This window comes from Embleya scabrispora DSM 41855 (genome assembly GCF_000372745.1).
Classification (GTDB): Bacteria; Actinomycetota; Actinomycetes; order Streptomycetales; family Streptomycetaceae; genus Embleya; species Embleya scabrispora.
The window spans coordinates 1-56660 of sequence record NZ_KB889651.1 but is presented as its reverse complement, the minus strand read 5'-3'; the positions used below and the strand labels follow the sequence as shown (position 1 = coordinate 56660).

Genomic DNA, 56660 nt, shown 5'->3' with positions numbered 1-56660 from the left:
CCACGACCCCGGCGCCGAAGCCCGCGTTCGCCACGGCGAAGACCAACAGCCCGAGACCGTGGCCGGCCGCCGACACGAACCCGAGCGCGACGGCGGCGAAGAGCGAGGCCCCCAGCAGGGCGCGGGCACTGCCCACCCGGGCGACCAGGCGCGGAGTCAGCGCCGCGGCGAGCAGGCTGCCCACCCCCTCGGAGGCGATCAGCACGCCCACCAGCGCGGCCGGTGCGTCCAGGGTGCGGACCAGGAACGCCGGGGCGAGCGCCAGCAGCGCGCCGCAGGCGAAGTTGACGGTGGTCGCCGCGGCCACGCACGGGCGGATCACCGGGTGCCGGCGCACGTAGCGCAGCCCCTCGGAGATCAGCGCGGACACCGAGGGCCCGGTGGTGGGCGGCGCCGATCGGGCGGGCCGCGGCAGGCCGCGCAACAGCACCGCGGACACCAGGTAGCTGACCGCGTCCACCAGCAGCCCGTTCGCGGCGCCGCACAGTTGCACCAGCACACCGCCCAGCGACGGCCCGCCGAGCTGGGTGGCCGAGACGGAGCCCGAGGTGAGGCTGTTGCGGGCGGTCAACTCCTCCTTGCTCACGATCGACGGCAGCAGCGTCGCGTTGCCCACGTCGAAGACCACGCTCGCCAGGCCGACCACGAAGGCGACCACGATCAACTGCCACAGGCGCAGCACGTCCAGGGCCCACGCGAGCGGGACGGACGCGACCGCGACGGCCCGCAGCACATCCATCGCGACCTGGGTGCCGCGCAGCGGCAGTCGCTGCACGATCACCCCGGCCGGCAGCCCGATCAGGATCCACGCGGTGTATTGCGCGACGGTGATCAGGCTGACCTGAAGGCTGCTCGCGTGCAGGCCCTGGAGCGCCACCAGCGGCAAGGCGACGGCGGTCACCGCGTCGCCGGCGTGGCTGATGGTCGAGGCGGTCCAGTAGCGCCGGAAGGCGCCGGTCGTGCGAGGGGTCCCGGTGGTTGCGCCGGTCTCGCGCGTCGTTTCGCTCATCTGCGTCCCCGAGATGCGTGGCCCGCCGGGCGGTCCGGCCGGGGCCGTCGGACGAGCGAGTGAGTAACCAATGAGTAACCAATGGAAACTCACTATAGTGGGCGGGTCGAACCAGGCAAGGCGAGGTCACATGCGATACACGGATCTGACGGACGCCGATTGCGCCATCACCCAGGCGCTCGGCATCGTCGGCGACTGGTGGACCCTGCTGCTGATCCGCGATGTCGCGGCGGGCGTGCACCAGTTCGGCGCGCTGCACGAGCAGGTCGGGATCAGCCGCAAGGTGCTGGCCCAACGGCTGAAGGCGCTGGTGGACCACGGGGTGCTGGAGAAGCGGCTCTACCACCCGCACCCGCCGCGTTACGAGTACCACCTCACCGCGTCCGGTCGCGGTCTGCTCCCGGTCCTGGTCGCACTGCAGAACTGGGGCTCGCGGCACGTCCTGGGCGACGGCACGCTCACCGCCACGGGGGAATCCGACTCGGCCGAGGCACGTCAGGCGCACGCCCTGGTCGGTACCCGGCTGCCCGTTCTGACCCTGCGCACCACCGCCGACGCGCGCGTCGACCCGGTCGCGGACACCGCGTGGACGGTGCTGTACTGCTTCCCCGGCGCGTACGCACCCGGCCTCCAGGGATACCCGCCCGGCTGGGACGAGATCCCCGGCGCGCCCGGCTGCACGCTGGAATCGTGCACCTACCGCGACCGGCTGGACCGGTTCACCGACCGCGGCGCCTCCGTATTCGGCGTGAGCACCCAACGCCCGGACCAATTGGCCTCGTTCGCCGCGCACGCGAACATCCCGTTCCCGCTGCTCTCGGACGCCGACCTGGAACTGACCGCAGCGCTGCGGCTGCCCACGTTCCGGGCGGCCGGCGTGGACCGGCTCAAGCGACTGACCCTGCTCCTGGACGACACCCGTACCATCTGCGGCGTGCTCTACCCGCTCCCGGATCCGGCCGGCTCCGTGGAGGACGCGCTCACCCTGATCGACACCCGCTCGACCCGGGCGACGCGCGGCGAGCAACCGGTCGATCGGTAGGACATCCGGACTCGCCCGCAGCTGGCACCCGCGGCCCTGCGCCGCGCTCGTCGCGTGGGGCGGCCTTGCCCAACGCGGGCGACTTCGGCGAAATCGGCGTGTTCGGGGGCGGATGTGGGCAACAATGCGCCCAACGGCGGGCCCGCGACGACGGACTCGGCGACGACGCGGTTCGGGGTGGGCGATGCGCGTCGGTCGGCCCGCCTCGACGGCCACAACTGCGGGGGTCGGTGTGGAGGCAGAGCTGATGACGTTGGCGGCATCGGGCGCGACCACGATGGTCGGACTGATGGTGTCGGAGTCCTGGGCGCAGGCCCGGGCCCGGATCGCCGCCCTGTTCGGCCGTGGCGACCCGGCCCAGGGGAGCGCGGTCGAACGCGAACTGGAGTCCTCCCAACGCGAGTTGTCCGTCGCCCGGGAAGCCGGCGACGACCTGGTGATCGCGGACGTCGAGGCGGAATGGCGCACCCGGCTGCGCCGCCTGCTTCGCGCCGATCCGGTGGCGGCGGCGGAACTGCGCGCGCTGCTCGACGAGTTGGCCCCATTGGTGCCGGATCAGGCAGCGGGTGCGGTGCACAACACGATCAGTGGCGGAACCCAGCACGGCCCGGTCGTCCAGGGACGGGACTTCACCGGCCTGACCTTCGGCTCGCCCGGCACCGCGCCACCGCCACCGGCCGACCCGGCCTCGGGGGGTCCCGAGTCGCGTCGCTGAGCGCGCACCGCGATCCGCCCTGCGGCGGCGGCCCGGCCGACGGCCGGCCCGCGCCGGGCGACCGTCCATACCGCGTCGCCCTACAGGCCCATCCGGGCCACCTGAACGGACAGTTCGGTGGCCGAGGCGACCACCGCCGCCACGTAGTTCGGTACCTGCTCGTCGGGCACCCGGTGGGACAGCGCCGCGATGCTCACCGCCGCCACGACGTCGCCGTCCTCGCGGCGCACCGGGGCGCCGATGCCGAGCACGTCCGGGTCGAGTTCGCCACGCGCCACCGCGTAGCCCCGGGTGCGGATCTCGGCGAGTCGGGCGCGCAACCGCTCGGGGTCGGTCACGGTGGCGTCGGTGAAGCGGGCGAGCGGGCGTGCCAGCAGACGGTCGAGTTCGGCGTGGTCGGCCCAGGCCAACAGGGTCAAGGCGGCGGCGCCGGCGTTGACCGGCAGCACCTGTCCGCGTTCGTAGGACAGTCGCAACGTGTGCACGGCCTCCTCGCGTTCGAGGCAGACCACCGCGTCGCCGGCCCGGCGGGTCAGCAGCACCGGCTGGCCGACCGCGCGGGCCAGCGTGCGCATCACCGGACGGGCCAGCTCGGACAGACCGACTCCCTTGCGGGCCAACCGGGCCAGATCCAACACCCGGGGCCCGAGCCGAAATCCGGAGCCGGCGTCGTTCTCCTCCAGAAACCCGTTGGAGGTCAGGCTCTGTAGATAGCGGTACGCGGTGGAGCGGGCGACGCCCAGGTGTTCGGCGACCTGGGTCGCGGACAGCGCGAGTCGGTCGTCGCCGAACAGCAGGAGGATGTCCAAGGCGCGGTCCGCAGTGGAGTTGCGCCCGCGATATCCCTGGCCACTTCCTGATTCGCGGGGGATGGTTCCTGACATGCGAAAAACCGTAGCAGGGGTTGCGGCGATGCAATGGAGCGCCGGCGGCGCGTCGCCCGGTCCCGGGCCGATGAAGACCGGCCGGAGGGCGACCATCGGCGTGTGGGTGTACCGGGCCCGCGGCGCCGCCGGGCTCACAACGGTCCCGGCAACAACTGCTCCGCCCAGATCGTCTTGCCGTCACCGGTGTAGCGGGTGCCCCAGCGCTGGGTGAACTGGGCGACCAGGAACAACCCGCGCCCGCCCTCGTCCGAGGTGCGCGCGTGGCGCAGCCGGGGGCTGGTGCTGGTGGCGTCGGACACCTCGCAGATCAGCGTGTCGTCGCGGATCAGCCGTAGTCGGATCGGCCCGGACGCGTACCGGATCGCGTTGGTGACCAGCTCGCTGATCACCAGCTCGGTGGTGAACGCGATGTCGTCCAGCCCCCACCCGGCGAGTTGTCGGCCGACCAGCGTACGGGCCTCGGACACGATCGCCGGATCGGCGGGCAGGTCCCAGGACACCACCTTCGAGGAGTCCAGGGTGCGGGTACGGGCGATCAGCAGGGCCACGTCGTCCGGCGGCGGATTGTGCGCCAGCGTCGCCAGTACCGAGCGGCACAGCTCGTCCAGGGGCCGGTCCGGCTCGGCGAGCGAGGTGCGCAGCCGGTCCATCCCGAAGTCGACGTCCCGATCGCGCGTCTCGACCAGGCCGTCGGTGTAGAGCACCAGCAGGCTGCCCTCGGGCAGTTCGAACTCGGCCGACTCGAACGGCAGACCGCCCAGACCCAGCGGCGGCCCGGCGGGCAGGTCGAGGAACTCCACAGCGCCGCCGGGGCGCACCAGGGCCGGCGGCGGGTGCCCGGCGCGGGCGAACGTGCACAGCCGGCTGACCGGGTCGTACACCGCGTACAGGCAACTGGCGCCCAGTGCGGTGGTGTCCACGCCGCCCTCACCGATGCCCTCCTCGTCGACGAACCGGATGACCAGGTCGTCGAGATGGGCGAGCAACTCGTCCGGCGGCATGTCCAGGTCGGCCAGGGTGTGCACGGACGCGCGCAGCCGGCCCATCGTGGCCGCGGCGTGCGTGCCGTGTCCGGCCACGTCGCCGACCACCAGCGCGACCCGGGCGCCGGACAGCGGGATCACGTCGAACCAGTCGCCGCCGACCCCGGCCCGGTCGTCGGCGGGCAGGTAGCGACTGGCCACCTCGACCGCGGTCTGCCGAGGCAGGCCGTGCGGCAGCAGGCTGCGTTGCAGGGCCAGCGCGGCGGCGTGCTCGTGGGTGAAGCGGCGCGCGTTGTCGATGGAGACCGCGGCGCGCGAGACGAACTCCTCGGCCAGGATCAGGTCGTCGCCCTCGAACGGGTCCGGGGTGTCCCGACGGAAGAAGTGCGCCACGCCCAGGATCGTGCCGCGCGCCCGGATCGGGACCACCATCATCGAGTGCAGGCCCACCGTGCGGGTGCGCTCCGAGGACACCTTGTCCTCGGCCAGCCAGGGCAGGATCGCCGGGTCCAGGACCGGTTCCAGGACCGCCTTGCCGTCGACCAGGCAGCGTGCGCCGGGGGAGTTGGGGGCGACCGGGGCGGGCTCGCCGATGCTGGCGATCGACTCGGCCGGGTCGGCGCCCACCGTACTGTCGCGGCCCTCGCGCGCCGAGCGCTGGCCGAGCCGGATCAACTCCGGATTGTCCCGGCGGACCGGGCCGGGTGCGGGCTCGACTCCGCCGAGCACCGGTTCCAGCAGGTCGACCGCGGCGAAGTCGGCCAGGTCGGGAACGGCGACGTCGGCGAGTTCCTGCGCGGTGCGCGCCACGTCCAGGGTGGTGCCGATCCGGGCCCCGATGTCGCTGAGCAGCGCGAGCCGCTGCCGGGCCCGCCAGCGGTCGGTGACGTCGATGACGAGATAGCACACCCCCGCCGGCGCCCCCGTGCTGTCGTCGAGCCGGAAGAACGAGGTGGAATAGGCGTGCACGTGGTCCGGGTCGCTCGCGGTGCGGCCCTGGTATTCGTGGTCGATCAGCGGGACCCCGGTCTCCAGCACCTGGCTCATCATCGCCTCGATGGTCTCGGCCGGCAGGCCGGGCAACACCTCGGTGAGCCGTCGTCCCAGCCGCAGCGCACGCGGAATCCCACCGCTGCGTTCGAGCTGGTCGTTCAGCCACACGCAGCGCAGATCGCGGTCGACCACCGCCATGCCGATGGGTGCCCGGTTGAGCAGGTGGTCGAGCATCGCCCGGTCCGCACCCCAGGGCACGGAGGACGCGTCGGTACCGGTGTCGCCGGCACCGTCGGTGTTGGGTGTACCCATCGCGCCCTCCTCCTCCTCATTCCATGGTCGCGCGTTTGCCGCTCAGCGCAGATCGGCCGATGGCTCCGCGCCCGGCGCCGGTCCGGGGGTCTTCGGCGGAGCGGCACCGGCAACCGGCCGCCGGGTCAGCAGTACGGCCACGTCGTCGGCCCGCTCGGTCAATCGGCCCGCGTCGAGCAACATCCGATCGGCGAGCTCGGCCAGGCTCGCGTCGGGGGCCTGCGACAACGACGCGCGCATCCGGTCGATGCCCCGGTCCAGGTCGGCGCCGACCTCCTCGACGAGGCCGTCGGTGTACAGGGCCAGGACCGAGCCCGCCTCCAGGGCCAAACGGGTCACCGGGTATTCGGCTGCCGGGTCGACCCCGAGCAGGGTGCCGCCGGCCACGTCCAGCACCGCGGTCCGCCCGTCCGGACCGCGCAGCAGTGGTGGCGGGTGGCCCGCGCGAACCGCCGCGGCCGTGCCGGTGGCCGGGTCCAGTTCGATGTAGCAGCAACTGGCGAACAGGCCCGGATCCAGGTCGGCGAGCAGCCGGTTGGTGCACCGCACCACCTCGTCGGGGCGCTGTCCACCGGTGGCGAATGCCCGCACGGCGCTCCGCAGTTGGCCCATGGTGCCGGCGGCGGCCACGCTGTGCCCCTCGACGTCGCCGATCACCAGGCCGACCCCGCGCCCGGTGTCGATCACGTCGTACCAGTCGCCGCCGATCTCCATGCCCTGGGTGCCCGGCAGATAGCGGGCCACCACCTCCAGATCGGGCATTTTCGGCAGTCGGTGCGGGAGCAGCGCGTGCTGTAGGCCGCGGGCGAGGGCGAATTCCGTGTCGTAGAGCCGGGCCCGTTCCAGCGCCTGGGCGATCAGGCCGCTGAGCGCGGTGAGCACCGAGCGCTCCTCGGGGGTGAACACGTGGTTCCGGTCGAAGCCGAGGATGCAGCTGCCCACCGACCGGTCCGAGGCGATCAGCGGCAAAAACGCCCACGCGGACATCTCGTCGAGCGCGATGCCCGGGTACGCCGTGGCCAGCTCCTCGGCCGATTCGAAGAAGATCGGCACGCCGTGGGTGAGCGCCTCGACGCCGGGCAGCGAGGCATCCAGCGGGACGCCCTCGAACCGGTCCAGGAATCCCTCGGGGTAACCGGTCTGCAGGGCAAGGAAGAAGCGTTTGTCCCGGACGACGTAGATCGCCAACTCCCGGCCGCCGAACGCGGGCAGGATCTGGTCGGCGACCACCTCGCACACCTCGCCGACCGACACGGCCTCGGTGAGCGCGCCGGCCATCTGGAGCACGTGGTAGATCGCCCCGAGCCGGGGTGGTTCGGCCTCGGTGCGGACGGGGTCGGTTTCGGCCGGGTGAGCGCCGGCGCCGGGCGGCGGGCCCACCGGGACCACCTTGCCGGTCAGCCCGTACGGGTCGGGGTAGAGCGAGAACGCCAGCCAGCGGTCGCGCGGGGTGCGGGCCAGGAACGAGCCCGGCTGCTGGGAGAGCATCGCCGCCCGGTAGCGGTCCTCGTAGGACGGGTCGGCCAGCCACGGCAGAGCCTCCCAGGGGGTCCGGCCCAGCACGTCCTCCAGCCGCACGCCGAGCAGGTCCGCCAGGTTGCGGCTGGCGTAGGTGATCCGCCCTCCCGGGTCGAGCGAGAAGACGCCGTCGCGCAGCCGCTCCACCGCCTCTGCGGCGGCGGCCCCGGCGCCCAGGTCCAGCACCGCGCCCACCAGGTGCCGCGACCGGTCGCCGGAATCCTCATGGGGAACCCGGCCCCACACCTCCAGCGGCTGGCCGGCCCCGTCGGGCCCGGCCACCTGGAGCCGCCAGGCGAGCACCCGGCCGGTCGCCACCGCCTGCCGCGCGGCGTCGCGGAACTCCTGCCCGCCGCCGGAGAGCACCCGGGCGGCCAGGGTCGTCGCGCGGCGATCGAACCCGGCCGGGTCGACTCCGAACAGCTCGCACAATTCCTCGTCCGCGTCGAAGTCGCCGGTGGCCACGTTCCAGTCGAACAGGCCCACTCGGATCAGCGGGAACGTGTTCGCGGGCAGCAGGGTCACCGTGGGCGGGCCGTCGTAGTCCACGGGCGTGCCGCGAGCGAGCCGTGCGCCGAGCGCGTTGCCCAGGCGCTGGGTCGCCGCGCGCAGGCTGCGCCGCCGCGAGGGGGGCAGGCCGCGTCCGGGGGAAGCGGGCCACATCACACACACCACGCCGAACGTCTCGCTGCCCGAGCGAACCGGTGCCGAGGCGGACGCGTAGGCGTAGGGCATGCCCAGGGCCAACTGCGGGAAGCGCCGCATGGTGTCGCCGTCGTCGGCGAGGAAGACGGTGCGGCCGGTGCGGTATGCCTCCGGTGCGGGCAGCGCGCCGGTCACCGGGACCCGGCTCCACGGCCCGAGCAGGGACAGGGCCAATCCGGCCACCTTGGCCAGGACCAGCGAGCGCCGATCGGGTGAGCGCAGGTAGACCACCCCGGCGTAGGCCCCGGTGCCGCGTACGGCGCTGTCCAGGCACGCGGAACAGTCGGCCAGGATCGCGTCGCGTTCCTGGTCGACGTCGGCCTCGCTTCGTACCGCACGAAGTGGACCGGGCCCGGCACCGGGCCGGGGCGCCACGCCGGTCATGGGCGCCACCCACGTCCGGGTACCGGGCGTCTTCGTACCGTGCGGCGGGGCGGCCGCTCCGCTGCTTGCGCGCACATATGTCTCGGATTACGCCTGCCCGGACCCGATGTCAAACCGGTGGATTCACCAGCGGATCCGGCATATCACCATATCGGGCCGTTCGAGATGTCATCCGGCCCGGTCGCCGTGGGCAGGACGGCTGTTTTTGCCACGTATTGCGACATGCGGGTGAATCCGAGGTGGGGCGGTGTGTGTCGCCATCGTGGCGACGGACGTGGGAGGCACCGTCGCAATATCGCATCTTCAGGTGATGTGATCGCCGTCATTCGTCCTCTCCGTGGAGTGCCCATCGTGATGCCATCCCCGTGCCACAGTCCGTCCAACCGATCCCGGCGGCTGACCGTCGCGGCGATCGCGCTGGGTGCCGCCACGCTCGCCGGTACCGGTATGGCGCACGCGCTGCCGACGACGCCGGGGGACCACGGCGATGTGAAGGTGCACGTGAGCACCGCGTCGCCGACGGACCGGAGCAACGATCCCAAGGTGTGCCTGTTCAACCTGACCGCGCTCGACTTCGACATGCTCCAGTCGCTCACCTATACGATCGCCGCGCAGCCGGCGACCAGTGACGGGGCCGCGCTGGGCGGGACCATCCCCCTCGTGGGCGGGACCGGTCGCACCCCGAACCTGTCGTTGCCCAACGGGCAGTACAAGCTGGTGTGGACCTTCGCGGGTGAGCAGGGGGCCGGCAAGCAGAAGGTCTTCAACGTCGATTGCCCCGCCGGTACGGTCACCGGTGGCACCACCCGTGGTGCCAGGTCCGGGCAGCCGATGGGCAGCGTCAACGCCGGTGGCGGCGGTTCGCACGTCGACGCGGGAGAGGTGACGGCCGGCGTGCTGGTCGTGGGCGTGGCGCTCGGCGGCTTCGGCTTCCACCTCGCTCGGCGTCGTCGTGCCGCGGGCGATGGGACGAGCTGAGCCCGCGCCGGCTCAGCGCACGCGTGGCCGCGGCCCGTTCGCGGCCGGGGCGACCGCGTTGGCGGTGGCCGTCGGGCTGTGGCTGGTCCAGCACGGTTCCGGAGACGGCGCGGTCGAGCGGCCGCCGGCTCCCGTCGGGGCCGAGGCGTCGGCCCACGTCCGGACCCCCAACGACGCATCGCACCGGGTGGACGCCGCGCCGCTGACGGCGTCGGCGCCGACTCGGATCAGGATCCCGGCGATCGGTGTCGACGCGCCGATGAGCGCCCTCGGCACCGGCCCGGACCGGCGGCTGGCCACGCCGCCGGTGGGCAACAAGAACCTGGTCGGTTGGTATCGCGACGGCGTCGCCCCCGGCGCGCGCGGAAACGCGATCACGGTCGGTCACGCGGACACCCGCTCGGGCCCGGCCGTGTTCTTCAAACTGGGCCTGCTGCGGTCGGGTGACCGGATCGAGGTGAAGCGGCGGGACCGCCGCACGGCGGTCTTCACGATCGACGCGGTCCGGTCCTATCCGAAGGACGCCTTTCCCGACGACGTGGTCTACGGGGCGACCAGGGCCGCGGAATTGCGGGTGATCACCTGTGGTGGTCGATACGACAAGCACACCGGATACGCCGCGAATGTCGTGGTCTTCGCGCATCTGACGGGCAGCCGGTAGGGCTGCCGGACCCGTCCGCGATGCCGACCCGCGCCCGTCTTCGCGCGGGGCGGGACCGGCGCGGGAGTGCACACCCGGCGGGCCCGCCCGGGCCCGTCGGTGTCGCGGTCGGGGAAGGCGGCCGGGCACGGTCGGTTCAGGCGCGCGCGCCCCGGAACCAGGCGACGGTGGCGGCGATCGCCTCGGCGTGTGAGGTCGCGGGGAGTGGGCCGAAGGTTTCGGTGAACCGGCCGGCGTCGACCACGAAGGGGCGGTCGCGCTGGTACCAGGTCTCGCCCAGGGCGCGCACGGTCGGGTTCACCAGGCCGAGCACGCGTTGCAGGGTCCGGCCCACCGCGGCGGACCTGCCCGGGGAGCCCAATTCCGCGAAGAGCATGTCCAGGAACTGTCGTCCGGTCACCGGCTCGGCGGTGGGGATGTGCCACGCGTGCCCGTCCGCGCGGGCGTCCTCGCCGAGCACCACGAGCCCCTTGGCGAAGTCGGGCAGGTAGCTGAACGAGTGCGGCTGGTCCAACGGCCCCACCCAGCGGGCGACCTTGCCCTGGACCGCCGCGCCGAAAACGGTCTCCCCGACAGTGCTGTTCACCCCGCGGGGGCCGTAGTAGTCGGACGCCCGGCCGAGCGCCACCCGCAACTCGCCGGCCTCGTGCGCGGCCAGCAGCGAGCGGGCCATCCCGGCTCGCACCCGGCCTTTGGGAAAGCCGGCCGCGTAGGGCATGTCCTCGGTCATCGGCGCGCTCACCGGCCCGTACATGTACAGGTTGTCCGCGAACACCAGCTTGGCGCCGGCCGCCGCCGCGCCCCGGCGGATCGCGTCGGTCATCGGCGGGAACTCGCTCGCCCACCGGGTGTAGGCCGGAGCCGCGCAGTGGTAGACGACGGCGCCGCCGGCACAGGCCGCGGCGGCCCCGTCGGCCGTGGTGACGTCGCCCCGATGGACCTCGACGCCGTCGGGCGCGGTCGGGACGCCGTTGCGGTTGACCGCGCGCACCCGCCGGCCACGCGCGACGAGTTCGTCGACGACGGCGCCGCCGACCGCGCCGCCGGCGCCGAGAACCACGTGCAGATCGGATCCGGTGGACATGAGGACTCCCCGTGGTGGTCCTCCCTGTGACGCGTGTCCCGACCCGGGGAGGGTGATTTTGGATACGGCGTTATGAAACAGCGTTGCGATACTGTTGTCAACATGGGACGGCCACGCACGCGCGATTGGGATGAACTCCGCCGGGAGTTGCTGGAGGCAGCCGGGCGGTTGCTTGCGCAGGAGGGTCCGCAGGCGTTGAGCACTCGACGGGTCGCCCACGAGGTGGGCACCTCGACGACCGCCGTGTACAACCTCTTCCAGGACAAGGCCGGGTTGCTGCGGGCGATGTTCCTGGACGGATTCGCGGCCCTGGAGGAGCGGTTCGCCGACGTGCCGGTCGACGGCGACCCGGAGGCCGACCTGCTCGCGCTGGGCTACGCCTACCGGGCCGCGGCGCGCGCGAACCCGCATCGCTACGACCTGATGTTCGGCCGGCCGATCGCCGACTTCCTCCCGAGCGAGGCGGATCTGGCCCGGATCCAGGGCACCTTCGACACCCTGGTGCGGGCGGTCGCCCGCTGCGTGGCCTGCGGCCGGTTCGCGCCGACCGACCCGTACGACACCGCCACCCACCTGAGCGCCCTGGTGCACGGGCTGGCCAGTCTGGAACTGCGCGGCGCGCTGGGCGAGGAGGAGCGGGCCGAGCACCAGTGGCGGGTCGCGCTGGAGGCGGCGTGCCGGGGCCATCGCGCGGTGACGTGGACCGCCGTGCCGGGGTGACGGCGGCGGGACGGGCCGGGTCGGGGCGACGTCGTGCCGGAAGGGGCCCGGCGCGACTTCTCGAACCGCATCGGCGGCGCCGACGACGTGGGCGCCTACCCGTTGTCGAGATCCGGATATTCCGGGAGTCGCCAGTCGCCGCCTCGGTCCTCCTTCGCGTGGCGCGCGACGAGTTCCGGGAGGCGCAGGAAGCAGGCCACCGCGGCGGCGGAGTGAAAGGCGTCGATGGCCCACCTGCTTCCGGGCATGGCCAGTCGCAAAAGACGCGGCTTGACCGTGGCCTGGATCTCGTCGACGAAGGGCCGCAACGTGGTGTCGTAGTCCGCCAGGGCCCTGGGCAGATCGTGCGGATGCCGGTTGATCTCGCCGGCCAGGACGTAGGCGCCGACCAAGCCGCCGGAGACCCCCATGCCGCTGAAGGGTGAAGCGCAGTGTGCGGCGTCCCCGACCAGGACCACCCGCCCCTTCGACCAGGTGTCCGTGCACACCTGCACGACCTCCTGGGAGTAGAAGTCGTCGGCCGTCCGCATGCCTTCGAGGAAGCGCTCGGTCTGCCATCCCGCGTCGCGGAACCTGTCGGACCAGAACTTCTTCCGGCGCTCGATCGGCTCTCGGTGGACGGCTGAGGCTTCCTCGGACTCCTCCCGCAGTATGAAGTAGACCTGAGTCTCGGCCGGGTTGTGACTCCTGCGCATGATCATCCGGCCGGGGGCGTGGTAGGTGTCCCGGATGTTGGTGTCCGTCGCGATGCGTGGGATGAACCAGTAGGCCATGTGGATGCCCACTCGCCGGTAGGGATCCGCAGTACCGGGCGGCAGGATGGCCCGCCGGAGGCGTGATCCCTGCCCGTCCGCGCCGACCAGGAGATCGAACTCGCCGGAAGTGCCGTTCGAGAAGTGGGCGACCACTCGCTTCTCGTCCTGCTCGAAACGGTCCACGCTCACGCCGAAGACGTGCTCCACGTCCTCCTTCGTCGCGTCGTGGAGCACGCGCACCAGGTCACCGCGCATGATCTCGTACTCGGAGGTCAGGGTCTGCCGGCCTCGGCCGGAGGTGTTGGCCATGATCGTCGCCCTCGCCTTGCCGCGAGCGTTCACCAGGGCGACGCCGGCTTCGTCCACGAGCTTGCTCCCGACGACGTCGAGCAGACCCATGCGCCGTACCGCGTCGATGCCCTGGCCTCGAAGGTCGACTTGGGCGCCCGTGGCCCGCAGTGCCGGGAAACGTTCGACGACGGTCACCCGGTGACCGCCTCGGGCGAGCCAGTAGGCCGCGGCCTCGCCCGCGATCCCGCCGCCGCAGATGAGGACCCTCAAGGACGGAATTCCGGCTGCGCGTGTCATGGCAGCACCCACTTTCTATCGGTGATAGGTGGATTTACAGCGTCACCTATCACCGATAGGTTGTCAACGTGAAGATGAACCGTGAGACCGTCGTCGGCGAGGCGCTGGACCTACTGGACGAGGTCGGTCTGGACGCTGTCAGTACAAGGCGGCTCGCGAAGCGACTGGGCGTCGAGCAGCCGTCGCTCTACTACCACTTCCGGAACAAGAAGGAGCTGCTCGGCGCCATGGCCGAGGCGGCCATGACGCCCCATGCGACGGCACCGCTACCGGAGCCCGCCGACGACTGGCGGGAGTGGTTCCTGGAGAACACGCGCGGCTTCCGCCGCACCCTGCTGATGCGTCGCGACGGTGCGCGCCTCCACGCCGGAAGTAACCCCGGAGCGGCAGACCTGGGCCGAATCGCCCACAAAATGGCCTTTCTGTGTGCGTCCGGCGTGCCCGAGCGGGATGCCCAGATGGCGATGCTGGCTGCCGGTCGCTTCACGGTCGGGTGCGTTCTGGAGGAACAGGCGGACGCCGGCCCCGGTGCCGATGCGGACCATCCCGTCCTCCCGCCGATCGATCACGAGTCGGCGTTCGAGGCGGGGCTGGCCCTCATCCTGGACGGCCTGGCGAACCGCGTCGGAGGAGCCGGCCCCGCCGCCCGCTGAACCACCCGCCGGCGCGGCTCGCGCGGGCGACGACCGGCCGGTCGACGGCCTCGTGTGTCCGCTCTCATCGATCTTGTCAGTCCGAGCCGACACGCCTCATCGGAACGTGGCCCGGCCGCCGAACGGGTGCTCCAACGCGCACCATGCGGCATGAGCGGAGGTCGTCCGGCGCTGTCCCACCGAAGCGTGGTCCCTCTCGACGCGCCATGTGACACCTACGGCTTGGCCGACCAGTTGATCGCCGATCCGGCCGGGGCTGCGGAGTCCGGCACCCCCGCGTAGTCGGGCAGCTCGACGCCGTTGATCGCGTGCCCGACCAGCTCGGTGAACCATTCGCCGGCGAAATCGGGGCCCGGCTCGGCGTCCGGCCCGGGAACGTCGCGGCTGCGGGCGTTCAACCGGCCGATCTCCTGGTTGGCCTCGACGAACGAGCGCATCCGCGCCTCGTAGCGGGCGAACCCCGCGTCGGGGTCCCATCCGGCAGCGGCCAGCTCTCCGGCCAGCAGGTAGGCACCGACCAGGGCCAGCCCGGTGCCCTGTCCGGACATCGGCGACGAGCTGAACGCCGCGTCCCCGAGCAACCCGACCCGTCCACTCGACCAGCGGTCCATCACCACCTGGGCGACCTGGTCGAGGTAGAAGTCCGGGGTGTCGTCCAGGTGCGCGAGGATGTCCGGGGTCAACCAGCCCAGGCCCGCCATCCGCTCCCGCAGCAGGACCTTCTGGGCCGCGACGTCACGGTGGTCGACGTCGAAGTCGGCCGAGGGGAGGTAGAACATGGCCATCGCCCGGGTGGCGTCCTGGATGGGCCGCAGGAGGGCGGAGCGCCCGGACTCCCGATCCTGGTACTCCAGCAGCCATCGGTCCAGCCCGAACTCGTTGGGCACACTGTAGAAGGCCAGCACGTGCCCGAGGTGGCGGAGAAACCGGTCATGCGGCCCGAAGACCATCGCTCGCAGCTCCGAGTGCAGCCCGTCCGCCCCGACCACCAGGTCGAAGCGCCGCCGGTTGCCGCCCGCGAAGACCACGTCGACCCCGTCCGCGTCCTGGGTGAGCTGGGCGATTCGGTCGCCGAAGACGTACTCGACGCCGTCGCGGGTGTCGTCGTAGAGCACCCGGGACAGGTCTCCGCGCAGGATCTCGATGTCCGCGATGAACCCGTCGCCACCGTCGGCGCGGAAGGTCTCCAGCACCTGCCCGTCCGCGTCCACGGTGTGCGCGCCCGCGGTGTCGGTGCACGCCGCGCGCACCGGCGCGGCCAACCCCATGCGCCCGATGACCTCCCTGGCGACCCCGCGCGCGTCCACCGCCTGCCCGCCGGGACGCAGCTCGGGAGCCCGCTCCACCACGGTCACCTCGGCCCCCCGCCGGCGCAGCCAGTGGGCCAGCGCGGGTCCCGCGATGCTCGCCCCCGCCACCAACACCCTGGGACCGCCCACCCGCGTCCCCTGCCCGCCCGTCCGGATCGTGTGTCCCCGGTCGGAGTCGTCGACGCTCATCACTGCCTCCCTGTGCTTCCTCCCGCGCCGGCACGTTCCCGGCACGGGCCCATCGCCGTCGGTGTATCCAGCCGTATCGACCACGGATCCGCGCAAAACTCATCGGTCACGGCAGACATCGATGAGAAACGCCGACTCCGATGAGACTTCGCGTGTGCCAAGGCTCGATAGTTGTCACCGGCGGAGCCGTCCAGGCCGGCGGAAGGGCCGGGCCGAAGCAGCCTGGTTGTCACCTGGGAGGCAGGCTGGTTGTCACAGACGCTCGCGCGCGACGGCCTCGCCGCACACCTACCGGACACGGCTCCGGCACACCCGAAAGCGCGGCCGGCCGACACTGGCCCTCGCCGCCACCGTCGACCGCCTCCTGGAGGCAGAAGAAGAACTCCTCCGCATCGGCCGGATCGTCGCGACAGATTCGTCATGGACGTTCATGCTCTTCCTCAACGCCACCGCCACCGCAGTGCCGGCCTGCACCGGCGTTGCCAGGACCACTCCTCCGACAGATCAAGGCTCCGACGCGAAGTGACAACAAGCCTGCCTACGTGACAACTATCGTGCTTCGGCTCATCGCGGCGGTCACGGCAACGAGCCGTCGGTGTCAATTGCCGCGACCAGATGTCATCTGTCGCGACCAGTCACAGTCGGGGCGGCGCGGAAATCCGGTCGCCGTTGTCGGTGCGCTTGCCTACGCTCGTGCCATACCACGCGACAACACTTCGGGGGAACCCTCATGAGCATGCCGAACTACACCCAGGACCCGCTGGTTCGCCTCGACCGGCACCGGATCGAGTTCACCACCTACCCCGGCGACCACGCCGCACTCGGTTTCGTCGCCACGCGCGCGAGCTGCTCGTGCGGTACCTGGGCCTCGAACCGCCCCTGGGAGCGCGGCGATCACCTGCGCGCCTTCGGTCGGCACATGAGTGACGTCCAGGTCATCGCACACACCGTGCCCCGCGAATACGCGCAACTCGCGGTGGTGCCACTGCGCTGCGCCGACGCCGAGCACGCCGCGGCCGTGGTCCGCGACTGGCCCGAGCCGCAGGACGCGGAGCACGGGTTGTTCCGACGCGAGGAGACCGTGTTCATCGCTTACCGCGACGGCGAGTTCCCGTGCTCCGTCGCGGTCTGGGCACACCTCCGGGGCCACGTGAGCGATGTGTACGCCGGGCGCCTGTTGCGGGACGTGGCCTGACCACCGCCGTCGATCCGGACCGATCCGTGGGGTCGCGCCATGTCTTGACGCCCGCCCGGCAGCCGGGCACCGCCGTCGCCTCCTTCGTACCCGTGTGAAAGCCGGCATCCACGAAGGAGAACCCCTGTGAGCACGTCGATTTCCGTCCACGTCCCCGCCGCGTTCGCCGAGTCCTACGGCCGCCGGGGCGCATCCGCCCGCGCCTGGCTCGACGCGCTGCCGGGACTGGCCGCGGACCTGCTGGACCACTGGACGCTGCGCCCGGACGGCCTCGCCGGGCACGGCATGGCCGCACTCGTGCTGCCGGTGACCCGTGCGGACGGCACACCGGCGGTCCTGAAGCTCCAGCAGCCCACCGAGGACAACGCCGGCGTCGTATCGGGCCTGCGGGCCTGGAACGGCGACGGCGTCGTGCACCTGCTCGACCACGACCCGGACACCGGCGCGATGTTGCTGGAACGGCTCGACGCGACCCGACCCCTGTCCTCGGTGTCCGACGACGACGTCGCCATGCGCACGCTTGCCGAGCTGATGGCGCGCCTGGTCGCGGTCCCGGCACCGCGGGGGCTGCGGCACTTGGCGGGAGTCGCCGCGGCCATGCTCGACGAGGTGCCGCGCGCGCTGCCGGCCCTGCGCGACCCCGCCGAACGGCGCCTGGTGCGCACCTGCGCGAGCGCCGTCGCCGAGTTGATCGACGAGCCCGGCGACCGACTGCTGCACTGGGACCTGCATTACGACAACGTCCTGGCCGCCGACCGCGAGCCGTGGCTGGTCATCGACCCCGAACCACTCGCCGGCGACCCGGGGTTCGAGCTGTGGCCGGCGCTGGACAGTCGGTGGGAGGCCGTGGTGGCCTCGGGTGACGTGACCCGCGCGGTGCTGCGCCGCTTCGACCTGCTGACCGAGGTGCTGGGCCTGGACCGGCAGCGGGCCGTCGGATGGACGCTGGGACGGGTATTGCAGAACGCGTTGTGGGACATCGAGGACGGCAAGAGCACCCTGGAGCCCGAACAGGTCGCCCTCGCCGACGCGTTGCTCGGTCGGTAGGGCGGAACGGCGGGCCCGGGCGCGGTTCGCCGGATCGCCTCGGCGAACCGATCCGGCGGACCACGGGCGGCGGGAGCCGTGCCCGGCGGGCCGTGGACGGTGGGCAACCGCCCCGCGAAATCGGTCAGTTCCGGTCGGCCGCCGGGCGGAACGGGCCGTCCAGGGCCGCCCACTGGAGCAGCATGATGGTCTTCGCGTCGGCGATGGAGCCGTCCCGGATCATCGCGAGCGCCTCGTCGAAGGGCAGTTCCAGGGTGCTGATGTCCTCGCCCTCGGCGGCTATGCCACCGCCTTCGCCGGCGGCGCTCCACGGGCCGTAGGGAGCCGCGAAGAAGTGCAGGCGCTCGGTGACCGAGCCAGGGCTCATGTAGACGTCGAAGACGTGCTCGGGACAGCCGACCCGGTGCCCGGTCTCCTCGGCCGCCTCCCGTCGGATCGCCTCCTCCGGGCTGTCGCCGTCCAGCAGCCCGGCGGCCGTTTCCACGAGCAGTCCGTCGGGGTGGCCGTTGACGTAGGCGGGCAGGCGGAACTGGCGGGTGAGCAGCACCGTTCGGCGATCGGTGTCGTAGAGCAGGATCGTCGCCCCGTCGCCCCGGTCGTAGTTCTCCCGCTGCTCGCGACTCCAATGTCCGTCGGCGTGCCGGTAGTCGAAGGTGGTCTTGCGCAGTACGTACCAGTCGCAGGACAGCACCTCGACGTCGCGGATCCGCACCCCGGGATTGCCGGTCAGGTCGCGGCCGTACCGGTCCAGGCCGGTGCGACCGCGGCGGTCGGGGATGTCGATGCCCTCGGTCATCGGGCGAGCGGGACATGGGAGGTGGGGCGGACGGTGGTCATGACGGTGGCTCCTCGGATCGATGGGCGGGCGGTCCGGCATCGTGTGGGTCGGGCCGGTCAGCCCAGGACGGTGTGCACGCCGGCCTTGTGCAGGGCCGCCAACGTGCGCGGCCCGTTCGGGTGGGTCGCCGGGTCGGCGGCGGCGTGGTCGGTGACGAAGTCGTCCGCCGCACCCAGCTCGGCGACCCGACCGAAGGCGCGGACGCCCAGCTTGGTGGCGTCCGCGACCACGATCGTGCGGGTGGCGCGGGCGAGTCCGACCTGCTTGACGGCCGCGTCGTCCAGATCGAATTCCGACCAGCCGTGCTCGGCGTGCACGCCGCCGATGGACATCACGAAACAGTCGAAGGCCAACGACTCCAGGGTGGCCAGGGCCAGCGGGCCGACCAGGGAGTGCTCGCCGGGACGGGAGCGTCCGCCGACGACGAGCAGTTCGATCCCGGGTCGGTCGGCGAGCCGTACCGCGGCCTGGAGGCTGAGCACCGCGACGGTCAGCGGAGCCCGCGCGGCCAGGTGGTCCGCGACGTGCACCGTGGTGGTGCCCGCGTCCAGCAGCACCCGCGAGCCCGGTTCGACCAGGCCCGCCACGGCCGCGCCCAGTCGGTCCTTCGTCGCGGCCTGCCACGGCTCGCGCGCGGCGAACCCGGCTCCGTCCTCGCGGGCGCGGGCGGCGATCGCGGCGCCGTGCACCCGGCGCACCAGACCCTGGCCCTCCAGCGTGTCCAGGTCCCGGCGCACGGTCATCTCCGAGACGCCGAGACGCCGGGCGAGTTCCGAGACCGGGATGCGCTCGGAGCCCTGCACGAGGCGAAGGGTCAGGTCCAGGCGGGCGGCGACGTCCATGCGCCATTTCTAACATGCTTGTGTGCGATTGAACATCCGCATGTTCGTTCGGGATGGGCTGGTGATGCGTCGGGGGCTCGCGGCGCTCGCGATACGAAACCGCCGACGTGCCGTGTCGAGTGGTCGCGGCCCGGGAAAAGTTTTTGCCCGGCCTGTCGATTCGGCCGCTGTTCGTTCGTCGTCATGGTGTACGGCGACTCGCCGCACGAGGAAACGACAGGACAGAGCAGGAGTCTGACCATGAAGTACATGTTGTTGATCCACAGCGGGGCGGTCGACGCGGACGGCGGAGCCGCCGAATGCACCGTCGAGGACTGGATGGCGTACGACAAGGAGGTCAAGGACGCGGGCATCTTCGTGTCCGGCGAGTCGCTCGCGGACCTGGTCACCGCGACCACCGTCCGGGTCGATCCCACGGGTGATCGGACCGTGACGGACGGGCCGTTCGCCGAGACTCGCGAGGTGCTCGGCGGCTTCTACGTGATCGACGTACCGGACCTCGATGTCGCGCTGGACTGGGCCGCCCGCTGTCCCGGCGCGCGCGGCAGCGGCGCGATCGTGGTGCGGCCGATCGCCGACTTCGCGGGCTGACGGGGATGGACGAGCGAGCCGCCGGTCCCGAGTCGCCCCTCGGAGCGCCCGGGGACGGATCCGCCGACGGGGTCCGCGGCGCGTCGGTGGAGGCGTCCGTCGAGTCGGTGTTCCGGGAGGAACGGGGCCGGTTGCTCGCGTCCCTCGCGCGCCGCTTCGGCGACCTCGACCTGGCCGAGGAGGTCGCGTCCGAGGCGATCGAGGCCGCGCTGGTGCACTGGCCCGTCGACGGCGTGCCGGATCGGCCGGGGGCCTGGTTGCTGACCACCGCGCGGCGTCGGGCGGTCGACCGGTTGCGCCGGGATCGCACGTACGCCGCCCGGTTGGCCGTACTCCAGGTGGAGGCGGATCGGGCCGACCCCGCGCCGCCTGCGGATGTCGGCGACGACCTGCCCGACGAGCGGCTGCGACTGTTCTTCACGTGCGCCCACCCGGCCCTGCCCGCCGAGGACCGCGGCGCGCTGACGCTGCGCTGCCTCGCCGGGTTGACCACGCCCGAGGTGGCCCGGGCGTACCTGGTGCCGACCGCGACGATGGCCCAGCGGATCGTCCGGGCGAAGAAGAAGATCCGCGAGGCGCGGATCCCGTTCCGGGTGCCCGGTGCGGACGAGTTGCCGGAGCGCCTGCCGGGGGTGCTCCAGGTGATCTATTCGATCTTCACCGAGGGCTACGCGGCCAGTTCCGGATCTCGGTTGCAGCGGCTCGACCTCGCCGAGGAGGCGATCCGGCTGGCGCGGATCCTGCGCCGGTTGTTGCCCGCCGAACGCGAACTCGCCGGGCTGCTCGCGCTGATGTTGCTGATCCACGCACGGCGCGCGGCGCGGACCGATGCCGACGGCGGCATCGTGCTGCTCGACGACCAGGACCGAGGTCGGTGGGACCGGGCGATGATCGAGGAGGGCCGGGAACTGGTGGTCGCCGCGCTGACCGGTGGTGCGCCCGGGCGGTACGGGGTACAGGCCGCGATCGCCGCGCTGCACGACGAGGCCGCGGACGTGGCGACCACGGACTGGCCGCAGGTGGTGGCGCTGTACGACGTCCTGCTCGCACTCACCCCGTCGCCGATCGTCGCGCTCAACCGGGCCGCGGCGGTGGCGATGCGGGACGGCCCGGCGGCGGGTCTGGCGTTGCTGGACGAGCTGGCGGACGAGCCGAGGCTGCGCGGCCACCATCCCTTCGCGACCGCCCGGGCGGACCTGCTGGGCCGCTTGGGCCGTCGTGCCGAGGCGGCGGCGGCCTACCGCGAGGCGCTGGACCTGGTCGGTACCGAACCCGAACGCGCACTCCTGCGAGGGAGGTTGCGCGCGATGGAGGCGGCCGGGGCGCCCGAGGTGCCCGGGGCTTTCGGAGTGCCCGGGGCGGACCCGACCGATGACGCATGACGGCCGAGTGGCCGATCCGATCACACCATCTGCGACCCGAGGAGAGAACCGGACATGGACCGCGACCAGACCCTTGCGTGGGTACGAGCGGAACGACTGAGTCTCGCCGATCTCTTCGACGACCTCGACGAGAAAGAGTGGGCAGCCGCCTCGCTGTGCGGGGAATGGACGGTGCGCGAGGTGGCCGCGCACCTGACCACGTCGACGCGCACGACGCTGTGGGGCATGATCAAGGGCGCGATCCGGGCCCGGGGCGACTTCGACCGGATGGTCGCCGACGAGGCGCGGGAACTGGCCGTACGATTCACCCCGGCGGAACTCGTCGCGCAGCTGCGCGAGACGGCGGGCTCGGCCCGTCGTGCGCCGATGGCCGCACGACTGGACCCGCTCGCCGACGCGCTCGTGCACGGACAGGACGTCGCGAGGCCGCTCGGCCGGGTGCGACGGATGCCCGTCGAGCCGGCGCTGGCGGCTCTCGGCCACGTGCTGAACAGCCCGTTCTACGGCGCCCGCAAGCGCTTCCGGGGCACCCGCCTGGTGGCCGACGACGCACAGTGGTCGGCGGGCAAGGGGCCGGACGAGGTCCGAGGCCCCGTCGCCGACCTGCTCCTCCTGGCCACGGGCCGCCCGGCCGGCCTCGGCACCCTGTCCGGATCGGGACTGGAGCGGATCAAGGCGACGCTATAGGGGCGGGTACGCCGGCCACAGCGCGCTGGGGATCGGGTCGGGGCGGGGGACCGGGGGGCTACTCGTCGGCGTCGCCGAGGAACTCCATGCCGTCCAGGACGGTCACCACGACGACGACCATGACACCGCGCAGCACGCCGTACTCGATCAACAGCGCGGGAGCGACCATCGCCTGCCGGGTGTCGTCGTCGGGGCCGATCGGGGCGGACGACTTGGTGTAGGGGTCGCGGGCCAGTACCCGCAGAGCCTTGGTGAGCTGCTCGCGGCGCTCGGGCGGTAGCGAGTCGCGAACGGTGGCCGCCGTCTCGGTGTACTCCACGCGGTACGGGCCGCTCGGATGCGCCTTCACGATGCCCTCCATCCCCTGGCGTTGCGGTCCAGTGGCGTTCCGGTCCTGAGGGGACGGTAGCCGGTGCCCGACGCGGTGACCAGACGGGGGCGGATCGACGGTGCGGACGCGGGGTCGCCGGTCGCCGAATGTCAAGCATCGGCGCGCGGGCATCGGGTGGTTCGGGCGCTGTGGGATGCGGGGCGCGGATCGAGGTCGGCGGTGGCACGGGGATGCGCACGGGCCCCGTACTCGAACGCCTCGGCCGGGCGCGTTCGACGGATCTCGGCGGGGCCGCGGGAGCGGCGGGCGGGGGTCGGCGGGGGCTACCGCTCGACGGGACTGTCGAAGGCGCGCGGGTGGGGGCGGCGTGGGCGGTACTGCTGGGCTCCCTTGCGGTCGCGGACGGCGACGCCCAGGCCGCGCAGCTCGTCCAGCGCCTCCTCGGCCGCGCCGGCCCGCTTGTCGGTCAGGGCGCGCTTGCGGGTGCGCAGCAGGGTGTGCGCGGCCTCGTCGAGATCGGGAGTGCCGTCCACCCACGTGCTGAACTCCGCCTCGCGCGGGTCGGTGGTGCCCCGCCACGGGTAGTCGAACCCGGCGAAGGCGTCGCGCAGGTGGGGGACGGGCAGGTCGGTCGCGGGGACGCGGGCGAGTTCGGTCTCGCTCGGGTCGAGGGCGACCAGGTCCCGGCCGTCGGTGAAGACCGCGTGGATCCGGTCCCGACCCACGTGCAGGCCGGAGCCGTTCCGGTGGATCGTGAGGTGGTCCTCGGCCACGGTCACCACCGGGCTCTCCCGGCGAGCGTCCACGACCATCCAGGCGCCGAGAACCGCGCCGAGCACGGTCGTGGTCGGTACGGCCCAGCGCGTCGGCAGCCGTGCGGCCAACCGGAGCGGTCCGGGCGCGGAGCCGACCAGGTCGATCGACCAGTCCACGAACGGCGCGATCGCGAACCCGGCGCCGACGCCGAGCAGCGTGGTGCCGACGCCGATCAGCCAGAGCCACACCGATGGCATCCGGACCGTGACGGCCCGCTCATTCTCTGTCGTGTTGTTCATCTTCTCCCCCTGTCCGGTCCGGCGCGGGCGCCAGGTATCGCGCGACGGTGCGGCGTAGTGCGGGTGTTGCGTCCCGATCGGGGGCGGCGCCCAGGTACACGGCGTCGACGACGGTCTGGATCCACCCGGCCGCCTCGTACGGTTCCAGTGCCGCGTCGATCGTCCCGTCGGCGATGCCGCGGGCGATCAGGCCGGCCAGGCCGTCCCGGACGACCGCCTCGGTCCGGGTGACCACGTCGACCAGTTCGGGATCGCGGTCGACCTGGCGCAGCAGTTCCACCAGCAGGCCGGCCGCGCTCGGGTCGCGGGCGTCGGCGGCGAGTTCCGTGACGAGTTCGACGATCGCGCGGGCCGGGTGTTCGGCAGCGGCGAAGCGGGCGACGCGTTCGTGGGACAGCGGCAGGTCTCGTTCGAACACGGCGCGGAAGACCGCCCGCTTGTCCGGGAAGTAATAGAACACGCTCGCCGCACTGAGACCGGCCGCGCGAGCGATGTCGGCGACGGTCGTCGGCTCGAACCCCTGCTCCCCGAAGAGCCCGGCGGCGGCGAGGGTGATCGCTTCGCGCCGCTGGGCGGTGCGGCCGGGGTCCACGGTGCGGGGCACTGCGTGTTGCCTTTCGATTCGATGACTGATCGGTCAATCGAAGAATAGCGGCGGGCTTCGCCGGCGTGGGGGCTGGGTCTGCCGTGGTGGAGCGGGTGGCGGGTGGCGTCGAACCGGGCCGGGGCTCAGGGGGTGGGCGGGGCGGGTTCGATCCCGATACCGGTCTCGGTTCCGGCTTCGATTTCGGTCCCCGCTTCGGACTCGGCGAGGTAGTCCTCGTAGACGCCCACCTTGTAACCGATCAGGTCGAGGCACTCGTGGAGCCGGCCGATCCGGGCGGCTATGCGGGACTGGTGTTCGCGGAGGATGGCCAGGCGCTCGCGTTCGGTGCCCTCGCCGGCACGGGCCAGTTCGGTGTAGTGACGAATGGCGGGGATGGGCATGCCGGAGCCGCGCAGGATCATGCACATGTTGAGCCAGGCGATGTGGTGTTCGGCGTACACGCGTCGGCCGGCCGAATTGCGACGGACCGGATTGGCCAGGATGCCCTCGCGCTCGTAGAAGCGCAGAGTGTCGATGCTCAGGCCGGTGCGGGTGGCGACCTGGCCGATGGTCAGGTCTTCGTGGGTGTCGGTCACGGGTCTCAGGATGGGACTTGACCTGGAGTCGAGTCCAGCTCGTAGATTTCCGGTCGGCAACGTCTCCGCGTCCGGGAGCCCGGGCGCGCCCACGGCGGTTGCCCGACCCGTATCCGTACGGCCGATGCCCGACGCGGTGGCACCGCGGATCGCCCGGCCACCGGGCCGCACGATCGTCAGGCCGTGGGAACACGCCCGCGAGCACACGAGGAGCACGACCATGCGCTACCGCACTCTCGGCCGCACCGGCATCCAGGTCAGCGTCCAGGCGCTCGGCACGATGATGTTCGGGGCGGTCGGCAATCCCGACCACGACGACTGCGCCCGGATCGTGCACGCCGCGTTGGACCACGGGATCAACTTCGTCGACACGGCCGACATGTACTCGGCCGGCGAATCCGAGGAGATCGTCGGCAAGGCCCTGGAAGGACGGCGCGACGACGTGGTCCTGGCGACCAAGGTGCACTTCCCGATGGGCGAAGGCATCAACCGGGGCGGCAACTCGCGGCGTTGGATCACCACGGCGGTCGAGGACAGCCTGCGGCGGTTGCGGACCGACTGGATCGACCTGTACCAGATCCATCGCCCGGACGAGACGACCGACGTCGAGGAGACCCTTTCCGCCCTGACCGACCTGGTGCGACAGGGCAAGATCCGCGCGTTCGGCTGCTCGACGTTCCCGGCCGAGGATGTGGTCGAGGCCCATCACGTGGCTGAGCGGCGTGGGCTACAGCGCTTCCGAACCGAGCAGCCGCCCTACTCGATTCTGGCCCGGGGCATCGAGGGCTCCTTGTTGCCGGTGTGCGAGCGCCTCGGCATGGGCGTGCTGACCTGGAGCCCGCTGGCGTCCGGGTTCCTCACCGGCAAGTACCGCAAGGGCGGCCCGATCGACCTGACATCCGGTCGGGCCGGGCTCAATCCCGGACGTTTCGACCCGACGCTGCCCGTGAACGCGGCCAAGCTCGACATCGTCGAGCAACTGGTCGAACTGACCGAGGAGATCGGCTGCACGCTGCCCGAACTCGCGGTCGCCTTCCCGACGGTGCACCCGGCGGTCACCTCGGTCATCATCGGGCCGCGCACCATGGAGCAGCTCGAAGGGTTGGTGAAGGGCGCGACGCTCACCCTGGAGGACGCGACGCTCGATCGCATCGACGCGATCGTCGCGCCGGGTACGAACGTGTACCACCCGGACGGCGCGTGGACCCAACCGGCGCTGGCCAAGAGCGCCCTGCGCCGCCGCCCGCTCGCCGACCGCGCGGCAACCTGACGGCCTTGTCGAGGTTCGGTGCTCGGGGTGGGCCGGCTTGTTCCGCGTTTTGGGTGGGAGGTGGGAACTCGGGGGTCGGTGGGAACTTTGCCGCGGGGTTGGCCGACTGAGTGTCCGGGTTCGCGTTCGCGGGTCGGGTGTCGGTACTTCTGGGGAGCGGAACTGTGCGGGGCAGCAGAGTGGGTGGCGTGGTCGCCGTGGTGGTTTTGTTCGCGACGGCGTGTGGAGGCGACTCGAAGGATGCGGACGGTGCCGCCTCGGGCTCGTCCGCCGCTGCGACGAGGCCGGGCGGCGGTGGGGCGTCGGGCTTCCCGGTGAAGGTGACGGACTGCGCCGGCGCCGAGACGACCTTCACCGAGGCGCCGAGGAAGGTGGTCACCAGCAATGCGTCCAGCCTCGAGATGTTGTTCTGGCTCGGAGCCGGGGACCGGGTGATCGGCACCGGCTTCCCGCCCGGCAAGGGCACCATGCCGGCGCAGTTCTCCGTACCGGCCGGCAAGGTCCGGGTGCTCGGCGACATGGTGATCCCCAAGGAGCAGTTGCTCGGCTCGGGTGCCGATCTCTACATCGACACCTTCGCCGACATGGGCGGGATGGGGGCGATGGGTGCGGGGCCGTCGCCGAAGGAGTTCGCCGCCGCCGGCATCAAGCACATCTACCTGAAGTCGACCGCCTGCGCGAGCAAACGCCCCGGTCCGCAGCAGGACTTGGCCGCGGTCGAGGCCGACATCCGGGAACTCGGCGCGGTGACCGGCACGTCCGCCAAGGCCGAAGAACTCGTCGCAGGCATGGAGCAGACCCTCGGCACCGTGCGCACCGCGCTCGCGGGTGTGCCACAGGACCGGCGGCCGACGTACTTCTTCTTCGACTTCGACGCCGGTACCAAGCAACCGATCGCGGTATGCGGCAAGCAGGTCGCCAACGCGGTGATCACCCAGGCCGGGGCGCGCAACGTGTTCGCCGACTGCACCGGCGACTTCAAGCCCGTCTCGTGGGAGGACGTGGTCGCCAAAAACCCGGACTGGATCCAGTTGGGCGTCCGGAACAAGGGCGGCGCCGAGGACAATGCGAAGGCGTTCGACGAGGCCGAACGATTCCTGCGCACGTTCGACGCGACCAAGGGTCTGAACGCGGTGCGGGACGGGAAGTTCGTCCGGATCGGCTCCGAGAGCACCACGATCGCCGGGGTTCGCAACGCCGATACCGTCCGGCGGATCGCGAGCACGATCCACCCGGGTCTGGTCCAACCCGCGCCGGCCGCAGGGTAGGGGCCGGTGGTTTCGGTATTCGAGCGCAGGACCCGACGCCGAGGCGAAGCGACGTCGACGCCGTCGGCCTCGGCAGACGGGGACCGCACCCGCCCGGCGCGCACCGCGTGGGTGGTCGTCGTCCTGACTGTGCTCCTGGTCGTCGCGTTGACCTCGGCCGTGTCGCTGGGGTCGGTGGACATTCCGATCGGCGAAGTGTGGTCGGTGGTCGGGCGACGGCTGACCGGCGAGGCGCCCGAGCCCGGCACGCGCGACCTGATCGTGTGGCAACTCCGATTGCCGCGCGCGCTGTTGGCCGCCGTGGTCGGCGCCGGGCTGGGGCTGGTGGGCACCGCCGTCCAGGCGCTGGTGCGCAATCCACTCGCCGACCCGTACCTGCTCGGCATCTCCTCCGGTGCCTCGCTCGGCGCGGTCGCGGTGATCGTGCTCGGTGCGAGCACCGGCGGGGTGCTCGGATACGGGCTCTCCGCCTCGGCGTTCGCCGGCGCGTTGGCGGCCTTCGCGCTGGTGTGGGCACTGGCTCGGCGCGGCGGCGGGTTCTCCCCGCTGCGCCTGGTGCTGGCCGGCATCGGAGTGGGCCAGTTCCTGTCCGGATTCACCAGCTTCCTGGTTCTGCAGGCGGGCGACGAGCAGCAGACGCGTGGCGTGCTGTTCTGGCTGATGGGCAGTCTCAGCGGAGCACAATGGCAGCAACTGGCGCTGCCCACCGCTGCGGTGGCCCTCGGGCTGCTCGGTCTACAGGCCCGCGCCCGGGCGCTGAACGCGCTGCTGATGGGCGACGAGACGGCGGCCGGGCTGGGCGTGGACGTGGCTCGGCTGCGGCGTGAACTGTTCGCGGTGACCAGTGTGTTGACCGGAGTGCTGGTCGCCGTGTCGGGGGCGATCGGTTTCGTCGGACTGATGGTCCCGCACGTGTGCCGGTTGTTGATCGGTGGCGACCACCGCCGACTCTTGCCGGTTTCCGCACTGTTCGGCGCGGTGCTGCTGGTCGCGGTGGACACGCTGGCCCGGACGGCGGTGAGTACCCAGGAGTTGCCGATCGGCGTGGTCACCGCCGTGATCGGCGCACCGGTACTGCTGCTCCTGCTCGACCGACGGCTGGAGACGCGATGACGGGCGGCGGCGCGCGAGACGGGGCGGGCGAGGGCGCGGGGCCCGAGCCGGGGGTGGGTATGGCGGGCGCGGGCGGGTGGATCGGCGCGGAACGGACGCGGATCACCGTGGAGGATCTGCACGTCACCCTCTCCGGCCGGGACATCCTGACCGGAGTCGGGCTGATCGCGGCCGGCGGCGAGATCACCGGCCTGGTCGGCCCCAACGGCAGCGGCAAGTCCACCCTGTTGCGCACGGTGTACCGGCACCTGAAGCCGCAGACCGGCCGGGTCCTGCTCGGCGACCGGGACCTGCGGGCGATGACTCCCGCGGCGGCGGCCCGACACGTGGCGGCACTGCCGCAGGAGCGGGAGAACGACTTCGACTTCACCGTGCGTGAAGTGGTCGCGATGGGTCGTACGCCGTATCAGAAGGCGTTCGCGGGTGACAGCGCCGCCGACCGGGCGGCGGTGTTGATCGCGCTGGTGCAGGCCGGGGTGGAGGCGCATCAGGGTCGGCGGTTCGCCACGCTGTCCGGTGGTGAGCGGCAACGGGTGCTGCTGGCACGGGCGTTGGCCCAGGAGCCGGACGTGCTGGTCCTGGACGAGCCGACCAACCACCTCGACGTGCGGCATCAGGTCGAACTCCTGGCGCTGTTGCGTGCCCAGGACCGGACCACACTGATCGCGCTGCACGATCTCAACGCGGCGGCCTCGGTGTGCGATCGGCTGCACGTGCTGCACGACGGTGCGTTGCGGGCGTCCGGTACGCCGCGCGAGGTGCTCACCCCGGAACTGCTCGCCGAGGTGTTCGGCATCCGCGCCGTCGTCCTCGACCATCCCCTCACCGGCGACCCGTTGATCGCGGTCGACCACCGCACGCCGGCTCCGGCACCGGTGGTTCCGGTCGTGGTCGCGGATGACGCGGCGGATCGCGACGCCGCCGGGGGCGATGCGGGGGCGGCGGTGATACGAGGCCGGTGGTGAAGAGGGCGCGGAGAAGCGGATATGGCGAAGCCGGGTCGGCGGCCTTCTTTACGGGCTCGGCCGAGGGTGGCACCGCGACCGGGTAGGCCGGCTCGACCCACCCGGCCGGCCCCGCGACCCGTCGGACGCATGGCCGCGATGGTCTACTCGACGAGCGTCACCTCGGGGTACGCCGAAGTCGGACCGTCGAACAAGCGGGTGGGTGTGCCGCGCAGGTGGCGGTCGAAGAACGCGGCCACGTAGGCCCGGGTGATGGCGGTGGCCCGGATGCCGTCGAGGGTGCCGTACCGGGGGCCGGCCTGCTCCGGCGGCATCCGCTCGCGCAGGCCGAAGCCGTCCACGATCCACGGCTTGTCCCCGAAGGACAGCCGGCCGGCGCCGATCACATCGAGCCGGCGCTTCCAGCCGGTGAATCCGGGCCGGGCACGTGCCCAGTCGGCGCCGTGCTCGGTGCCCGGGCCGTGTCGGGGGCCCAGCAGCAGCACGGGGCGGTTCAGTTCGGGGCCGAGGGCGGCCGCGAGGAACCCGCCGCCCAGGTCCACGGCGGCGTCGATGCGCGGGTCGTCGCGCATGGCTCGGACCACGCTCGCACCGCCGATCGAGTGGCCGGCCACACCGATCCGGGTCCGGTCGACGAACAGGCCCGTACCCGGCCCGGTCAGGCGGTCGATCACGAACCGCAGGTCGGCCGAGCGGGTGCGCACGATCAGGTCGTCGTCCACGGCCGCGCGGGCCGCGCAGGTCTCGATCCGGCCGCCCGGGAACTCCACTGCGCTCTCGTGGGCGTGGTCGACGGTGGCCACCACGTATCCGTGCGAGGCCAAATCCTCGGCGGTCGCGGAGAGCGTGACGCGGCTCTCGCCGAAGTCCGGGGACAGCACGATCAGCGGCCGGGCGCCGGGCGCGGGCGGCGCGTCGGCGATCGCGTGCGTGCCGATCAGGGCGAACGCGCCGTCGCCGACCAGCGCCGTGGACAGTGCCTCGGACGCGTACGCCTCCTTCGGACCCTTCGCGGACAGCGCCGGGTAGCGCACGGACACCATGAGCTCGCGCGGCGCGGACGGCTGGGGGCACCACGGATCGAGCCGGCCGGCATCCACCAGGTGCAGGGTCTTGATGCCGAAGGGCCGGTGACCGGTCGGTGCAGGCACGTCGGGCGCGGTGGGCGGGGCCGACGTGCCGGCACCGGCGGCGGACACCCCCGCTGCGAGCAGGGTCGGCGACGACGACGGCGCGAACGACGCGGCGGCGCGACGCGACAGGTTCTTCGACATGTCGCCACCGTAACCAGGCGCCGACCTGCGGACATCCGCCTGTGGGCGGAGGCGGCGCGGGCCGGCTGCTCCCGGCGAAGTAGTTGGCCGTACTGCTGTTCGGAGCCGCCGATCCGCGGCCGGAACGCTGTGCGCCCGTCCCGAATCAGCCGGGAGTCGCCGGCGTCGGGATGATGTCGAGGTGGGTCGGGCCGTTGACCATCAACGACGGGATCGGCGGCGGTGGTTGTTCGGGGTGGGCGAGGGCCAGGTGCGGGAGACGGTCGAACAGGGTGGTCACCGCGATTCGGGTCTCCAATCGGGCCAGATGCGCGCCGAGGCAGAAGTGCGGACCGTAGCCGAAGGCGAGGTGCGCCTTGTCGGTGCGGGTGGGATCGAACGTGTCGGGAGCATCCGGGTGTATCGCCGGGTCCCGGCCGGCGGCGGCGAAGGCGATGATGATCGGATCGCCGCGACGGATCAGCACACCCTCGCCCAACTCGATGTCATCGATCGCGTAGCGCAACGGAAGGTACATGACCGGGCCTTCGTGCCGCAGCGTCTCCTCGATCACGTCGGTCCAGTCGACGACGCCCGCCCGAAGCCGAGTCGCCTGCTCGGGGTGGGTGAGCAACTCGGACAGGACGCTGGTGATCAGATTGACCGAGGTCTCGTAGCCGGCGCCGAGCATCAGGAAGAGCGAGTCGACGAGCTGCTGCTCCGAGGACTCCTCCTCCGCGGCCGCTGCCGGGATCAGCAGGTCACTGGTCAGGTCGGCGCCCGGGTGGTCCTGCTTGTACTTCAGCAACTCGACCAGCCGCTCCTGGAGTTCGCCCTGACGCACGATCGCCTCGGCGGCATCGATCGCGGTGTCCAGGATGGCGTCGATCGCGGCGCCCAGCCCGGCGCGCAGGACGTCCGGTACACCGAGCAGGTCGCAGATGACGGTCATGGTCAGCGGCAGCGACAGGGCCTGGCGCACGTCGACGCTTTCGCCCGGTGGTACCGCCGCCAGCGCGTCGACCAGGCGGTCCGCCGTCGCCTGGATGCGCGGGCGCATCGACTCGACCCGTCGGGGCGCGAAGGACGGCGCCACCCGGGCGCGCGACCGGCGATGTTCCGCGCCGTAGGTGTTCGCGAGGCTCTGTTGCAGTGCCACCGAGGCCAGCGGCCAGCCGTCGGGCAGTTCGGTCAGTCCGGGCCAGTGCCGGCGGAAGTCGCGGGAGACCCGGGGATCGGAGGTCAGCGCCTGGATGATGTCGTGCCGGGTGATCGACCAGGCCAGGACCCCGCCCGGGAGTTCGACCAGGACGGCCGGTCCCCGAGCGCGCAGGGCCGCCGCCTCGGCGTGCGAGGCGCGGGCGTTGGGGTCGAGCACGGGGCATCGGTGAACGGGTTCCGCCGGCATGCGTGGCTCCCTTCGAGGGGAACGTGCACAGTGGTCGCGGTGCCCACGAGGCACACGGCGCGGTCGTGTTCGCCGGCCCGCACCCGGTGCCCGAGGGTGCCGCACGTCCCTCCCTTCTACGCCTGGTTCCGCCTCCTGACAACACCGCGGGCGAGGGGAGCGGACCCAGGGACCGGCCATCTGCCGGTCGGCGGCGCCGAAGCAGGGCCGTGCCAGGGTGAAAGGTCGATGCAAGCGATTGGTAAGGTCGCGCCGCTTTAATGGGTGGGTGCCTCGTGGCGGTGCCCGCGCCGCCGGGAGAGTACCGCTCCGAGGTCCGGCTGCACGGTACCAAGGGGAGACGAACTCCTGTGATTCTCAAGGGGATTAGCCGTCCGACGATCAGTCGGTCGAGGTCGACGGGCCGGGTGACGCGAAGCTGCGGGAGTGCGAGGTGTGAGATCTCCTGGCGGATGTCCAGGGGGTGCTTGTAGTCACGAGTCGGGATCGACGGGTCGTTGCGGCGATCCAGGGCTCGAGAAACGGGGAAGCCATGACGACCACTGCCACCACCACCCGAATCCGGGAGCAAGGCGAAGCCGCATCGGCGCCGGCGCAGGACCCGGCGGATGCGCGCGATCCACGACTGCGGTTGAACCGGTTGCTCGACGAGGGCAGTGTGCGTGCCCTGCCGGGGGAGGATCCGGCGGGGGTGTACGCGGTGTCCGGTCGGATCGACGGTGCCCGGGTGATCGCGTACTGCACCGACGCGACGGTGATGGGTGGCGCGCTCGGGTGGGCGAGTGCCGAGCGCATCTCACGGGCCGTGGACACCGCGGTGCGCGAGCGCTGCCCGGTGGTGGGCCTGTGGCATTCCGGCGGCGCCAAGCTGGCCGACGGGGTGGAGTCGATGGACGGCGTGGGCCGGATGTTCGCGGCGATGACCCGTGCCTCGGGCCGGGTTCCGCAGATCTCGGTGGTGCTCGGGCCGGCCGCGGGCGCCGCGGCGTACGGCCCCGCGCTGACCGACATCGTGGTGATGGCGCCCGCCGGCCGGATGTTCGTGACCGGGCCGGACGTGGTGCGCAGCGTCACCGGCGAGGAGATCGACATGGCGGGCCTGGGCGGCCCGGAGGCGCACGCCAGACGGTCGGGCGTGGCGCACGTCTGCGCCGGTTCCGAGGACGAGGCGTACACCCACGCGCGAGCGCTGGCCGGGTTCTTCGCCCGGCCCGGCCGGTTCGACCCGGACGCCGCGCGCGGCCGTACCCTGGATCTGCGCGCGCTGTTGCCGGAGTCGGCGCGCCGCGCGTACGACGTACGCCCGTTGGTGCACGCGATCGTGGACGGCTCGGGGCCGGAGGATTTCGCGGAACTTCAGCCGCACTGGGCGCCGAACATCGTCGTCGGCTTCGGTCGAATGGCCGGGCGCAGCGTCGGGGTGATCGCCAACAACCCGCTGCGCAAGGGCGGTTGCCTGGACTCGTTGTCGGCGGAGAAGGCGTCGCGGTTCGTCCGGATGTGCGACGCCTTCGGGGTTCCGCTCGTGGTGCTCGTGGACGTGCCCGGCTATCTGCCGGGAGTGGGCCAGGAGTGGGGCGGGGTGATCCGGCGCGGCGCCAAGCTGCTGCACGCGTTCGCCGACGCCGAGGTACCGCGGGTCACCGTGGTCACCCGCAAGTCGTACGGCGGCGCCTACATCGCGATGAACTCCCGTTCCCTGGGTGCCACCGCCGTGTTCGCGTGGCCGGAGGCCGAGGTCGCGGTGATGGGCGCGGAGGCGGCGGTGGGTGTGCTGCACCGCAAGCGGCTCGCGGCCGTGGAGGGTGCGGAGCGCGCGGAACTCCTGGCGGGATTGGTAGCCGAACACGAGCGGATCTCCGGCGGGGTGGGCCGAGCCCTGGACTTCGGCGTGGTGGACGACGTGATCGAACCGAAGGACACCGTGGAGCGCGTCGTCGAGGCATTGGCCGGTGCACCGGCCGGCCGCGGCCGGCACGGCAACATCCCCCTCTAGCCAACCTTCCCCACCCGGTGGCGCCGTCCCCCCGTGCGGCGCCACCGGGCCTTTCCCGCCGAACCGTCGATCGGCGGGATCGGGCACCGGGCAGGAGCACGGCGCGCCACGTGGCCCGGCGGCCGGCCCGGAACGGCGCTCCACATCCTGGGAACTCGGCGCCGGCCGAGCCCGATCGTGCCCCGGTGGTCTCGGCGGGCTTCGCCGTGGCGGGCTTGCTCTGCACGCTGGTGTTCCTGCCCCGGATTCCGCGGCGGGCGGTGAAGCGCCGAGCTGATCGCCGACCGCACGCGCGGAGGCGGAACTCGGAACACCGGCCGGGTGAGGGGTGAGCCGGGCGGCCACGCCGGTCGTCGCGCGGACCGCACCCCTCTCCCCGGTCGGCGCGAAGCCCGAGCGGCCGCTCGGGGTCAGCGCAGCGTCGGTACGGCGCCGCCTTCGAGCCGAGTCGTTTCGACGCCGGGCAGGCCCCTGCGCCACCGGCTTGTGATCTCGGCGAGTGTGCCGGCATCGAGTGGGTCGGCGCCCAGACCGATCGCGTGGCACGTGCCGGATCCGGAAGCGAACGGGCGGGGCCACGCGTGTGCGTCGGCGACGCCGGCCGCGTGCAGGGCGGTGAGCAGGGCGCGGACGCGGCCGCGAAGCCGGCCGGTGGTGGCCGCGAACTCCTCGGCGGGGGCCGGAAGTACGGTCAGCACGACCCAGGCGGCGTGGCGGCGGTGCAGCGGGGGCGGTTCGAGCAGCGCCGGCCACGGGTCGGCGCGTTCGGCCGACTCGGTGAGCCCGGTCGAGGTGGACAACTCCCAGGCGCGGTACAACTCGTCGACCAGCAGGTCGCGGCCACCGGGGCCGACCTGTTCGGTACACGAGCGCACCGGGTGGGTCGGGGTCAGGATCGACACGGGCGCGCCGGCCACCGGGGCCGGGCACCCGGTGTGCGCGATCAGCGCCACCGGCTCGCGCCAGTCCCACGCGGCCCACGTGGCGAAGAAGTGCGCCGACAGTCGGTCGCCGGCCAGGTGTGCGGCCTCGCGCGTGGTCCGGGCCGCGAGTATCGACCAGGCCAGACCCGGGAGTCCGCCGAACGGCGCCGCGTCCAGGCCACGAGCCCGTGCCCACGCCTTGACCCGTCGGGCCAGGTCGGCGAACCGCTCGTGGTCGGCGCCCACCGCGCCGCGGATCGCGTCCGCGTCGGTGACCGCGCTCAACGTGATCGCGGCCGACTCACCCAACTCGGCGCGCCGGGCCACCGCGTCGGCCGGGTCGATTCCCCCGGTGCCCACCAGCGCCAGGTCCACGGCCGATGCGCCCACACACAGCCGCAGTCCCGGCACACGTGCCCCGGTCACCGGCCGAACGGCGCTCGCCTCGGGCAGCGCCGCCGCGATCCGCACCGCGATGTCGGCGAGGTCGACGGCGTGGCCGGGCAGCGCTGCCACCAGATCGAGATCGGCGTCCGGCAACGCACAGCCCATCCGCCGCGAGCCGACCATCGAAACGACACCGGCGTTGCCCAACGCACCGGAAACGCGCCGGACGATCCGCCGTGCCCGAGCATCGTCGGGCGATCCGACGCCGGGGCCCACGCCCGCCGGCGCATCGCGGGTGGGCTCGACGTCGAGACCTGTCGGCGCCACGCCGGGACCCTGGCGCTCAGCCTGCTCCGCCTGCTCCGCTGCGACATCGCCCGTCCGAGCCCCCACCGCCCGGACGCCGGTCGCGGTCGAGCGAGTCCGGGCGCCGTCCGAGGAGTTCGGCACCTCGGCTGCCTCCTCGGGCAGCCAACGCACCTGTGCCGTGCCCAAGGTGATCGTGGCCCGGGGCCGCATCGGCTCGTCGCCTCGGCGGGAGAGCAGGACCAGTTCACCCACCCGCGCCGACATCGGCTCCAGTCGACCGGCGCATTCGGCGGCGACCCGTCGGGGGTCGGTAGCGCGGCCCAGGGTCAGGTGCGGGGTGTAGCCGTCCGTGCGGCCGAGGCAGCGTGGAAAGCGCGCCGCGAACGCGTCGCGCAGCAGCGCCCACGGTGTCTCGTCGGCCGCCGCCGGGTCGAGCCAGACGGTGGCGTCCTCGCGGTGACCGAAGGTGTGTACGCCCGCCAGCCGTGCGGTGAACGGTGCCACCCGAGCGGCGGCCGCCGCGAGCAACGGCGCGGCCCGTTCGAAGTCCGCCTCCGGGACGAAACCGAACAGCACGTTGACGTGCGGCGGCCAGCGGTCCACCTGCGGATCGTGCGCGCGGCGCACCTGTTGGAGCGCGGGCCACAACCGGCGCGGCGGCAGCCAGGCCAACGCGGTGCGGGCGGTCGGTGCGACGTCGAGGGTGTCGGCGGCCACGGCGCCGGCCGGGACCAGGTCCGCCTGGACCCCGAAGTGGTCGGAAGCGTAGAGACCGTCGGGCGCGGGCGTGTCCCCGCGCAGCGCCGCCGCACCCGCGCGCCAGGCACCGGTCCGCAACAGGACCCGGTCCAACCGGGCGGCGCGGCCGGTGCGCGAGCCGATCGCCGCGAGCGGGTTGACGCCCGGATCGAAGGTGGGTGTGTGATCGTCGGCGCCGTGTACCTGCGTCCACGCGTCCGCCAGGCCCAATGCGCCGGCCGGTCCGGCGGTGCCGTCGTTGAAGTCGCCGACCACCACCAGGTCGCCCGCGACGCCGGCGAATCCGTCGGCGAGTGCGCCCAGTTCGATCCGGCGCCGGCCCGGGCCGTCCTGGGCGTGGTCGCTGGTGAGGTGGGTGACCGCGACCACGAGCGGCTCGGCCGGGCCGGTGACGGTGATCGCGGCCACCGCCTTGTACGGGCCCAGCGCATGCCGCCCGGCCTCGCGCACCGGCAGCCTGCTCAACAGCAACAGCCCGCTGTCCGGCACGTCCCGACCGGCGGGATCGGTGTCCATCGTGTACGCGGCGCGCACCCACGGCTCGGCCGCCAACAGCGCGACCAGGTCGGCCTCCACCTCCTGGAGCGCGATCACATCGGCGTCGGCGCTCGCCAGTGCAGCCAGCAACAGCGGGCGGCGGCGGGCGGTGTCGATCCGATCGGCGTCGTAGCGATCCCACAGGGTGTTCCAGGTCAGAACCCGGATCCGCGCGCTGCCCGCCGCGCGGACCCGATCCTCGCCGCGTGTGCTCAGCGGTCGCCAGTCGGCGGTCACCGGGTCGAACGCGTGCGGCTCGCGCGCGGTGAAGAAGGGTGCGCGCAGCCGGCGCGGATCCCGGATCCGGCCGGCGACGCACGTGTCGATCCGATCCACCCGAGCGGCCCGATCCCACACCACCTCGTCGTCCGCCTCGATCAGCAACACCCGGTGCCAGGGAATCTCGCCGCCGGGGACGAACGCGGGCAGCGGGACGCGCTTGGGCTCGGCGCCGCGCCGACTGACCACGAGCACGAAGCGCGCGGGATCGAACCTGGGGTCCCAGCGCACCCGGTGGTAGATTTCCTCGCTCGTGCGCATCACGGGTCCTCCGCGTCCAGCGAGCCGGCGACGTCCTCGATCGTGCCGCTCGCGCCGATGTACCAGGTTCGGTGCGCCTGTCCGGGGTAGGGCGGTGCGAACCGCCGCTGCTGCGCGGCGCGTACGGCGGGCGGCACCGGGTGCTCGCGCACGGCGTTGCGCCGGGCCGACTCCTCCTCGCCGACCAGCAGTACGGCATGCGTGATCAGCGCGTCGCGGCGCTGCGCGACGGCGTGCACGGGCGCGCGCTGCCGACCGTTGAGCGAGGTGGCGTCCCACACCACCGTGCCGCCGGCCGCGAGGGCGGCGTCGAGTCGATCCGACGCCTCGCGCAGTACCTCGCCGTCGGCCGAGCGGTCGACCCGGTCGCCGCGTGCCGCGCGCAGCTCGTCCAGGCTGATCCGGGTGTACGTGCCCGGGAGTTCGCGGGCGAATGTGCTCTTTCCGCTGCCCGAACACCCGATCAGGTGGATCAGCCGAGGAAAATCGCCGCTCCATCGGGCGCGCGTGGCCCTTGCCGGCATCGACCAGCCCTTGGCATGTGCCTCGCGCAGCTCCGCCCAACAGCGGTCGGCCGCCGCCGAATCCAGGCCGGCGAACGCCTCTCGGGCCCGGGCGCGCAGCGGCGCGAGGGGCGCCTCCCCGAGCAGATCCGCGTCCGCGCCGACCAGCGCCGACCACTCCACCTGTTCGCGCTCCTCGGCGGCCTCGGGGCCGGTGCGTCCGACCAGCGCGGCGGCGGCCACCGCGTGCAACACGCCCACATCCGCGGCGACCGCCAACCGGGCCAGTGCGCACGGGCGTTCGTGATCCGGGAACGGGCGGCGCAGCACCGTCTGCAAGCCGACCAGGTCCGCGACGCGACGCGCGAGTGGCAGGCCCAGTGCCGGGACGAGCCGGGGTACGAGCGTCCCGCGGTGCTCCCTGTGCAGCGCGGCCGCGAGCACCCCGGCCAGCCGGGCGTCACCGGTGCGGCCCAGCACGTCCAGCCGCGCGCCCGCATCGGCCACCACATCGCGGTCCGCGCCGGGTGGTTCGACCGGGCCCAGCGCGGCGAGCAGGGCGGGCAGGTCCGGACGCGCACCCGAACGCACCGCCCACAGCGCCGCGTCGGGCCCCAGACCGTTCGCGACCACCTCGGCGTGCATCCAATGCGTGTCGGTCCGCACGTGGCCGCGCCGCACCCACTTGGCCACCCGCCGGCCGAAGTCCGCGCGCTCGAAGCCCTCGACCGAGCGGACCACGAAGCCCTCCCGACGGGTGGGATCGAGCCGGATCGCGCGCAGCGCCCGCTCGTCGAAGGTGCCGCGCCACAACACCGGCGGCGTCGGCACGCCCAACCCGCGTAGGAAGCGGACGCTTTCGTCCCAGTCCAGGCACCGGTCGCCCTTCCAGACCGAGAACCCGTAGAACCAACTCGCCAGCGCGTCATAGCCGATCGAGTGCCGGGCGTACATGTTCTCGCCGCAGATCCGCCACCCGGCCGGGATTCGCGCGCCGATTCGGCCCTGGAGCGCCTTGACCCAGGTACGGGAGGGGTGGTGTGCGGAGTCGAGCGAGCGGGCGTGCAGGCCGTCCGGGTACAGCGTGGTGTTCTCGCCGTCGAGCTTCTCGGTGACCACGACCTCGCGTCCGCGCAGTCCGGACAGGTCCGCGGCCCGCACATCGTCCGCGCCGGCTCCCGGCGACCAGGGCACATGTGGCGTACGGGGATAGTGCGTACGCATGTCCACTCCCCGTTTGCCGGCCTGCTCGTCGGGGCCGGCCGCCGGCCGAATCCCCGGTCACTGTAGGAGTCGACCGCACACCGGGCCATCGAATTTCGCCCGCCGACCGGTCACGGGGTGCCGATCGAGCGGATCAGGGTTTCGCTCGCGTCGATCGCGGCGGCGGCGGTGTTGCCCTTGCGCTGGGCCATGACCGCGGCGACCACCAGTTGCGGCCGGCCGTCGACGCGGCGCTCGGCGGCGAAGACCAGGTTGCCGCCGGCCGGGGTGGTGAAGCCGGTCTTGCCGGCGAGTACGCCCTCGCGACCGAGCAGGGTGTTGCTGTTGGATTTGGCGATCCGCGCGGAGTCGGTGTAGCTGCGGGCGCCGGCGACCGAGGCGAAGGCGGGTTCGCGCATCGCGACGGTGAACAGCTTGACCTGGTCGGCGGCGGTGCTCACGGTGGCGCGGTCGAAGCCGCTGGGGTCGGTGTAGACGGTGTCGCGCATGCCCAACTCCTTGGCCGTGCGGTTCATCCGGGCGACGAAGCTCGCCTCGTCGCCGGCCACCCAGCGGGCGATCTCGTGGGCGACATTGCTCGCCGAGACGACCATCAGCGCCTCCAGGGCCCGACGCTCGGTGAAGGGCTCGCCCGACCTGACCGGGGTCAGACTCTCGAACCGGCGCAGCCGCTCCGGGTAGCGGTTCGCCTCCTCGGCCGAGATGGTGAACGTCGGCCCCGGTAGGTCCGGTGCGAGCGGCTTGGCCTTGAGGAACAGGTAGGCGGTCATCACCTTGGCCAGGCTCGCGGTCGGCGTCGGCTTGGCCGAGCCCGAGGCGACCGGCTCCCGGGCTCCGTCGACCGTCACGGCCGCCTGACCGTCCTCGGGCCACGTGGGGGTGAGCGTGACGGGTACGTCGAGCCGTCCCGCGAGGGTGGACATCGTCACCGGCACCGACGGCGGGCCGCTTCGACCGGAGTCGTCCGCACAGCCGGCGACGAGGGCCAGCAGCGCGGCGACGGTGAGTGCGATCGCACCCGAGGATCGGCGGCGGTGGACGGGAAGCGCAGGGTGTGTGGTCATGGCCTCGACCCTGACGAGCGCGGATGACCGCATTCGGCCGGGAAGAAGACCGTTCTGTCACAACCGGCCCGATCGCCGCCGCGAAACGCGTTCGCCGCCGGGGGCTGTTCGATACTGAACCAATGGTTCGTGTGCTCCTGATCGAAGACGACCCCGCCGTGGCCGAGGGTCTGGCCATCGGCCTGCGCCGGCAGGGCCACGCGACCGACGTGCGGCACACCGGCGAGGACGGCCTCGCGGGAGTGGCCGCATTCGATCCCGACCTCATCGTGCTGGACCTGATGTTGCCCGGTATCGACGGCTTCGAGGTGTGCCGGCGCATCCGCCGGGCGGGCAACCTGCCGGTGATCATGCTCACCGCGCGCAACGAGGACATGGACGTCGTGCTCGGCCTGGAGGCGGGCGCCGACGACTACGTGGTGAAACCGGTGCAGGCGCGCGTCCTGGAGGCTCGCATCCGTGCGGTGCTGCGCCGCACCGAGTCGGCGGCGCCGGCCGGGCGCCGCGAGGTACACGGCGAGCTGACCCTGGATCGCACCGCGCTCACCGTGCTCAAGGCCGGCCGGCCGATCGCCCTCGCGCCCTCCGAATTGCGGCTCCTGCTCGCCCTGTCCGCCTCTCCCGGCCAGGTGTTCAGCCGGGGGCAACTCCTGGAGTCGGTATGGGAGCACCCCTACCTCGGGGACAGCCGGCTGGTCGACGCGTGCGTCAAACGTCTGCGGATCAAGATCGAGGAACCGGACCGGCCGGCCCGCTACATCCAGACCGTGCGCGGCTTCGGCTACCGGTTCGGGCCGCTGTGACCGGGCCGCTCGCCCGGCTGCGCGGGTTGCGGGTGCGGCTGGCCTCGGCCTGCCTGCTCGTCGCCGCGTTCGCCGCGCTCGCGACCGCCGCGTTGACCTATCGGGAGGCCCGTACCGCGATGTTGCAACGCGCCCAGGACTCGGTGGTGCGCTCGGTGCGCGACCGGGTCGAGGCGGTCGCGCCATCGGTGCCGTTCCCACCGGACCAGGCCGCGCTGGAGCGGATCGTCGCCCTGGTGGACACGCGAGGCAACACCGACCACTGGATCGTCGCGGCCGGCTACCGCGATCTTTGGGCGACGACCGACCGCGTGCTGACGCCCGACGCGATTCCGACCGCGCTGCGCACCACCGCCGACGAGGTCACCGCGTTCCAGCGAGTGGAGCGCGAGGGCGTGATCTGGCTCGCCGTCGGCGTGCCGGTCACCTTCGCCAAGCCGCTCAACGGAGTTCTGTCCGGAGTGCAGGTCTACGTGCTCACCCCGATGCGCGCCCAGATGCAGGAGGAGGCGGCACTGGTCCGGGCAGCGCGCAAGGGCGCGATCCCGGCGGTCCTGCTCGCGCTGGTCCTGGCGCTGGTGGTGGCCGGCGGGGTGCTGCGCCCGGTCCGAGCCCTGCAACGGGCCACCCGGCGGCTGGCCCAGGGCCGTCTGGACACCCGGCTCCAGGTCAAGGGTGGGGACGAACTCGCCGATCTGGCGCGCGACTTCAACCACACGGCGGCGGCCCTGGAACAGCACGAGGCGCGGCTGCGCACGATGGAGGCCCGGGCGCGCGGCTTTGCGGCCGACGTCTCGCACGAACTGCGCACCCCGCTCGCGGCGATGGCCGCCGTGATAAACGTGCTCGACGAGGACGCCGCCGCCGAGCACCTGGATCCGGACACGGCCGCCGCGCTGCGTCTGGTCTCCGCGGAGACCGGCAAGCTCACCCGACTGGTCGACGACCTGATGGAGATCTCCCGCTTCGACGCCGGTGCCGCCGCGCTGCACGTGGACGAACTCGACGTGGCGGAGGCGGTGCGTCGCTGCCTGGCCGCCCGATCCTGGTCGGGAGCGGTGACCACCCACCTCCCGGAGGGGATCCGGGCCGAGGTCGACCCCAGGCGCTTCGACGTGGTGGTGGCCAATCTGGTGGGCAACGCGCTGCGGCACGGCGCACCGCCGGTCGAGGTCGGCCTGGGCACCGAGCGACGGGCGGACGGCGTGTGGATCGTGCTGCGCGTCGCCGACCGCGGCCCCGGCCTGGCCGCCGACACCCTGCACCGGGTCTTCGAGCGTTTCTACAAGGCCGACTCGGCCCGGGCCCGCTCCGTGGGCAGCGGACTGGGCATGGCGATCACGCTGGAGAACGTGCGGCTGCACGACGGACACATCCGAGCGGCGAACCGATCCGACGGTGGCGCGGTGTTCACCGTCGAGTTGCCCCGGTACGCCCGGATCGAAGTCACGGAGGACGCATGACCACCGCCCGGTATCGGCTGCCGCTCGCGACGGTCGCGCTGCTCGCGGTCGGCGCCGGCTGCGGGATTCCCACCACCGGGCCGGTGGAGGCCGGCGTGCCCGCCGAGGGCATCGTCTCGCCCGCCGCGACGGGGCAGCCCGGCAGCCTGTACGTCTACCTGGTGCTCAACCACCGGATTCGACCCGCCCTGCGCACCTCGCTCGCCGGTGTCACCCCGCAGGCGGCGATCAACCTGCTCCTCGCGGGGCCGAGTTGGGAGGAGGCCCGAAGCGGGGTGACCACTGCCCTCCCGCCGAACATCGGTCCCGCGAAGGTGAGTGTCCAGGGCGTCAGCATTCGGATCGACCTGGCGGGCGCCGCTCCGCTCACCGGGCTCGCCCTCAACCAATTGGTGTGCACGGCCTCGACGGCGGGCAACCGCGACACCGCGGCCGGGCTCCCGCCGCCGGTGTCGGTGAGTACGCCCACCCAGCGCGTGCAGAACCAGTTCTGCCCCGACCCGACCGGGAACTGAGCCGGTTCCGCCGGCCGGATCGGTGCGGCTCGTCGAATTCCCGGTGGATCGGGGCCCAGGCGGCGGGCGTTGCCGACCCCGGCGCGGAGTGCGGACACGCACCGGCGCGGATCGGCAACCCCAGCCCGGGTAGGGGCGGCAGTCAGGGGTTCCGCCGTCGATCCCGGGTTCATACGCTGGCGGGGCCAACCGGTTGACCGCCGCATCGTCGCGCCCGTCGACCCGGCGATTCCCGGACGGGTCAGGGGCGTTGCCCACACCGCCGGAGCACATCCGCAGGGCCCGACGCGCGTTCGGGACGCACCGCCGAAGGGAGCCACGACATGGACGTGTCACGCCGGGACGAGGTCGCGGAGTTCACCGCGAACGCGGCGGCCCTGATCACCCGACACTGGGGCCGGGCCGACGCCGCGCCCACCGGGGACCTGGACCGGCTGTGGGATGTCGGCGCCGTGCACGGCTGGTTCGACCTGGGCGACACCGACGCCCTGGTCGCGGCGATCGCCCTGGTCCGCGCGCTCGGGCGGGCCGCGTGCCCGCTGCCGGTGCTGGACGCCTTCGTCGCGGCCCGGCTGTTCGCGGCGAACACCGGCCTGGCCGGCGCGATCGGCGACGGCGGCATCCGGGTGGTGACCGCGTTGCCGGGCGTCCCGGGCGAGGCCGACGTGGGCGCCGACTGCCTGATCGAGGCCGGCGACGCGGCCACCCACGTGTTGCGACTGCCGTTCGGCGGGGGCCCGGTGGGGCTGTACCGGATCCTCGCGGCGGAACCGGTCGAGGGCCTGGCCGTGCCGAAGTGGTCCCGGGCCCGACTGGGGGCGGCACTCGCGTACGGCGCGATCTCGGCGGACCGGGTCGACCGGATGGTGACCCTGCTGCGCCTGGGCCTGGCCGTGCGCGCGTTCGGCGCCGCCGAGCGGGCCGCGGCATCCGAACCCGCCGGAGCCGGTATCGGGTGCGGCGCCCGGGTCGGCGCGTTCGCCGCGGGCCGGCCGCGAGCCGAGCACGGCCGGATCGAACTCGACGCGGGCGACCTGCTGATCACCGACGCGGTCCGGCGCTACGCCGAGGGCGGCCCCGACTGGGTGCTCGCCGCCGAACTGGCCGTCGCGCACGTGCGCCGGGTCGCCCCGCGCGTGCGCGTGGATGTCCGCCGGCCGCCGCCCTCGGCCGGCTGCTCCGACGAGCACGAGGCGCCCTGGCTGTTCCGCCGGGTCCACGCCGACCTGGCCTGTCTGGGAGCGTTCGGCGCGCCCGGCGGCGAGGTTGCCGATCGCCTGCTGGAGGCCGACCCGAACCCCGACCCCGACGCCGGGATCGGGCTGCCCGAACTGCGACTGGGGCCGGACGGCGACGCCCTGCGCGAGGCGGTTCGCAAGGCGCTCGCGGGCCGTCCGAGACCGCGACCGGCGGCGGCCGGGGAGCACGCCGACGACCCGGCAACCGTGGCCGAGTTCGCCGAGCACGGCTGGTTCGCCCTGGACTGGTCCGCCGCGCACGGCGGCAGCGGCGGCACGCCCGCCGAGCGGTTCGCGCTGCGCCAGGAGGTCTGCCGGCATCGGTTGCCGGTCGCCGACGCACTGGCCTGCGCCGCCGTGTTCGGCGCGGCGATCGCCCGGCACGGCACACCCGAGCAACGCGAGCGGCTGCTGCCCGGGATCCGCCGCGGCACGCTGCGCATCGCGCCCGCCTACCGGACCGCGCGGGCCGACTTCGACCCGGCCGCGGTGCGGGTGCGCGCGGCGCGGGCCGACGGCGATCGAGGCGATTGGATCCTCACCGGCGACCGGTTGTGGTCCGCCGACGCGCATCGGGCCCGCTACGTGTGGCTGGCGGCGCGTACCGGCCCCGACCACGAACGGCCGCAGGCCGGCCTCACCGTGTTTCTGGTGCCCGTCGAGGCGCCGGGCGTGACCGTGCGACCGCATCGATCCCCGGCGGGTGAGCGCGGTTGCGCCGTCCTGCTCGACCGGGTCCGGGTCGCGGACACGGCCAGGATCGGTGCCGTGGACGGGGGTTGGTCGGTGATCGTGGACACCTTCGCCGCCGAGTCGATCGTGGCCGGCGACGTCGCGGCCACGCTGCACCGCGGCCTGGTCGACCTGATCGGGCTGCTGCGCACGGGCCCGGAAGCGGCCTCGGCGGCGGGACCGCGTGGCTCCGCCGCGCGCGCCGGACTGACCGAACTGGCCGTGCGGGTCCAGGCGATTCGCCTGCTGGCCGCGACGGCGGCGATACCCGCACGGGCGGTCGGTGACGGCACGCCGCGCCTGCACGCACTCGCGGCCCGCGTGCTCGGCGGCGAACTGGCCGCGGACTTCGGCGCGCTGGTACTCGACCTGCTCGGCCCGGCGGCCGCACTGGGCGCGGGCACGGCGGATGCGCAGAGTGCGGGGGTGTTCGGGTCGGGGCCGCGCCGGTCAGCGGCGGACACGTTCGGCGGCACCGGCGACCTGCACCGCGGCCTGCTCGCCCGGGCGTTGGGGCTGCCGGTGCGCGTCTGAGTCGGCCGCCGCGGTCCCGGTGGCGTGCGGCTCGTCGGTGGCCCGCGGAACGGCGACGTGCGGTCCGGAGGTGGGGCGGCACCAATCCAGGTGCGACCGCAGGTGGGCGGGCAGTTGCCGACGGTTCCTGATGTCGAGCTTGCGGTAGACCCGGGTCAGGTGCTGCTCGACGGTGCTCACCGTGATGAACAACTCCTCGGAAATGCCCCGGTTGCTGTATCCGGACGCGGCCAGCGCGGCGACCCGCTTCTCCGATTCGCTCAGGTCCGCGCCCGCGCCGCCGATGTTCACCGCCGGCAGGTCGGCATACGCGTGCGCGATGGTGCGCCCGCGCGGGCGGGCGCCGCAGTCCCGGGTCAGATGCCAGACCCGGGACTGCAAGGTGGCGGCGCGGACCGGCTCGGCCAGGTCCCGATACGACTCGGCGAGGGCCTCCAGGGTGCGGGCCAACTCCAACGTGTCCTCGGATCGGCGCAGCGCCTCGACCGCCTGGGTCAGCAGCGCCGGACGTTCGGCGACGTCGACGGTCATCGCGCGCAGCCGCAGCGCCGCTCCCCGGATCCGGCCGCCACCGGGGCCGCACAGCCGCAGTTGCTCGGCCACCAGCTCCCGGGCGCGCTCGGTCTCGTCGAGCCGCAGCAGGGCCTCGGCGGCGTCGGTTCGCCAGGGCACGAAGAACGGCTGGTCCACCCCCCAGGTGTGGACCAGCCAGGCCACCTGGAGGAAGTCGGCGAGCGCGGCCCGGACCCGGTCGGTGGCCAGCAGGTACCGGCCCCGGGCGCGCAGGTAGTCGAGTCCGTGCAGGCCGGTGAACAGGTCTTTGTCGACCGGCTGGTTCACCTGGTGCGCGGCGGCCCCGTAGTCGCCCATCTCGGTGTACACGCAGATCAGGTTCGCCAGCGGGCCGCCGAAGAACAGGCTACCGGCGCGCTCGGGCACTACCGCCATTGCCTGCCGCGCGTACTTCTCCGCGTCCGGCAACCGGCCCTGGCACAGCGCCGCGCGAGCACATGCCGAGCCGAACACGGCCTGCCAGCCGGGAGCTTCGCGCCGGATCGATTCGGCGAGCAGGGCCCGGGCGTGGGCTTCCGCGCGGCTCGCGCGGTCCCGGTCGATCAGCAGGTGCAGCGCGGCGACCAGCGGTGACAGGGTCACGTCGGTCAACCCGGAGACACGCAACAGTCGTTCGGCGGCCTCGATGCGCTCGACGGGATCGGGCGACGGCGCGGCCGGGTGCGGGTGGCGCAGCCACGAGAGCGGGAGATCCGATTCGACGTGGTCGACCCACTCCGCCCGCGGGTCGGTGCGTTCCTTGAGGCGGTCGAGGACCCGGCGGGCCGCGTCGAGGCGGCCGTGCGACAACAATTGCCGGGCCAACGGGGTCATGCTCGACTCGGGCAGGTCGCCCAGTGCCAGTGCGGTCAACGGCTCGCCCAGGCAACGCTGTTCGGCGGCGTGCGGGTTGAGCCGCCCGGTGACCTCGGCGAGCCGGACGTGCGTCTGGGCGCGAACGGCCGGATCTCGGCACTGTTCGGCGGCCAGTTCGAGACAGGCGATCGCCCGGTGGGCGCGATCCTCGTCCAACGCCTCCTCGGCGGCCTCGCGCAACACGTCCACCGCCCATGGGTCGGGTGCCTGGCGTGCGGCGAGCAGATGGCCGGCGATCCGGACCGCCGGGGCGCCGTGGTGCCGCAGCACGGTGGCGGCGCGGCGGTGCAGGCCGCTGAGTTCGCCCGGATCCAGGCTGTCCAGCAGCGCGTCGCGGACCGCGGGGCGCAGGCGGTCCCCGTTCAGCAGGCCGGCGCCGGACAGCGCGCCCAGGGCCTGCGCGGTGGCGGGTGCGGTGGTGTCGGCGAGCCGACGAAGCACCTCGGCCGACGCGCCGGCGTCCAGGACGGCGGCGGCCTTGGCCACCCGCCACATGCCGGTCCCGCCGCGGCGCAGGCAGGTCAGTACGGCCCGGCCGTACGCGCCGCCGGGTGTCGGGGCGGTTGCCGGACCGGCCGCGAAACCCTGCTCCGCGATCAGTGCGCGCAGCAACAGTGGGTTTCCGCCGGTGAGTTCGTGGAACTCCCCGGCCCGCTGCGGGTCCGCGGTGCCGGGATCCCGGGTGAGCAGTTCGGCCACGCCGGCCGGGCTCAGCGGGGCCAGGCGGATCCGAACCAGGTCGGGTTGGCGCAGGAACTCGGTGTCCGACTGCGGGTCCGTCAGGGCGAAGTCGAGGGTGCGGGCGAGCAGTACGAGCACCCGGGCCCGGCCCGAATGGCGGGCCAGGTGCAGCAGGCAGCGCACCGAGGCGGCGTCGGCGTGCTGCACGTCGTCCAGGGACACCACCACCGGCTGCCGGAGCGCGACTTCGTGGACCGCGGTGGTGAATCGCCGGGCCGCGCGGGTGGTGTCCTCGTCCTCGACCAGCCGGTCCAGGGTGAGGGCCAGGTTGGCCGGTACGGCCGGGCCGTCGAGGAACTGGCGCAGGATCGCCAGGGGTCGGGCGCGGGCCGTGGCCGATCCGGTCGCGGACAGCGACACCGCGCCGATGGTCGACGCCTGCTCGCCGACCCAGCCGAGTATCTCGCTCTTGCCGCAACCCACCGCGCCGTCGACCAGGACACCGCCGCCCCGCGCGGCGGCGCATTCCCGGAGTGCCGCGCGTAACCTGCCGATTTCCGGCTCTCGTTCGATGAACTCCATGGCTATTGCGAGCCCCCAAGTGTCGCCCTGCGCACGTTCTCCCACCGGTGCATGAAACCCCGGGCCCGCCGGCCACGTCAACCATAGGTAACCGGCCATTGACCGCCAGTGACAGCGGGAAAGTTGCGCGCGCACACGAACGGGAACCGTGGCGGCGCGCGGGAGTCGGGTGGCGGGTGTCGCGAGAGCGCGGATGAGCGCGGGCTGGAACACGCGAAGGCTGCGGTGTGGCGGCGCGCTTCGGCGGGTTGCGCTCGCGCGTCGGGCCGGGTCCGGTGGATCGACCGCGTCGCCGGGGGCGTCGGTGGTGGGCGCGGGCGAGTGCCGCCCCCCGGATCCGGGGGGCGGCACTCGGGTGTGGGGGCGGGTCATTCGCGCCTGGAGGTGTCGGTCACTCGCGCGAGGCGGCCGGTTCGGTCGGGCGGTGCCGGAGCAGGGCCTGGGCCGGGAGTACGGTGCCCAGCAGGGCGATCAGGGCGCAGGCGGCGGTGATCGCGGCCAGGGTGGTCCAGGGCAGGATGAGCGGCGCGTCCTGGACGAGTCGGCCCACGGCGTGCTGCTCCGCGACGGGCTGATCGGGCTGCTCGAACGCTTCGGGCACACCGTCGTCGCGGCGGTCGCCGACGCTCGCCGCCCGCTGGGGCGCGTGTGGTTGTCGTTGCGCCGCGATTGTTGTCAGTTTGCTTGGGTTTGGCCTTCGGGCGCGCGTGGCGTGAGGCGGGGAGGGCGGGTGACGTTCCAGGCGGCCTCGATCATTTGGAAGGTCTCGTCGACCGCGGCTTCCGGGTCGGCCGCCTCGCGGGACAGTGAATAGGCGTCGATCACGAATCTTGCGATCGTGCGGCAGGCCGTTGCGGACCGGGACAGGTCGGGATCGGCGGCGATGGCGGTGGCCAGCGACTCCGCGTGGCGCAGCCGCATCGACTCCTCGTGCTCCCGCAGCGCGGGTGACGTGTCGATCATGTGCCAGATCGGGGCGGCGCCCTCGGCTGTGCAGTGACGCACCAGGGCCAGGATCTCGCGGCGCAGTGCCGGGATGAGCGGCTCGTGCGGGGCCCGGTCGGTGACCGCCCGCATGAGGCGTTGCTCGAAGTCCTCGTCCTGCTCGAACACCAGGGCCTCTTTCGAGGCGAAGTGGGCGAAGAGCGTGGTGACGGCCACGTCGGCCTCGGCGGCCACCTCGCGAATGCCCACCGCGTCGTACCCGCGTTCGAGGAAGAGCCGCAGGGCGGTGTCGGCGATCTTTTGGCGGGTCGCGGCCTTCTTTCGCTCACGGCGTCCGGGCGGCTCGGTCATGTGCTGACACTAGCAAATGCGAAGTCATAGCAGTTTCGAAAAGCTAACCGTTAGTGTTACGGTCGATCGCATGAAGAAAGTGAGCTTCGCCGAGTTCGGCGGTCCGGATGTTCTGCACCTCATCGACGCCGAGGAGCCCCACGCGGCACCCGGCTACATACGCATCGCCGTGCGGGCGGCGGGCGTGAACCCCGTCGACTGGCGGATCCGGGAAGGGCAGGTTCTGGGTGCCCATCCGACCGAGTTGCCCTCCGGAGTCGGGCTGGACGCCGCCGGGGTGGTGGACGAGGTCGGCGAGGGCGTCGAAGGGGTCGAGGTCGGGGACCGCGTGTTCGGCGAAGGATCGAGCACCTATGCCGAGTTCGCCGTGCTGTCGGCGTGGGCCCGGATGCCGGAGGGGCTGACGTTCGAAGAGGCGGCCGGGTACCCCTCGGTGGTGGAGACCGCGTTGCGCATCATCCGCGAGGTCGGTGTGCGGCCCGGGCAGACGCTGTTGGTCAGCGGTGCGTCGGGGGGAGTCGGCTCGGCGGTGTTGCAGGTCGCCCGCGATCGGGGCATCACGGTGATCGGCACGGCGGGGGCCGCGAACCAGGACTACCTGCGTGGGCTGGGCGCCATCGCGACGACGTACGGCGAGGGCTGGGTCGAGCGGGTGCGCGGGCTCGGTCGGGTCGACGCGGCGCTCGATCTGGCCGGGTCGGGGGTGATCCGTGAGCTGGTCGAGCTGACGGGGGATCCGCAGAAGGTGGTCTCCATCGCCGACCTGGATGCGCCCGAGGCCGGCGTGCGATTCTCCGGCGTAGCCGGGAGTGTGCCGGACGCACTCGCCGAGGCGGTCGGGCTCATCGCGCGAGGAAAGCTCCACATCCCCGTGGAGAAGTCGTACACGCTCGCCGACGCCGCGGCGGCGCACACCGACAGCCGGGCCGGTCACACGCGCGGACGCCGGGTCATCGTCGTCTGAGCCGCTGCCACGGATCGGGTCGCCCGGCCGATCAAGGGTGTTCGCCGGCGGCCGGGCGGAGGGTGGCGTCCCGACACCGGGCATCCAGCCCCCGGCACGCCTCCGAGCCCTGTTCGAGGCCGCACCGACTCCGTCGCGCCCCGCCGGCCGTTTTGCGGACCGCGAAGCCAAACCCCGTATCCCGATGATTGGGACCGTGTGCGGATCAGCTCGTCGCCGGGCCGGCCGCGACGCAGAACTCGTTGCCCTCGGGGTCGGCCATCACGAAGTGGTGGCCGGGGTCCTCGCGCAGGATGGTGCCGCCCGCCGCCACCAAGCGCGCGGACTCGGCCCTGATGCGCTCCCAGCGCTGCTCGGGCGAGCCGTGACCCGGCACCCGGATGTCGATGTGCAGCCGGTTCTTCACGGTCTTGGGCTCGGGCACCTTCAGGATGGACAGCCGAGGTCCCACGCCGCGCGGATCGCACAACCACGCGGCGTCGTCCACCGAGTCGCCCTCGGGCAGATCGAATTGGGCGAACCATTGTGCGCGCGTTTCGAAGGGCGCGGGCGGGGGTTCGTCGACGTAACCCAGGGCCACCTTCCAGAAATCGGCCAGGAGCGGCGCGTTCGTGCAGTCCAGGGTCAGGTCGATGCGCACAGTCATGCCGCGACCGTAACCGCCGCCGGTGACACTCGACGGCGTGCCACCCGGGTCCCGGGCAGCGGGGGCCGCGGTGATCTCCTAGGGTGAACCCGCACGGCGGTTGGCGTCGCGCGGATGTGGAGGACGGCGCGATGGACGTGGGCCGACGGGTGGTGCTGGCAGCCGCGTTGGGCGGTCTGTCGGCGGGGTGTTCGGACGCGGGGAAGTCCGCCGCGCCGACGACGTCGTCGCCACCCGCGCCGGCGGCGGCTCGCCCGGCACCGGCGGAGCCGAATCCGACGCACCCCTCGGGTCCGTCGACGGCCGCCGGTCCGACCCGGGAGGAGATCGTCGCCCGCTACGGCAGGCAGGCGCCCACGAGTTGGGGCCTGGAGGTGCCGGGATCGTTGTCCCGGCTGTCGACCACCAGGAAGGTGGCGGCGCTGACCTTCGACGCGTGCGGCGGCAAGGGCGGCGGCGAGTACGACCGGGCGCTGATCGACTTCCTGCGCGAACGGTCGGTGCCGGCGACCCTGTTCGTCAACTCCCGCTGGGTCGACGCGAATTCGGCCACGCTTCGGCAACTGGCCGCGGACCCGCTCTTCGAGATCGCCAACCACGGCACCGGGCACCTGCCGCTGTCCGTGTCCGGCCGTGCCGCCTACGGGATCGCGGGCACCAAGGATGCGGGCGAGGTCTACGACGAGATCTTCGGCAACCGGGCCAAACTCACCGAACTGCTCGGCCACCCGCCGCGGTTCTTCCGCTCCGGGACGGCCTACTGCGACGACGTCGCGGCGAAGATCGTCACCGACCTCGGCGAACGCTTCGCGAGTTTCCACGTCAACGCCGACGGCGGCGCCACCTTCAATCCGGAGCAGGTCCGCAAGGCGATGCGGGACGTCCGCCCGGGCTCGGTGGTGATCGGCCACATGAACCACCCGCGCGGCGGCACCGCCGCCGGCATCCGCCTGGCCGTGCCCGAACTCCTGCAACAGGGCTACACGTTCGTCCGCCTCTCGGACGCCCCCAAGTCCTGATCGCCGACTTCCCTCCTACCGCTGTCTTCCGTCACGCGACCCCGACCGACGGGTGTGCGCCGGGGATTGCGCTCCCGACCGAGGACGGCACGCCACATGGGGCGAAAGCGGCTCAGCCCGCTCCCGGCGGTCCGGACGTCTCCGGGTGCGGGGTGTGCCAGCGGTAGATGTACTCGGGGCGGCCCGCGCCTCCGTAGCGGGGTTCGCGGGAGACCAGGCGGCGGGCGGACAGGTGGTCCAGGTAGCGGCGCGCGGTCGGGCGGGAGATGCCGACCGCCTCGGCGATGTCGGCGGCGGAGGTCACCGCGCCGGTGCTCAGGTGCGCGACGATCGCCTCGAACGTGGCGGCGGCCAGTCCCTTGGGCAGCGGCGGCGCGTCGGAGGTGCGACGCAGCGCGGCGAACGCCTGGTCGACCTCGCGCTGCCCGGTGGCGGTCGGCGCGGTGCCGGCCTCGCCGATGTGGCGACGGTATTCGGCGTAGCCGTCCAGACGTTCGCGGAACGCGGCGAAGGAGAACGGCTTGAGCAGGTACTGCACCACGCCCAGCGACACCGCCGAGCGCACCAGCCGCAGGTCCCGGGCCGAGGTGACGGCGATGACATCGGCGTCGTGGCCCTGGCCGCGCATGGTCCGGCACACGTCGAGGCCGTGCAGGTCCGGGAGGTAGAGGTCGAGCAGGACCAGATCGACCCGTCGAGTGGACAGCAGGCGCAGCGCCTCGGCGCCGCTGCCGGTGACGCCGACCACCTCGAAGTCCGGGACGCGGCCGGTGAAGACCGCGTGTGCCTCGGCCAGGACCGGGTCGTCCTCGACGATCAGGGTGCGAATCATGCTTCCTCCCCGGGGCGTTGGGCGGGCAGTGCGGGCAATCGCACGGTGAATACCGCCCCGCCGGTGTCGCCTCGGGCGACGTCGACGGTGCCGGCATGCCTGGCCACCGTGGCCCGGACCAGTGCCAGGCCCAGGCCGCGGCCCTGGGAGCCGTAGTCCTCCTTGGTGCTCCATCCCCGCTCGAACACCCGCTTGGTGAGCGGTTCGTCGATACCGGGACCGCTGTCCGCGACCCGGAGCAGCAGACCACCCCCGGCGGCGTCCGGATCCGCGCCGACGGTGACCCGCACGGTGCGCGGCGGCGGTGCCGACACCGCCGCGTCGATCGCGTTGTCGACCAGGTTGCCCAACACGGTGACCAGGTCGCGCGGATCGAAGCGGGAGGCGAACGCGTCGAGCGGATCCGGCCCGTCGCGATCGCTCGCCGGATCCCCGGTCACGGTCAGCTGCACACCGCGTTCGGCGGCCTGCGCGTGCTTGCCGAACAGCAGAGCGGCCAGAGCGGGTTCGTGTACGGCGGCGGTGAGCTCGTCGGCCAAGTCCTGGGCGGCACTCAGTTCACCGGTGGCGAATCGGATCGCCTCCTCGCCGCGACCCAGTTCGATCAGCGCGACGATGGTGTGCAGCCGGTTCCCCGCCTCGTGCGCGGATGCGCGCAGCGCCTCGGCGAAGCCCTTGACCTGGTCGAGTTCGCCGACCAGGGCGCGCAGTTCGGTGTGGTCACGGAAGGTGGCCACCATCCGCCCGTCCCGGCCGGTGGGGCTGATGTTGACCGCGAGCGCGCGGGTGTCGCACAGGTGGATCTCGTCGGTGACCGTGCGGCCGGCGGCGAGCGTGTCGGCCAGCGTGCGGTCCAGGCCCAGCGTGCCCACATGCCGACCCTCCGGCGCGGCGGGCAGCGCGAGCAGCCGGACCGCCTCGTCGTTGGCCAGCACCAGCCGGCCGGCGGAGTCCACCACGATCAGGCCCTCACGGACGGCGTGCAGCACCGCGTCGTGGTGTTCGTACACCCGCCGCAGCTCGACCGGTCCCAGGCCCAGGGTCTGCCGGCGCAGCCGGTGGTGCACCGCGATGCTCGCCGCGCAGGCCACCGCGAGGGCGGCGGCGGCGACCGCGAGCACCAACGGGACGTCCTGGCCGACCAGCGCGTCGACGCGGCGGTTGGTGACTCCGACGGAGACCAGCGCGATCGGGCGGCCGTCGGGGCCGACGACCGGGACGACGGCGCGCACGGAGGGGCCCAGTGAGCCGGTGTAGGTCTCGGTCGAGGTCCGTCCGTGCGCCGCGGCGTCGATGTGGCCGAGGAAGGTCTTGCCGATCTTGGTCGGGTCGGGGTGGGTGAAGCGGGTGCCGTCGACGCTCATCACCACCACGAAGTCGACGCGGTTCTCCCTGCGGATCTGCTCGGCCATCGGTTGGAGCCGGGAGCTCGGGTCGGGGGCTGTCGCTGCCTCGGCGAGGCCGGGCGCGCGGGCCAGCGTGCGGGCCACGTCGAGCGCGCGCTCCCGGGCGGTCTGCTCACCGGACCGGCGTACGGCATGGACGGCGACGCCGGAGCCGGCCGCGACGAGCAGCAGGACGAGGGCGAGCTGCCACAGCAGCACCTGCCGAGCGATGCTCTGGTTGGCCATGCGCGAATTATCCCTGGGCGCCCGGGCTGTCTCGCAAGGCGTTCACTGCCCGTATTTCATCCGCTTTCCGGCGATTCGGCAGGAATTTCGTCATGCGCGTAATGCGCGTAATCACCGGCGGGCCCCGGTGCCGCGCCAGTCTACGTGCCGTAACGCGCTGTTTCGCCGATGTTTCCGCCGCCCGACCGGCGCGGTGGCCCGGCCCGGTGCCGGCTCCGGTGTCGCAGCGTTCCGTCCGCTCGACCCGACATCCCCTCCCGGGAGGCCCCTCATGTCCCAGGTCACCACAATCGACCCGGCCGCCGGCGGCGCGGCCGACCCGCCGCCGCCCGCCGATCCGCCGCCGGCGCGCCGGCCCTGGTACACGCTGCTGTACGTATGGGTCCTGGTCGGCATCCTTGCCGGCATCGTGGTCGGCGCCGCCTGGCCGCACACCGGCGAACAGTTGCGCCCACTGGGCGACACGTTCGTCAACGCGATCAAGATGATCATCACGCCGATCATCTTCGTGACCGTGGTGACCGGCATCGCGGGCGTGGACAGCCTACGCGGCGCCGGTCGGATCGGCTGGAAGTCGCTGGTCTACTTCGAGGCGCTGACCACCATCGCGCTGATCCTGGGCCTGGTCGTGATGAACGTGCTGCGCCCGGGCGACGGCGTGCACGCCGACGTCGGCTCGATGAAGGTCTCCGCGGCCGCGCAGGGCTACATCGACAAGGGCGAGGCGCAGTCCTGGTGGCACTTCCTCACCGACCTGGTGCCCAGCAGCGTGGTCGGCGCCTTCGCCGACGGCGACGTGCTCCAGGTGTTGTTCTTCGCGGTGCTCTTCGGCATCGCGATCAAGCTGGTCGGACGCCCGGCCGAGGGCATCGCGGTCGGCGTGGAGCGCACCGGCCGGGTCTTGTTCGCGGTGCTGCGCATCGTGATGTACGCGGCGCCGGTCGGCGCGTTCGGCGCGATGGCGTTCACCGTGGGCAAGTACGGGCTCGACACGTTGACCAGCCTGGGCAAACTGGTGGCGATCTTCTACGGGACGAGCCTGTTCTTCGTGATCGTGGTGCTGGGGCTGGTGATGGCCGCGATCCGGCTGAACATCCTGCACCTGTTGCGCTACATGAAGGACGAGCTGCTGATCGTGCTGGGCACCTCCTCCAGCGAGAGTGTGCTGCCCCGGGTGATCACCAAGATGGAGAACCTGGGCGTGCCGCGCCAGGTAGCCGGTCTGACGGTGCCGAGCGGGTACTCGTTCAACCTCGACGGGACCTGCATCTATCTGACGCTGGCCGCGCTGTACGTCGCGCAGGCCACCGACACACCGCTGTCCATGGGGCAACAACTGAGCCTGGTCGCGGTGTTGTTGCTGACCTCCAAGGGCGCGGCGGGAGTGACCGGCTCGGGGTTCATCGTGCTGGCCGCGACGTTGTCCACGGTCGGGCACGTCCCGGTGGCCGGGATCATGCTGGTGTTCGGCATCGACAAGTTCATGAGCGAGTGCCGCGCGCTGACCAACGTGTGCGGGAACAGCGTGGCGAGTCTGGTGGTGGCCTCCTGGGAGGGCGTGCTGGACCGAAATCGGGCCCGCAAGGTGCTGGCGGGCGAACCCGTCGCCCCCCTCGACGAAGTCACCACGCTCACACCCGCCCCAGCGGCCGCCCGGGTATCCATCACCAAGCCCGCCCCAGTGGCAACGCCCCACTGAACACACGAACCCCGCCACCCGCGACCCCCCGAAGGCCGGCCACGGGTGGCGGGCACCCCCGCCCCCAACACGCGAAGCGACCCAGCCACAGCCCCAAACAACAAACCCACCCCCGCCGCCCCCACCCCCCGGCGCGTGAGCGCCCCCGACCCACCCCACCCCCAGCGATCGACGCGCGAAGCGCGGAGAGCGGCGGAGCCGCAAAACTTGGACTTCGTGACCCGGAGCGAAGCGGAGGGACACGAAGTCCCGAGCGAGGGGCCGCCTTTTTCTCGGAGGAGCGAAGCGGGGGAGAGAAAAAGGCGGTGCCTCGCGAGCCGGCGCCGAAGGCGCCCAACAAAAAGCAACGCTGCTCCCGCGACTTCGTCCCCCCGCGCTCGCTGCTCCCGCGACTTCGTCCCCCCGCGCTCGCTGCTCCCGCGACTTCGTCCCCCCGCGCTCG

At 72.7% G+C, this 56660-nt stretch carries 47 protein-coding genes (1 of these 47 running past the window's edge); 23 read left to right on the top strand and 24 right to left on the bottom strand.

Annotated features, from left to right (window positions below):
- Positions 1 to 1009: the 5' portion of an MFS transporter gene (locus A3IC_RS0115700; RefSeq protein WP_020550996.1), read on the bottom strand. 242 nt of this gene lie to the left of the window's left edge; only the first 1009 of its 1251 coding nucleotides appear in the window; its start codon is at positions 1007 to 1009; its stop codon lies beyond the left edge, outside the window.
- A 130-nt stretch (positions 1010 to 1139) separates the two neighbouring features.
- Here A3IC_RS0115700 and A3IC_RS0115695 point away from each other — a divergent pair, with 130 nt between their 5' ends.
- Together A3IC_RS0115695 and A3IC_RS0115690 are read left to right on the top strand one after the other, a co-directional pair.
- The gene (locus A3IC_RS0115695) at positions 1140 to 2051 is read left to right on the top strand and encodes a winged helix-turn-helix transcriptional regulator (protein ID WP_020550995.1); all 912 of its coding nucleotides are present in this window, start codon (positions 1140 to 1142) and stop codon (positions 2049 to 2051) included.
- A gap of 247 nt (positions 2052 to 2298) precedes the next feature.
- A complete protein-coding gene (locus A3IC_RS0115690; protein WP_321184143.1) occupies positions 2299 to 2766 on the top strand; it encodes a hypothetical protein in 468 nt (155 codons plus the stop codon).
- An 80-nt stretch (positions 2767 to 2846) separates the two neighbouring features.
- Here the strand turns inward: A3IC_RS0115690 and A3IC_RS0115685 are convergent, their stop codons facing one another.
- The 3 genes from A3IC_RS0115685 to A3IC_RS0115675 all read right to left on the bottom strand — a co-directional run bounded on the left by A3IC_RS0115685 (position 2847) and on the right by A3IC_RS0115675 (position 8548).
- Entirely contained in the window at positions 2847 to 3650 is an 804-nt protein-coding gene (locus tag A3IC_RS0115685) for an IclR family transcriptional regulator (protein ID WP_026218303.1), read from the bottom strand.
- 134 nt (positions 3651 to 3784) lie between these two features.
- Complete coding sequence (locus A3IC_RS0115680) at positions 3785 to 5941, bottom strand: SpoIIE family protein phosphatase (protein ID WP_020550992.1); 2157 nt, start codon at positions 5939 to 5941, stop codon at positions 3785 to 3787.
- A gap of 42 nt (positions 5942 to 5983) precedes the next feature.
- The gene (locus A3IC_RS0115675) at positions 5984 to 8548 is read right to left on the bottom strand and encodes a SpoIIE family protein phosphatase (protein WP_020550991.1); all 2565 of its coding nucleotides are present in this window, start codon (positions 8546 to 8548) and stop codon (positions 5984 to 5986) included.
- 351 nt (positions 8549 to 8899) lie between these two features.
- Here A3IC_RS0115675 and A3IC_RS54700 point away from each other — a divergent pair, with 351 nt between their 5' ends.
- Together A3IC_RS54700 and A3IC_RS0115665 are read left to right on the top strand one after the other, a co-directional pair.
- Positions 8900 to 9526 (top strand): hypothetical protein, encoded by a 627-nt coding sequence (locus A3IC_RS54700; protein ID WP_158695965.1) that lies wholly within the window; start codon positions 8900 to 8902, stop codon positions 9524 to 9526.
- Positions 9513 to 10187 carry a class F sortase gene (locus A3IC_RS0115665; protein ID WP_052173510.1) on the top strand — a complete coding sequence of 225 codons (675 nt, stop codon included), beginning with the start codon at positions 9513 to 9515 and terminating at the stop codon, positions 10185 to 10187. The genes A3IC_RS54700 and A3IC_RS0115665 overlap by 14 nt, the downstream gene beginning before the upstream one ends.
- 136 nt (positions 10188 to 10323) lie before the next feature.
- Here A3IC_RS0115665 and A3IC_RS0115660 read toward each other — a convergent pair whose 3' ends face one another.
- Positions 10324 to 11271, bottom strand: coding sequence for an NAD-dependent epimerase/dehydratase family protein (locus A3IC_RS0115660; protein ID WP_020550988.1), 948 nt, complete (start codon positions 11269 to 11271; stop codon positions 10324 to 10326).
- Between the two features lie 102 nt (positions 11272 to 11373).
- Here A3IC_RS0115660 and A3IC_RS54695 point away from each other — a divergent pair, with 102 nt between their 5' ends.
- Positions 11374 to 11991, top strand: coding sequence for a TetR/AcrR family transcriptional regulator (locus A3IC_RS54695; RefSeq protein ID WP_158695964.1), 618 nt, complete (start codon positions 11374 to 11376; stop codon positions 11989 to 11991).
- Positions 11992 to 12086: 95 nt separating this feature from the next.
- Here the strand turns inward: A3IC_RS54695 and A3IC_RS0115650 are convergent, their stop codons facing one another.
- Positions 12087 to 13334, bottom strand: coding sequence for an FAD-dependent oxidoreductase (locus A3IC_RS0115650; RefSeq protein ID WP_020550986.1), 1248 nt, complete (start codon positions 13332 to 13334; stop codon positions 12087 to 12089).
- A 74-nt stretch (positions 13335 to 13408) separates the two neighbouring features.
- Here A3IC_RS0115650 and A3IC_RS0115645 point away from each other — a divergent pair, with 74 nt between their 5' ends.
- The gene (locus A3IC_RS0115645; RefSeq protein ID WP_040876702.1) at positions 13409 to 13987 is read left to right on the top strand and encodes a TetR/AcrR family transcriptional regulator C-terminal domain-containing protein; all 579 of its coding nucleotides are present in this window, start codon (positions 13409 to 13411) and stop codon (positions 13985 to 13987) included.
- Positions 13988 to 14202: 215 nt separating this feature from the next.
- Here the strand turns inward: A3IC_RS0115645 and A3IC_RS0115640 are convergent, their stop codons facing one another.
- Positions 14203 to 15486: an FAD-dependent monooxygenase gene (locus tag A3IC_RS0115640; RefSeq protein WP_020550984.1), complete on the bottom strand. Its 1284-nt coding sequence runs from the start codon at positions 15484 to 15486 to the stop codon at positions 14203 to 14205.
- A 730-nt stretch (positions 15487 to 16216) separates the two neighbouring features.
- Here A3IC_RS0115640 and A3IC_RS0115635 point away from each other — a divergent pair.
- On the top strand, positions 16217 to 16681 hold the full coding sequence (locus A3IC_RS0115635; protein WP_026218301.1) for a hypothetical protein: 465 nt from the start codon (positions 16217 to 16219) through the stop codon (positions 16679 to 16681).
- A 126-nt stretch (positions 16682 to 16807) separates the two neighbouring features.
- A complete protein-coding gene (locus A3IC_RS0115630) occupies positions 16808 to 17728 on the top strand; it encodes an aminoglycoside phosphotransferase family protein (protein WP_020550982.1) in 921 nt (306 codons plus the stop codon).
- 124 nt (positions 17729 to 17852) lie between these two features.
- Here A3IC_RS0115630 and A3IC_RS0115625 read toward each other — a convergent pair whose 3' ends face one another.
- Positions 17853 to 18524 carry an NUDIX domain-containing protein gene (locus A3IC_RS0115625; protein WP_020550981.1) on the bottom strand — a complete coding sequence of 224 codons (672 nt, stop codon included), beginning with the start codon at positions 18522 to 18524 and terminating at the stop codon, positions 17853 to 17855.
- Positions 18525 to 18622: 98 nt separating this feature from the next.
- Complete coding sequence (locus tag A3IC_RS0115620; RefSeq protein WP_020550980.1) at positions 18623 to 19408, bottom strand: DeoR/GlpR family DNA-binding transcription regulator; 786 nt, start codon at positions 19406 to 19408, stop codon at positions 18623 to 18625.
- A gap of 240 nt (positions 19409 to 19648) precedes the next feature.
- Here A3IC_RS0115620 and A3IC_RS0115615 point away from each other — a divergent pair, with 240 nt between their 5' ends.
- Genes A3IC_RS0115615 through A3IC_RS0115605 form a run of 3 tightly spaced genes read left to right on the top strand, consistent with a single transcriptional unit; the run spans position 19649 to position 22068 of the window.
- The gene (locus tag A3IC_RS0115615; protein WP_026218300.1) at positions 19649 to 19999 is read left to right on the top strand and encodes a YciI family protein; all 351 of its coding nucleotides are present in this window, start codon (positions 19649 to 19651) and stop codon (positions 19997 to 19999) included.
- 5 nt (positions 20000 to 20004) lie between these two features.
- Positions 20005 to 21381 (top strand): RNA polymerase sigma factor, encoded by a 1377-nt coding sequence (locus A3IC_RS0115610; RefSeq protein WP_020550978.1) that lies wholly within the window; start codon positions 20005 to 20007, stop codon positions 21379 to 21381.
- 54 nt (positions 21382 to 21435) lie between these two features.
- Positions 21436 to 22068, top strand: a complete 633-nt coding sequence (locus tag A3IC_RS0115605; protein WP_020550977.1) for a maleylpyruvate isomerase family mycothiol-dependent enzyme — start codon at positions 21436 to 21438, stop codon at positions 22066 to 22068.
- Between the two features lie 58 nt (positions 22069 to 22126).
- Here A3IC_RS0115605 and A3IC_RS0115600 read toward each other — a convergent pair whose 3' ends face one another.
- The 4 genes from A3IC_RS0115600 to A3IC_RS0115585 all read right to left on the bottom strand — a co-directional run bounded on the left by A3IC_RS0115600 (position 22127) and on the right by A3IC_RS0115585 (position 24636).
- Positions 22127 to 22417: a type II toxin-antitoxin system RelE family toxin gene (locus A3IC_RS0115600; RefSeq protein ID WP_158695963.1), complete on the bottom strand. Its 291-nt coding sequence runs from the start codon at positions 22415 to 22417 to the stop codon at positions 22127 to 22129.
- A gap of 305 nt (positions 22418 to 22722) precedes the next feature.
- Positions 22723 to 23454, bottom strand: a complete 732-nt coding sequence (locus A3IC_RS0115595; RefSeq protein WP_158695962.1) for a YqeB family protein — start codon at positions 23452 to 23454, stop codon at positions 22723 to 22725.
- A complete protein-coding gene (locus A3IC_RS0115590) occupies positions 23432 to 24058 on the bottom strand; it encodes a TetR/AcrR family transcriptional regulator (RefSeq protein WP_020550974.1) in 627 nt (208 codons plus the stop codon). The genes A3IC_RS0115595 and A3IC_RS0115590 overlap by 23 nt, the downstream gene beginning before the upstream one ends.
- A gap of 125 nt (positions 24059 to 24183) precedes the next feature.
- The gene (locus A3IC_RS0115585; protein ID WP_020550973.1) at positions 24184 to 24636 is read right to left on the bottom strand and encodes a MerR family transcriptional regulator; all 453 of its coding nucleotides are present in this window, start codon (positions 24634 to 24636) and stop codon (positions 24184 to 24186) included.
- Between the two features lie 220 nt (positions 24637 to 24856).
- Between A3IC_RS0115585 and A3IC_RS0115580 the strand changes: the two genes are divergently transcribed.
- The 4 genes from A3IC_RS0115580 to A3IC_RS54690 all read left to right on the top strand — a co-directional run bounded on the left by A3IC_RS0115580 (position 24857) and on the right by A3IC_RS54690 (position 29252).
- Complete coding sequence (locus tag A3IC_RS0115580; RefSeq protein WP_026218298.1) at positions 24857 to 25906, top strand: aldo/keto reductase; 1050 nt, start codon at positions 24857 to 24859, stop codon at positions 25904 to 25906.
- 179 nt (positions 25907 to 26085) lie between these two features.
- Positions 26086 to 27174, top strand: a complete 1089-nt coding sequence (locus A3IC_RS0115575; protein WP_020550971.1) for an ABC transporter substrate-binding protein — start codon at positions 26086 to 26088, stop codon at positions 27172 to 27174.
- A 111-nt stretch (positions 27175 to 27285) separates the two neighbouring features.
- Positions 27286 to 28287 (top strand): FecCD family ABC transporter permease, encoded by a 1002-nt coding sequence (locus A3IC_RS0115570; protein ID WP_020550970.1) that lies wholly within the window; start codon positions 27286 to 27288, stop codon positions 28285 to 28287.
- Positions 28288 to 28346: 59 nt separating this feature from the next.
- On the top strand, positions 28347 to 29252 hold the full coding sequence (locus A3IC_RS54690; protein ID WP_106668907.1) for an ABC transporter ATP-binding protein: 906 nt from the start codon (positions 28347 to 28349) through the stop codon (positions 29250 to 29252).
- Between the two features lie 143 nt (positions 29253 to 29395).
- On the opposite strand, the gene A3IC_RS0115560 is transcribed toward A3IC_RS54690, so the two are convergent.
- A complete protein-coding gene (locus A3IC_RS0115560; protein WP_020550968.1) occupies positions 29396 to 30526 on the bottom strand; it encodes an alpha/beta hydrolase family protein in 1131 nt (376 codons plus the stop codon).
- A gap of 145 nt (positions 30527 to 30671) precedes the next feature.
- Positions 30672 to 31883, bottom strand: a complete 1212-nt coding sequence (locus tag A3IC_RS0115555) for a cytochrome P450 family protein (RefSeq protein ID WP_245599308.1) — start codon at positions 31881 to 31883, stop codon at positions 30672 to 30674.
- A gap of 562 nt (positions 31884 to 32445) precedes the next feature.
- Here A3IC_RS0115555 and A3IC_RS0115550 point away from each other — a divergent pair.
- Positions 32446 to 33909 carry an acyl-CoA carboxylase subunit beta gene (locus tag A3IC_RS0115550; protein ID WP_020550966.1) on the top strand — a complete coding sequence of 488 codons (1464 nt, stop codon included), beginning with the start codon at positions 32446 to 32448 and terminating at the stop codon, positions 33907 to 33909.
- Between the two features lie 410 nt (positions 33910 to 34319).
- On the opposite strand, the gene A3IC_RS0115545 is transcribed toward A3IC_RS0115550, so the two are convergent.
- The 3 genes from A3IC_RS0115545 to A3IC_RS54685 form a co-directional block, all read right to left on the bottom strand.
- Positions 34320 to 37364 carry a poly(A) polymerase gene (locus tag A3IC_RS0115545; RefSeq protein WP_026218296.1) on the bottom strand — a complete coding sequence of 1015 codons (3045 nt, stop codon included), beginning with the start codon at positions 37362 to 37364 and terminating at the stop codon, positions 34320 to 34322.
- Positions 37364 to 39091, bottom strand: a complete 1728-nt coding sequence (locus A3IC_RS0115540) for an RNA ligase family protein (RefSeq protein ID WP_026218295.1) — start codon at positions 39089 to 39091, stop codon at positions 37364 to 37366. Before A3IC_RS0115540 ends, A3IC_RS0115545 begins: the two co-directional genes overlap by 1 nt.
- Positions 39092 to 39201: 110 nt before the next feature.
- Positions 39202 to 40155: a D-alanyl-D-alanine carboxypeptidase family protein gene (locus A3IC_RS54685; protein WP_020550963.1), complete on the bottom strand. Its 954-nt coding sequence runs from the start codon at positions 40153 to 40155 to the stop codon at positions 39202 to 39204.
- Positions 40156 to 40277: 122 nt separating this feature from the next.
- Between A3IC_RS54685 and A3IC_RS0115530 the strand changes: the two genes are divergently transcribed.
- From A3IC_RS0115530 to A3IC_RS0115515, 4 genes are all read left to right on the top strand, one after another.
- Entirely contained in the window at positions 40278 to 40958 is a 681-nt protein-coding gene (locus tag A3IC_RS0115530; RefSeq protein ID WP_020550962.1) for a response regulator transcription factor, read from the top strand.
- Positions 40955 to 42421 (top strand): ATP-binding protein, encoded by a 1467-nt coding sequence (locus tag A3IC_RS71045; RefSeq protein WP_020550961.1) that lies wholly within the window; start codon positions 40955 to 40957, stop codon positions 42419 to 42421. The genes A3IC_RS0115530 and A3IC_RS71045 overlap by 4 nt, the downstream gene beginning before the upstream one ends.
- Positions 42418 to 42936: a GerMN domain-containing protein gene (locus A3IC_RS62345; RefSeq protein ID WP_020550960.1), complete on the top strand. Its 519-nt coding sequence runs from the start codon at positions 42418 to 42420 to the stop codon at positions 42934 to 42936. The genes A3IC_RS71045 and A3IC_RS62345 overlap by 4 nt, the downstream gene beginning before the upstream one ends.
- 323 nt (positions 42937 to 43259) lie before the next feature.
- Positions 43260 to 45440, top strand: a complete 2181-nt coding sequence (locus tag A3IC_RS0115515) for an acyl-CoA dehydrogenase family protein (RefSeq protein ID WP_020550959.1) — start codon at positions 43260 to 43262, stop codon at positions 45438 to 45440.
- Here A3IC_RS0115515 and A3IC_RS54675 read toward each other — a convergent pair.
- From A3IC_RS54675 to A3IC_RS0115500, 3 genes are all read right to left on the bottom strand, one after another.
- On the bottom strand, positions 45357 to 48176 hold the full coding sequence (locus A3IC_RS54675) for an AAA family ATPase (protein WP_158695961.1): 2820 nt from the start codon (positions 48174 to 48176) through the stop codon (positions 45357 to 45359). The genes A3IC_RS0115515 and A3IC_RS54675 overlap by 84 nt on opposite strands.
- 346 nt (positions 48177 to 48522) lie before the next feature.
- Positions 48523 to 48732: a hypothetical protein gene (locus A3IC_RS68690; protein ID WP_020550957.1), complete on the bottom strand. Its 210-nt coding sequence runs from the start codon at positions 48730 to 48732 to the stop codon at positions 48523 to 48525.
- 74 nt (positions 48733 to 48806) lie between these two features.
- Positions 48807 to 49427, bottom strand: coding sequence for a TetR/AcrR family transcriptional regulator (locus tag A3IC_RS0115500; RefSeq protein WP_020550956.1), 621 nt, complete (start codon positions 49425 to 49427; stop codon positions 48807 to 48809).
- A 70-nt stretch (positions 49428 to 49497) separates the two neighbouring features.
- On the opposite strand from A3IC_RS0115500, the gene A3IC_RS0115495 reads away from it, so the two are divergent.
- A complete protein-coding gene (locus A3IC_RS0115495; RefSeq protein ID WP_020550955.1) occupies positions 49498 to 50391 on the top strand; it encodes an NADP-dependent oxidoreductase in 894 nt (297 codons plus the stop codon).
- 205 nt (positions 50392 to 50596) lie between these two features.
- Here the strand turns inward: A3IC_RS0115495 and A3IC_RS0115490 are convergent, their stop codons facing one another.
- Complete coding sequence (locus A3IC_RS0115490) at positions 50597 to 51037, bottom strand: VOC family protein (RefSeq protein ID WP_020550954.1); 441 nt, start codon at positions 51035 to 51037, stop codon at positions 50597 to 50599.
- A gap of 131 nt (positions 51038 to 51168) precedes the next feature.
- Between A3IC_RS0115490 and A3IC_RS0115485 the strand changes: the two genes are divergently transcribed.
- Positions 51169 to 52056: a polysaccharide deacetylase family protein gene (locus A3IC_RS0115485; RefSeq protein WP_040876692.1), complete on the top strand. Its 888-nt coding sequence runs from the start codon at positions 51169 to 51171 to the stop codon at positions 52054 to 52056.
- 112 nt (positions 52057 to 52168) lie between these two features.
- Here A3IC_RS0115485 and A3IC_RS54670 read toward each other — a convergent pair whose 3' ends face one another.
- Both A3IC_RS54670 and A3IC_RS0115475 read right to left on the bottom strand, forming a co-directional pair.
- Entirely contained in the window at positions 52169 to 52888 is a 720-nt protein-coding gene (locus tag A3IC_RS54670; protein WP_020550952.1) for a response regulator, read from the bottom strand.
- The gene (locus tag A3IC_RS0115475) at positions 52885 to 54519 is read right to left on the bottom strand and encodes a sensor histidine kinase (RefSeq protein WP_020550951.1); all 1635 of its coding nucleotides are present in this window, start codon (positions 54517 to 54519) and stop codon (positions 52885 to 52887) included. The genes A3IC_RS54670 and A3IC_RS0115475 overlap by 4 nt, the downstream gene beginning before the upstream one ends.
- A gap of 271 nt (positions 54520 to 54790) precedes the next feature.
- Here A3IC_RS0115475 and dctA point away from each other — a divergent pair, with 271 nt between their 5' ends.
- The gene (gene dctA, locus A3IC_RS0115470; RefSeq protein ID WP_020550950.1) at positions 54791 to 56218 is read left to right on the top strand and encodes a C4-dicarboxylate transporter DctA; all 1428 of its coding nucleotides are present in this window, start codon (positions 54791 to 54793) and stop codon (positions 56216 to 56218) included.
- Positions 56219 to 56660 lie beyond the last annotated feature (442 nt).

Bases quoted from the DNA above. Each gene is read 5' to 3' on its own strand.
- A3IC_RS0115665 (WP_052173510.1), top strand. From the start codon at position 9,513: ATGGGACGAGCTGAGCCCGCGCCGGCTCAGCGCACGCGTGGCCGCGGC.
- A3IC_RS0115650 (WP_020550986.1), bottom strand. From the start codon at position 13,334: ATGACACGCGCAGCCGGAATTCCGTCCTTGAGGGTCCTCATCTGCGGC.
- A3IC_RS0115475 (WP_020550951.1), bottom strand. From the start codon at position 54,519: ATGGCCAACCAGAGCATCGCTCGGCAGGTGCTGCTGTGGCAGCTCGCC.
- A3IC_RS0115610 (WP_020550978.1), top strand. From the start codon at position 20,005: ATGGACGAGCGAGCCGCCGGTCCCGAGTCGCCCCTCGGAGCGCCCGGG.
- A3IC_RS0115660 (WP_020550988.1), bottom strand. From the start codon at position 11,271: ATGTCCACCGGATCCGATCTGCACGTGGTTCTCGGCGCCGGCGGCGCG.
- A3IC_RS0115485 (WP_040876692.1), top strand. From the start codon at position 51,169: ATGGACGTGGGCCGACGGGTGGTGCTGGCAGCCGCGTTGGGCGGTCTG.
- A3IC_RS0115695 (WP_020550995.1), top strand. From the start codon at position 1,140: ATGCGATACACGGATCTGACGGACGCCGATTGCGCCATCACCCAGGCG.
- A3IC_RS0115605 (WP_020550977.1), top strand. From the start codon at position 21,436: ATGGACCGCGACCAGACCCTTGCGTGGGTACGAGCGGAACGACTGAGT.
- A3IC_RS62345 (WP_020550960.1), top strand. From the start codon at position 42,418: ATGACCACCGCCCGGTATCGGCTGCCGCTCGCGACGGTCGCGCTGCTC.
- A3IC_RS0115640 (WP_020550984.1), bottom strand. From the start codon at position 15,486: ATGAGCGTCGACGACTCCGACCGGGGACACACGATCCGGACGGGCGGG.
- A3IC_RS54695 (WP_158695964.1), top strand. From the start codon at position 11,374: ATGGGACGGCCACGCACGCGCGATTGGGATGAACTCCGCCGGGAGTTG.
- A3IC_RS0115690 (WP_321184143.1), top strand. From the start codon at position 2,299: ATGACGTTGGCGGCATCGGGCGCGACCACGATGGTCGGACTGATGGTG.
- A3IC_RS54685 (WP_020550963.1), bottom strand. From the start codon at position 40,155: ATGACCACACACCCTGCGCTTCCCGTCCACCGCCGCCGATCCTCGGGT.
- A3IC_RS0115500 (WP_020550956.1), bottom strand. From the start codon at position 49,427: ATGACCGAGCCGCCCGGACGCCGTGAGCGAAAGAAGGCCGCGACCCGC.
- A3IC_RS0115545 (WP_026218296.1), bottom strand. From the start codon at position 37,364: ATGCGCACGAGCGAGGAAATCTACCACCGGGTGCGCTGGGACCCCAGG.
- A3IC_RS0115645 (WP_040876702.1), top strand. From the start codon at position 13,409: ATGAACCGTGAGACCGTCGTCGGCGAGGCGCTGGACCTACTGGACGAG.
- A3IC_RS54670 (WP_020550952.1), bottom strand. From the start codon at position 52,888: ATGATTCGCACCCTGATCGTCGAGGACGACCCGGTCCTGGCCGAGGCA.
- dctA (WP_020550950.1), top strand. From the start codon at position 54,791: ATGTCCCAGGTCACCACAATCGACCCGGCCGCCGGCGGCGCGGCCGAC.
- A3IC_RS0115685 (WP_026218303.1), bottom strand. From the start codon at position 3,650: ATGTCAGGAACCATCCCCCGCGAATCAGGAAGTGGCCAGGGATATCGC.
- A3IC_RS0115495 (WP_020550955.1), top strand. From the start codon at position 49,498: ATGAAGAAAGTGAGCTTCGCCGAGTTCGGCGGTCCGGATGTTCTGCAC.
- A3IC_RS0115625 (WP_020550981.1), bottom strand. From the start codon at position 18,524: ATGACCGAGGGCATCGACATCCCCGACCGCCGCGGTCGCACCGGCCTG.
- A3IC_RS0115550 (WP_020550966.1), top strand. From the start codon at position 32,446: ATGACGACCACTGCCACCACCACCCGAATCCGGGAGCAAGGCGAAGCC.
- A3IC_RS54690 (WP_106668907.1), top strand. From the start codon at position 28,347: ATGGCGGGCGCGGGCGGGTGGATCGGCGCGGAACGGACGCGGATCACC.
- A3IC_RS0115635 (WP_026218301.1), top strand. From the start codon at position 16,217: ATGAGCATGCCGAACTACACCCAGGACCCGCTGGTTCGCCTCGACCGG.
- A3IC_RS0115560 (WP_020550968.1), bottom strand. From the start codon at position 30,526: ATGTCGAAGAACCTGTCGCGTCGCGCCGCCGCGTCGTTCGCGCCGTCG.
- A3IC_RS0115515 (WP_020550959.1), top strand. From the start codon at position 43,260: ATGGACGTGTCACGCCGGGACGAGGTCGCGGAGTTCACCGCGAACGCG.
- A3IC_RS0115615 (WP_026218300.1), top strand. From the start codon at position 19,649: ATGAAGTACATGTTGTTGATCCACAGCGGGGCGGTCGACGCGGACGGC.
- A3IC_RS0115595 (WP_158695962.1), bottom strand. From the start codon at position 23,454: ATGAACAACACGACAGAGAATGAGCGGGCCGTCACGGTCCGGATGCCA.
- A3IC_RS0115620 (WP_020550980.1), bottom strand. From the start codon at position 19,408: ATGGACGTCGCCGCCCGCCTGGACCTGACCCTTCGCCTCGTGCAGGGC.
- A3IC_RS0115540 (WP_026218295.1), bottom strand. From the start codon at position 39,091: ATGCGTACGCACTATCCCCGTACGCCACATGTGCCCTGGTCGCCGGGA.
- A3IC_RS0115530 (WP_020550962.1), top strand. From the start codon at position 40,278: ATGGTTCGTGTGCTCCTGATCGAAGACGACCCCGCCGTGGCCGAGGGT.
- A3IC_RS0115490 (WP_020550954.1), bottom strand. From the start codon at position 51,037: ATGACTGTGCGCATCGACCTGACCCTGGACTGCACGAACGCGCCGCTC.
- A3IC_RS0115680 (WP_020550992.1), bottom strand. From the start codon at position 5,941: ATGGGTACACCCAACACCGACGGTGCCGGCGACACCGGTACCGACGCG.
- A3IC_RS0115580 (WP_026218298.1), top strand. From the start codon at position 24,857: ATGCGCTACCGCACTCTCGGCCGCACCGGCATCCAGGTCAGCGTCCAG.
- A3IC_RS0115675 (WP_020550991.1), bottom strand. From the start codon at position 8,548: ATGACCGGCGTGGCGCCCCGGCCCGGTGCCGGGCCCGGTCCACTTCGT.